Source organism: Bradyrhizobium elkanii WSM2783 (assembly GCF_000472865.1).
GTDB lineage: Bacteria > Pseudomonadota > Alphaproteobacteria > Rhizobiales > Xanthobacteraceae > Bradyrhizobium > Bradyrhizobium elkanii_A.
Map to the genome: position 1 here is coordinate 1 of NZ_AXAP01000021.1, position 57,671 is coordinate 57,671.

The window sequence follows — 57,671 nt, forward strand, 5'->3', positions numbered from 1 at the left end:
TACCAGGCCCGCTCGATCTGCGAATGCATCCATGCCCGCTGGCGCAACTGGGACCTCAGGCAATTGACGGTGCGCGGCATCGAAAAGGTCCGAGCCGTCGTGCTCTGGTACGCCCTCACCAACAACATCCTGCAGGGACATCGCCTCGCCAACCCATAGCTGCGCCAAACCATAGCGGCGCGCAAATCCCGCCCCGCTCCACCGTCGAGGTCTTCAACATCCGCTACTTCGGATGCCGTCTACCCGAAAACCGAATTGGTTCTCAGGCTCTACGCGCTACGTGCCAGTCAACTCACCGTCGTTCGCTTCGGCTCGACGATCTCGAACATTCGCGGAAACTCATCCATCAGCGTCATCAGCTCAGTGAGCCGCGTCGCGTCGCCGCTGACGCCGATCTTGCCGCTGCCGACCGCTTCTGGAAAGGTGGTCAACTTCGCAATGACCTCGTCGAGCGTGCTGCGCGCCAGCGTGAAGCTGGCATCGGCGTCCTCAGCTTGCGTATCGGCGATATAGGTCAGCGCGCAATTCTCCAAATTGAGGATGAAGGTCTCGTTGGTATCGGTGAACTTCCAGTTCAGGACGATACGCATGCCCTCGGCCTTGGGGCCGTTGAGGCGAATGCCGAGCACGTCCCAGAGCTGTCCGGTGCGGAGCGCGGCGAGCGTTTCGCGTGGCATCGCCGGCCGCGCCGGCGCCTTCGGCATGCCCTGCCGTAACTCCTGCGCGCCGAACAGATAGCTGTTGCGCCAGGTCGCGCTTTCCGCAGCATAGCCGAGCTGCTCGAACGTGTCGGCGAGCAGCGCGCGGGCCGCGGCATTGCCCGGCTCGGCGAACACCAGATGGCTCACCGCCTGCGCGACGAAGCGGAATTCGCCGTTGGCGAAATCCTTCCGCGCCCGTTCCAGGATCGCATCCGCGCCGCCCATATACTCAACGTATTTTTTGCCCGACTCGACCGGCCGCAGCGGATCGAGATTGACGGGGTTGGCGTCATACCAGCCGAGATATTTCTGATAGATCGCCTTCACATTGTGCCGGATGTGGCCGTAATAACCGCGGCCGTGCCAGGCGCCCTCCAGGCTTTTCGGCAGCCGAATGGTCTCCGCGATTTCGCTCGCGGTCAGCCCATGGTTCATCAGGCGAATGGTCTGGTCATGCGCGAACTTGTAGAGATCGCGCTGCTGGCGGATCATGGTGTCGATCCGCTCTCGACCCCACACCGGCCAATGATGCTGGCCGCACATCGCCTCCGCTTTGCCGCCCCACAGCTTGAGCGCCTCGCCGAGATATTTCGACCACGCCAAGGCATCGCGCACATCGGCGCCACGAAACGGCAGCAGATTGTGGAAATTGTGGGTGCAGTTTTCCGCGAGGTTCAGCAGCTTGTAGCGCGGCAGGTAGAAATGCATCTCCGCCGGCGCCTCGCTGTTCGGCGCCATCTGGAATTCGAATTCGACGCCGTCGATCACCCGCCTGTCGCCGGTGGTGAGGATCAGATCGGTCGGCCGCAACAGTGCCACCGATCCGGCCGCCATCGACTTGCCGAGCCCGCAATCGACCTGCCCCCGCGCGCCCTTCGCCAGGAATGGCCCGAATTGATATTGCGCACGCCGCAACATCGCGGGGCCGGCGATGATGTTCTCGGAGACCGCATGCTCCATGAACATGTCAGGCACGATGATCGGCACCTGCCCGCTCGACAATGTCTCGTCATCGAGCACCCCGCGGGCGCCGCCCCAATGATCGGTGTGGGTATGGGTGAAGATCACTGCCACAACCGAACGCCTGCCGCGGTGCCTGAAGTAGAGCTCGATGGCGGCCCGGGCGCCCTCGATCGAGGTGAGGGTATCAACCACGATCACGCCGCTGTCGCCCTCGATCAGCGTCATGTTGGCGATGTCGAGCCCGCGCACCTGGTAGACCCGGGGCACCACCTCGAACAGGCCGTGTTGCATGTTCAATCGCGATTGCCGCCACAGGCTGGGATTGACGGTGGGCGGAGCGTCTTCCGCGGCAAGGAAGCTATAGGGTTCGAGGCTCCAGACCACCCGGCCCTGGGCGGTGGCGATGTGCGCATTCTCGACGGTGCCGATGAAGCCGCGCGCGGCGTCGTCGAAATCGGCAGTGTCATGGAATGGCAATGCATCCAGCATCGCCGCGTGCTGTGCGACCACAGAGGGTGAAGCGTCCTTGGGAGCTTCGCCGGCGATTGTCTCGGTCATGTCTGGTCCCTCCCCGCCCGGCCATCCGGCCGCGGCAATGAAGAGGGATTATGAGAGCACAGCTCCAGTCGTCAAATGCACCGTCATGGCCGGGCTTGTCCCGGCCATCCACGTTCTTTTCCGCCCCAAGGACGTGGATGCCCGGGACAAACCCGGGCATGACGAAAACCGGTCGAATCACGGCCGCGCTACTTCTTCACCTTGCTCGCGTCCATCTTGATGCTCTCATCCAGCATCTTGGTCGAAAACGCCGTGTTCACGTCGAACGGCTTTTCCATCCCGAGATAGGTGTGCACCAACTCGTAGTCCTTCTTCATCCGCTCGGCGTCGATCCAACCGAGCGCCTTGGTCGTGGTGAACTCGTCCGTCATCAGGAACTTGATGCGTTCCCATTGCCGTTCCTGGTTCTCCCGGTCGAGGCCGGAGACCTGGTCGAGCAGCGCCTTCAGGCAGGGCGCGACGTCGGCAACGCAGGCGGCATAGGCCTTCTGCGTGACCCGCACGAATTCCTCGACCAGTTTCGGATTCTTCTGGAGGAATGCGCCGTTGACGATCAGCGAATTGCCGTAAGGATTGAGCCCGATGTCCTTCCAGTTGACGTAGCCGAGATCGGCACCGAACTCGATCGCCTTCAGATCGTGCTCGTTGTAGAAATCGCTGATGATGTCGACCGTGTGGCTCTTCAGCGCCGCGATCTTCGCGGTCGGGCCGACATTGACGAAAGTGACGGAGTCAGGCGCGATCCCGGCTGCCTTGGCGAAGGCCGGCCACATCACGCGCGAGGCATCGCCCGGCGGGTTGCCGATCTTGTGGCCGGGAAAATCCTTCATCCCGTTCACGCCGTAGCTCTTCAGCCAATAGAAGGTCTGCCCGGTATTGGCGTAGATGCTCATCAGCGCCACCACGTCGGCGCCCTTGCTCTTGGCCACCAGCATGGTCGCGAGATCGGCGATGCCGAATGGCGAGCCGCCGGAGCCGACCTTCAGCGATGAGACACCGGAGCCCTTGCCGGTCTCGATCGTGAGATCGATGCCGGCCTTCTCGTACCAGCCCTGCGCTTTGGCGTAATAGAACGGCGAATGATCCGCCGTGGGCGTCCAGTTCAGGATCAGATTGACGGATTCGGCGGCGCGCGCCGGCGCAACCCACGCCGCCAGCGCAAACGCCAAGGCCGGCGCAAACCCCAGCGTCAAGGCTGCAAGCCTCAAACCCTTCATCGCAACTCTCCCCGTGCGCAACCCGGCCTTGTCGCACCTTGTTTGTGACGTTACCAATGCAACAAGGGACAGGCGTAATTGTCAACTGTTTGGTTGGAAATGCTGAAGAGACGATCCGACGACACAAAGCCGCAGCGACGCGATCCCGTCGCCACGCAACGGAAGCTCCTGACCGCGGCGCGGCGCGAATTCGCGCAAAACGGGCTTGCCGGCGCCAGGATCGACGAGATCGCGGCCAGAGCCGGCGTCAACAAGCAGCTCGTCTACCATTATTTCGGCGACAAGGACGCGCTCTACCTCGCCGTGCTCGAATGGGTCTACGAGGAGATCCGCGAGCAGGAGCGCGAGCTCAACCTGGAGGGACTGCCGCCCGAACAGGCGATCAAGAAGCTGATCGAAGCCTCGTTCGATCACCTCGCCGCCCATCCCGACTTCATCGTGCTCCTGAACGACGAGAACCGCGGCGGTGCCCGGCACGTCCGCGGCTCCCGCCGGCTGGAGGCCATGCACTCGCCGCTCGTCAGCATGGTCTCGAAGATCCTCAATGAAGGCGTGCGCGCCGGCGTGTTCCGACGCGGCGTCGATCCGGTACACCTCTATATCTCGATCGCGGCACTCAGCTACTTCTTCTTCTCCAATACGCCGACGCTGTCGGCGATCTTCGGCAAGGACCTGTCGAGCACGGCCGCGCGCCGGGCCCGGCGGCGGCACGTAACCGACCTGGTGCTGCAGTCGCTCCGGCCGTAGACCCTGCCACCGCCGTCATTGCGAGCGCAGCGAAGCAATCCACGTCTCCACGGGCGGCGCTATGGATTGCCTCGCTGCGCTCGCAATGACGGCGCGATATAATCAACCAGGTGGTTGAAAGATGGATACGACCGGGCTAGGCTGAGAGCGAGGGGCCGGGGCGGCCGGCGTTTCGAAGGAGCAATTGGTGTTCAGTGACGGCGGGCGGTCGACGCGGTCCATCGCGATCATCCTGATCGTGCATCTTGCCGTGATTGTGCTCTGGCAAGTCCTGGTCGACGCGTTCCAGGTGCCGAAGTTCATCCTGCCCTCGCCGCTCGCGACCGTCGCGACGCTCAGCTCCGCCAAATATGCCTGGCTGTCGAACCTGCTCGTCACCGCCGCTGAAATCCTCGGCGGCTTCTGCCTTGGCGCGCTGGTGGGCGTCGCGCTTGCCGTCATCTTCAGCTGGTCGCCGCTGGTGGGCCTCGTGTTGCTACCATTGTTCGTGACCCTGAACATGATCCCGAAAGTGGCGTTGGGCCCGCTGATCATCGTGTGGTTTTCCTACGGCATCATTCCGAACATCCTGATCGCCTTCAGCATCTGCTTCTTTCCGATCCTGCTGACGACCGCACGCGGCCTGCGCGAGGTCGAGCCCGACCTGCTCGACCTCGTCAAATCGCTGCGCGGCTCGCGCTGGACGCTGTTCCGCAAGATCCAATTGCCGGGATCGCTGCCTTACGTGTTTTCCGGCATGAAAGTCGGCGCTATCCTCGCGGTTGCCGGCGCGATCGTCGGCGAGTTCATCGCCTCCGAGCGCGGGCTCGGCTATCTCATGATCCAGGTGCAGTCCTCGCTCGACACCCCGGCCATGGTGATGGCGGTCGTTCTGCTGACTCTGCTCGGCGTTGCGCTTTACGGTTTGGTGCTCGGCCTTGAACGGCTGTTCGTGGTCTCCGACATCCGGCTGCAATAAGAAACCAGGGGAAGAACCATGCTGCTCACGCGCGACACTTTGCCGAAGACGATCCCGGATATTGCAGCGCTCGACGACCTGCTGTGCCGTCAGAGCCAGGCCTTGATCGACGATATCAGCAAGGTCGACGGCGACATCATGATCCTCGGCGTCGCCGGCAAGATGGGACCGACGCTGGCCGGCCTTGCCAAGGCCGCCGCACCGGACCGCCGCGTCATCGGCGTCGCCCGCTTCAGCGATCCCGCGGTGAAGGACTGGCTGGAAGAGCGCGGCATCGAGACAATCAATTGCGACCTGTTGGATGAGGCCGCAATCAGGGCGCTGCCGAAGGCGCCGAACATCATCTTCATGGCTGGCCGCAAATTCGGCGCCGAGGGCGACCTTTCGCTGACCTGGGCGATGAATGCGCATGTCCCAGCGCTGGTCGCGCAGGCCTTCCCCACGTCGCGGATCGTGGCGTTCTCGACCGGCTGCGTCTATCCCTTCGTGCCGGTCGACGGCAAAGGCTCCGACGAAGACATGGCACCGAACCCGCCCGGCGAATACGCGCAATCCTGCGTTGGGCGCGAGCGCATGTTCGAGTATTTCTCAAGGAAGTTCTCGACGCCCGGCCGGCTGTTCCGCCTGAACTATGCGATCGACATGCGCTATGGCGTGCTGCACGACATAGCGACCAAGGTGGCTTCGGGGACACCGATCGACGTCAGTCTCGGCCATGTCAATTTCATCTGGCAGGGCGATGCCGCCTCGCAGGCACTGCGGAGCCTGGCGCATTGCACGACGCCGACCTCGCCGATCAATGTCAGCGGCCACGAGATCCTCGCGGTGCGCGATCTGGCCGCCAAGTTCGGTGCGCGCTTCGGCCGCGAGCCGGTGATCGTCGGCAAGGAAGAGCCCACGGCATGGCTGACCGACACCTCGCAGGCGATCAAGCTGTTCGGTCTTCCGGTCGTCGACACCGAGCAGTTGATCGCCTGGACCGCGGACTGGGTGGCGCGCGCGATGCCGAGCCTCGGCAAGCCGACCAAATATGAGGTGCGCGATGGCCGATACTGAGCCCGTCGCCATCGTCGAACTCGGCGTCAACGACGCAGTGGCCGGGCTTGCGCTGTCGACCGAAGCACACTGGAACCAGAACGAGGCCGACTGGCGCTTCTTTCTCGCGAATGGCCTCGTGTTCGGCGTCCGCGACGGAACGCATCTGGTCGCGACCGCGGCGCTGCTGCCCTATTCAGGCGGCAATGCCTGGATCAGCATGGTGCTGGTGACCGAACGCTGGCGCCGCCGCGGCATCGCGACCCGGCTGGTCGATGCCTGTCTCGACGCGGCAAGACAGCGCGGCCTCACCACCTGGCTCGATGCGACGCCGGCGGGCGCCACCGTGTACGGCCCACTTGGCTTCACGCCGACATTGCAGCTCCGGCGCTTGCGGCTCGAACATCCGGCGCAAGAGGCGCCCGTGACGCTCGCGGCCTCCGATATCGACACGTTCACCGCACGCGACCGGCGCGCCATGGGATTTGAGCGCAACGCCCTGCTCGCCGAATTCGGCGCGCGCACGAACTCGCGCATTCTATCTCACGGCAACGCGATGGCGCTGGTGCGCGATGGCCGCGCCGCGCGCCACGTCGGACCATTGTTCGCGGACAATGCGGCTGATGCGATGGCGCTCGTCCATGCGATCAGCCGAACCGAAACCAGCCCGCTCCTGATCGACGCGATCGCGTCCCAGGAGTCGTTCATTGCCGGATTGACCAGCGCCGGCTGGAACATCGAACGGCCGTTCCAGCGCATGCGGTTCGGCCGCGCCACCACGCAAGGCGAAGAGCTTCCCTTCGCCGTCGCCGGCCCGGAATTTGGATAGGATTGGCCATGCACCACAGCGAGATCAAATCCGAGATACGCAAGCTGATCGCCGACGGCACCGTGCTGCCCGCGCATCCGCTCGCGCTTGACGCCAATCGCGCGCTCGACAGGACGCATCAGCGCGCGCTGACGCGCTATTATATCGACGCCGGCGCCGGCGGCCTCGCAGTTGGGGTCCACACCACGCAATTCGCAATCCGCGAGGTCGGCCTCTATCGGCCGGTGCTGGAGCTTGCCGCCGAGACGGCAGCGAACTGGACCAAGCGGCCACTGGCGATGGTCGCAGGCCTCGCCGGCCCGACGCAGCAGGCGATCTCGGAAGCACGCACCGCACGCGATATCGGCTATCACGCCGGCCTGCTCAGCCTCGCGGCGATGAAGGCCGCGTCGGAAGACGACATCATCGCGCATTGCCAGGCAGTGGCGCGCGAGATCCCGCTGGTCGGCTTCTACCTGCAGCCCGCGGTCGGCGGCATCATCCTGAGCGCGGACTTCTGGCGGCGCTTTGCGGCGATCGACAATGTGATCGCGATCAAGACCGCACCATTCAACCGCTATCGCACCCTCGACGTGCTGCGCGGCGTCGCCGCGGCTGGTGCCCTCGACCGCGTCGCACTCTATACGGGCAATGACGACCATATCCTGCTCGACCTCACCTTGCCGTTCGATCTGCGCGAGAATGGCGTTACCACTCGCACCTACTTCAAAGGCGGCCTGCTCGGTCACTGGTCGGTGTGGACGCAAACGGCGATCAGGCAATTCGAGATGTGCAAGGCGGCGCGCCACAAAAATACGGTGCCTGCCGATCTGCTGGCGCTCGATGCCCGCGTCACCGATTGCAACAGCGCATTCTTCGACGTTGCCAACAATTTCCACGGCTGCATCGCAGGCTGTCACGAGATCCTCCGCCGCCAGGGCTTGCTGGAAGGCATCTGGTGCCTCGATCCAAACGAAGGTCTCAGCCCGGGCCAGATGCAGGAGATCGACCGCGTCTGCCGCGAGCATGCCGATCTCTCGGACGACGCCTTCGTCGCCGCGAACCTGCAGAAATGGTTGGCATGACGGCCGAGCCTTTCATCAGCCTGCGCAACGTCCGCAAGGTCTATCGGTCCAAGGGAACCGAGTTCCTTGCCGTCTCCAACGTCACAATGGACATCGCCGAGGGCGAGCTGGTGGCGCTGGTCGGGCCATCCGGTTGCGGCAAGACCACCGTGCTGAAGATCCTTGCCGGCCTGCACAGCGCCGATGGCGGCACGATCAAGATCGGCAACGCGAGGACGCCGTTCGATCCCGAGCGCGATATCGGCATGGTATTCCAGCAGGCGCTGCTGCTCAAATGGCGCACCATCCTCGACAACGTGCTGCTGCCCGCGGAGATCGTCGGCCTGCCGCGGAAGGCGGCGCGGGAGCGTGCCCGCGATCTGCTCAAGATGGTCGGCCTCGCCGGCTACGAGGACAAATATCCGCAGCAGCTCTCGGGCGGCATGCAGCAGCGTACCGCGATCGCCCGCGCTTTCATCCACGATCCGAAACTGATCCTGATGGACGAGCCGTTCGGCGCGCTGGATGCGCTGACGCGCGAGCAGATGAATCTGGAAATGCTGCGGATCTGGCGCGAAAGCGGCAAGACCATCATATTCGTCACCCACAGCATCCAGGAAGCCGTGTTCCTGGGCTCGCATTGCGCCGTGCTCACCGCCGGTCCCGCTCGGATGGCGGAATATTTCCCAATCGAACTGCCCCTCCCCCGCGCGCTGCCGATCAAGACCACGGACGAATTCGGTGCTTACGCCCGGCGCATCTATGCCCGGCTCGGCCTCAGCACCAACGCCTGACCGCCGCGCGTGGACGGCTGACGCCAAGCCGGAACGCAGAATTGCGCATACGCATCATGCAACCACATACCTGTGGCAACCCGCGCGCGCGTAGTAGATGACTGAGAGGACGGGATCCTGTCCTTCCGGAGAATCTGACCACAATGGACATGCTCGCGGCGAAGGCGCCAGTCGCGCCCGTCATGGACGGCTTGCCGCCGGAGCGGCGGCGCTGGGCCGTGGCCGCCATCTTCACCGCGCTCGCGATGGCTTCGCTTGACACCGCGATTGCCAATATCGCCCTGCCCGCGATCGCGACCGATCTTAAGGTCAGCCCGGCGGATGTGGTCTGGGTCGTCAACGTCTACCAGATCGCGCTGGTCGCAACGCTGTTGCCACTTGGCGCGCTCGGGGAAATCGTCGGCCATGAGCGCATCTATCTCGGCGGCCTCCTCTTGTTCACGCTCGCCTCGCTCGGCTGCGCGCTCGCATGGTCGCTGGACAGCCTTCTCATTGCACGAACGCTGCAAGGGCTCGGCGCCAGCGGGCTGATGAGCGTCAACACCGCGCTGGTCCGCTACGTCTACCCGAGCAGGATGCATGGTCGCGGCTTCGGCCACAACGCGCTGGTGGTCGCGACCGCCTTCACCCTCGGGCCGACGATCGCCTCCGCCATCCTGGCGTTCGGAACCTGGCCGTGGCTGTTTGCGATCAACATCCCGTTCGGCCTGATCGCACTGGTCATCGGCATGAAGACCTTGCCGCAGACGCCGCGCGCCGTGCATGCCTTCGACCTCCCCGGCGCAATGCTGGCCTCAGGCTGCCTCGGTCTCTTCATCATCGGCATCGGCAGCGCCGCGCACAAGACCTCGCCGGGACTGGTGCTGGTCGAGGTTGCGGGAGCGGTGGTGCTGGGCTGGCTGCTGACGCATCGGCATCGGGATCATCCGGCGCCGATGCTGCCGATCGACCTGTTCCGCCGGCCGATGTTCGCCTTGTCCGCCGCGACCGCGGTCTGCTCGTTCGCAATCCAGGGCCTCGCCTTCGTTTCGCTGCCGTTCTATTTCGAAGCCGTGCTGATGCGCTCGCAAGTCGAGACCGGATTCTTCATGACGCCCTGGCCGCTGGTGGTCGCCATCATGGCGCCGATCGGCGGCCGCCTGTCCGACCGTTACCCGGTCGGCATCCTTGGCGGTATCGGGTTGATCCTGCTCGGCCTCGGCATGACGCTCTTGGCAACACTACCCGCCTCCCCCAGCATCCCCGATATCGTCTGGCGCATGGTGATCTGCGGGATCGGATTCGGCTTCTTCCAGACGCCCAATATGAAGGCACTGATGAGCAGTGCGCCGCCGCATCGCAGCGGTAGCGCCAGCGGCATCGTAGCGACCGCGCGCCTGACCGGGCAAACCATCGGCGCCGCGCTCGCCGCTTTCTGCTTTGCCATCGCTGGCCACGAAGGCGCCACCTACGCACTCGCGCTAGGCGCCGGATTTGCGGTGCTCGGAAGCGCGATGAGTTTCCTGCGGCTGGCTGTCGCACGCAAGGGCGCATGATCTGCGCGAGGCGCGAGAGATCAAGAACACCGCGCCCTCGGGTTTGTTCCTGCTTCCTCGCATACGCATTTTCTTGATTTGAATCGTTCTAGTGGCCGGGTCACACTCGCCCCGAGGTCTAGTTGATGGAACTGGATCAAAAGGGGATTGCGATGGCTAACCTCACAATTAACGGCAAGAAAATCGAGGTCGATGTCGAGCCGGATACGCCGCTGCTCTGGGCGATTCGCGAAAACATTGGACTGACCGGCACCAAATATGGCTGCGGCATCGCACAATGCGGCGCCTGCACCGTTCATGTCGACGGCGTGGCGATGCGATCCTGCGGCGTGCTCGTCAGCGAAGTTGATGGCAAGGAAATCACGACGATCGAGGGCCTTGCCGCCGAGGGCAAGCTGCACAAGGTGCAGCAGGCCTGGATCGAGCACGACGTGCCGCAATGCGGCTATTGCCAGACCGGCATGATCATGGCGGTGGCGGCGCTCCTGAAAGACAACCCGAAACCGACCGACCAGGACATCGACGAGGCCATCACCAATATCTGCCGCTGCGGCACCTTCGCGCAGGTGCGCGAAGCGATTCACGCCGTCGCGAACGCGTGAGGTGCCGTCATGAATCAGCACGTCAAGCTCAACCGCCGCGCATTTGTGATTGGCACCGCCGCAGCAGGTGCCGGCCTTGCACTCGGCTTCAATCTTCCGTTTGGCGGGGCGGTGGCGCGCGCCGCCGATGGCTCGCCCGAAGTCAACGCCTGGGTGGTGATCCGTCCGGATGATACGGTGGTGATCCGCATCGCGCGTTCGGAGATGGGCCAGGGTTCGCTCACCGGTCTCGCGCAGCTCGTTGCCGAAGAACTCGAATGCGACTGGTCGAAGGTCACGACCGAATATCCGACACCGGGCCAGAGCGCCGCGCGCGGCCGGCCCTGGGGCGATTTCTCGACCGGTGGCAGCCGTGGCATCCGCGGCTCGCATGAATACGTCCGCAAGGGCGGCGCCACCGCACGGCTGATGCTGATCCAGGCCGCCGCGAACGAATGGAAGGTGCCTGCGTCCGAATGCTCGGCCACGAGCAGCGTCATCACCCATCTGCCGACGGGCCGAACCACGACCTACGGCAAGGTGGCGGAAGCAGCTAGCAAGCTCTCTCCGCCGTCCGATGTGAAGCTGAAAGACTCGAAGGACTGGAAGATCGCGGGCAAGGGCCTGAAGCGCCTCGACACCGCCGACAAGACCACCGGCGCGATGGTCTATGGCATCGACTTCAAATTGCCAGGCATGTTGAACGCCGCGATCAAGGATTGCCCGGTGTTCGGCGGCAAGCTGAAGAGCTTTGACGAGGCCAAGATCGCCAATATGAAAGGCGTCAAGAAGGTGGTGCGCGTCGGCGACAGCGGGGTTGCCGTCGTCGCCGACACCTGGTGGCACGCCAAGACTGCACTCGATGCGCTGCCGATCGAGTGGGACGAAGGCCCGAACGCAAAGACCTCGAGCGAGACGATCAGCAAATGGCTGGCCGAAGGCCTTGAGCCGTCGCAGGCGGCGTTCGTCGGCAACCAGAACGGCAATGCGACGGCGGAGATCGCGCGTGCCGCAAAGGTGGTCGAGGCCGTCTACAACTATCCTTACCAGAACCAGGCCACGATGGAGCCGATGAACGCGACCGCGCTTCATACCGGCGACAAGCTCGATGTCTGGTGCGGCACGCAGAACGGCGAAGCTGCCTTCGCCACCGCGGTGCAAGCCTCAGGCCTTCCGCCTGAGAAATGCGACGTCCACAAGCTGATCCTCGGCGGCGGCTTCGGCCGTCGCGGCCAGAGCGATTACGTGCGGCAGGCGGTGTTGATCGCCAAGGAGATGCAGGGCACGCCGATCAAGCTGTTGTGGTCGCGCGAAGAGGACATGCAGCACGGCTTCTATCATCCGGTCACCCAGTGCCGGATGGTCGGCGCCTTCGATGCCGACAACAACCTGACCGCGCTGCGCATGCGGATTTCCGGCCAGTCGATCCTGGCGCGGCTGCGGCCCGAAGCGATGATCAACGGCATGGATCCCGCGACATTCCAGGGGCTCGCGCCCAGCGGCGAAGCGGCGATCGGCTATTCGATCCCGAACCTGTTGATCGAACATTCGATGCGCAATCCGCATGTGCCGCCGGGCTTCTGGCGTGGCGTCAACATCAATCCGAACACGATCTATCTCGAGAGCTTCATGGACGAACTCGCGCATGCGGTCGGCCAGGATCCGCTCGCGTTCCGTCGCAAATTGATGGCGGGTCATCCGAAGCATCTGGCGGTGCTGAACGCGGTCGCCGAACGGATCGGCTGGGACAAGCCGGCGCCGCAGGGCGTCTATCGCGGGCTCGCACAGGTGATGGGCTATGGCAGCTATGTCGCCGGCGCCGCCGAGATCTCGGTGACCGACGGCAGCAAGATCAAGGTGCATCGCATCGTCGCTGCCACCGATCCTGGCTACGTCGTCAATCCGGCGCAGGTGGAACGGCAGGTCGCGGGTTCCTTCGTCTACGGCCTCTCCGCTTTGTTCTATGGCGGCTGCACCGTGAAGGACGGCCGCATCGAGCAGACCAACTTCGACACCTACAACTCGATGCGCATCAGCGAGATGCCGAAGGTGGAGACGATCCTGATGCCGAGCGGCGGCTTCTGGGGCGGCGTCGGCGAGCCCACCATCGGCGTCGCCGCGCCCGCGGTGCTGAATGCCTACTTCGCGGCGACCGGAAAACGCATCCGCTCGGTACCGCTACGGCAGCAGAACATCAGCTTCGCGTAAGGAAGTTGTGGTTCACGACCTGACAAGCGAGTCGTTCCGGGCCTGACCCGGGACGACCAAGCGACTGGTCCGCCGCTCCTCGATGAACGCACTATTTTACGGACCGCATCAATCATCCCACAACCAACGCTGTTGATCACGGCAAGTGTCGCTTGCGCGTCACGCGAATGGCCGAATACTGCCGCCCGGCGAGGAATCGGTGCGAATCACGGGCGGGGGAATCGGCATGCAGCGCTACGTCGGCTTGGCGGTGGCGGCTTTATTGTTGTGCGGTAGCGGTGCGGGCGCGAGGGCGCAGGGCCTTCCATCCTACATGGCGCCGATCTCCGGCAAGACGAGCACCACACCCGCCGACACCGCGACCAAGGACGTGCTCGCGCTCAACACCGCGATGTTTGAGCTGTATGGCGACGCGGCAAAGATCTTCCAGAAGAACATCCTGAGCAAGCATCCGGTCATCCTTGCGCTGTTTTCCGGCGCCGGCGGCAGGATGATCCTTTACCGTCCGGGAATGGCGCCGACAGAGGCGCCGCAGGTGCCGATCGTCTATCAGCTCCTGAAGTCGGTGGGTCACAGCACGATGGCCTTGGCCGAAGTGGCCGGCCCCTATGTCGACAATCTCGACGACAAATCCTGGCGCGGCTCGATGCTCGCCTATCGCAGCCGCATGCAGTCGGCGCTCGATGGGCTGGACCGCACGCCGATGGAAGCCGGCCGGCGCGACAACAACCGCGCCATCCTGCAGAACAACCTCGCCTTCATGGACGAATGCCTCGCCAAGGACGTCATCCCATTTGCAACGCTTGAGGCTTTCGGCAAGAAGCAGGCGCCACACCTCGCCAAGAACGTTGCATGGGCGGCAGAGACCCAGGTTGCGCACTGGATGGGCGTGCTGGCGGACTGGAAAGCCCAGCTCGGCGCCGACTGGGACAAGACCTATGCCGCGAGCAACACCATCTATGTGGCGCGCCAGAACAACGTGCTGTTCAGCGTGCTCGCGCAGTTCTTTGGTCCCGATGCCATCAATGACCGCCTGCTCCTGATCGAAACCATCTCGTTCACAACGACGCCCGCGGACATGCTGGAATCGCTGACGCGGATCATCGCGGATCGCTCGGTCGGTTCGCTGTTCTTCGGCAACTATCATCTCATGGACTATGAATTGATGGGCGGCGATGCGCGTGTCGCGATTGCTGCCGAGACCAAGAAGCGCGGCATGACGACGTTTCTGCCGCCGGCCGTGCCATTCGGTTCGAAGCAATGGCCGACCTTGGTCACGCCCGGTCCCGGCCCCGCATCGATCGCGGACTTGCGATAGTGTTTTTCGTATCGGTGCGTGATCCGGGCGCAACGATAATTTGAGATCGGGCACGCCTGACAGCGTTGACCGAGGGGGGTAAGGGGCATGCGGCCTTCGCGAAGGGAGTTCGTGAAGTGGGTCACGGCGAGCGGGATAGCGCTCAGCCTGTCACGATTGGGAGCGGCCGAGCCGGCGGGCTTTCCGGCGCGCGCGGTGTTGCCGGGACGGCAAAACTGGAATCCGGCGGCCGATGGCCGCGGTCGCATCGACGGCGTCGCCAAGGTCACCGGCGCCAAGCTCTACGCCTCCGATTTTCGCGCTGCCGACCTGCCGGGATGGCCGGCCACGACGTCGCACGCGATCCTCGTCCGCGCGAGCGATGCGACGCGCGTCTATCTCGGCATGGACCTCGCACGCCTGAGCGGCGCGCTGAAACCGTCGGTCGTGGTAACGGCCGAGGAGCTTGCGAAGATCGGCGCCCGCGTCCCTGAATTCTATGCGGGCGATCTGTTCTGCCCCGTCGGCAAGACGCCGCTTTATATGGGACAGCCGGTCGCGCTATTGATCTTCGAGCAGTTCGACGCCTTCGATCGTGCGCGGCTGGCGCTGCGCGACGGCACCTTCGTGAAGTCAGGCGAAGAGACCGGCCCGGTCTCCCTGCCCAATCACGCCGCCTTCCGCTTCACGCGCGTGGCCGGCCCAACGCCCGAGTCGCCCGATGTGTACTCGCCGATCCAGGCCGGCTGGGTGACGCCGGGGCGGCTGCAGGACACCACGCTTCCGGTCTGGTCCTCCTTCGCGAAGGAGACGCAGGCACCCTACGGCAAGGCGGCGCGGTACGGCGAGCAGATCCGCGCCGAGCTGGATGCGAAGAACCCCGCAATGGTGGTGCTCGACCGCAGCTTCGAGACCCAGTCGGTCGATCCAATGTTCCTCGAGCCGGAATGCGGCCTCGGCTGGTACGACAACAGGGGCGGCAATCTCGAACTCGTGCTTGGCGTCCAGTCGCCCTATGAAGCCACCGAATCGATCGCGTACCTGCTCGGACAGACGCGCGCTCCCTTCAAGCCCGCGCAGATCAACACGCAGTTCACCTATATCGGCGGCGGCTTCGGCGGCCGCGACCACACGCCCTTCGTGCTCTATGTCGCGCTGGCCGCAATGTTCTTTCCGGGGCGGCCGGTCCGGCTTGCGCATGACCGTTATCAGCAGTTTCAGGGCGGCATCAAACGCCATCCGTTCAAGATACGATCCCGGATCGGGATCGACCGCGCAACCGGCAAGATCCAGGCTTTCGCGGCCGATCACGTGCTCGACGGCGGCGGCCTTGCGAACTTCTCGTCGAGCGTGGCGGTTGTCGGCGCCACGGCGGCGATCGGCATCTATGACGTGCCGAAGGTCGACGTCACTACGGTGGCCGTGCATTCGCGCGGCGTGACCGCGGGCTCGATGCGCGGCTACGGGACCATACAAACCATGACCGCGCTCGAAGTGCTGATCGACGAGGCCGCAGACGCCTTGCTGCTCGATCCGATCGAGTTCCGGCGGCGCAATGCGCTCAAGCAGAACGGCCGGACCATGACGGGAAATCCGTACATCGTGTCGGTCCGCACGCCCGAGATCCTGGACAAGCTCGAGACACATCCGATCTGGCGGCAACGCGCCGAGGAGAAGGCGCGGCTTGCAAGCAGCGGCGTCTTGGTCGGCACCGGCGTCGCCTGCGTCACCAAGGACTACGGCACCGGCGCGGACTGCTCGCTCGGACGCGTCGAGATCGCAGCCGACGGCAGGATCTCGATCCATTGCGATCATGTCGAGATGGGCAATGGCATCGGAACCGCACTCGCGAGCCGCGTCGCGATCCATCTTGGCGCGGTGGCCGACGAAGTGTCGGTGGCCCGGATCGATACCTATGATGCGCTCGGTCTCGTCACCTCTGGCGATCCCTACACGATGGATCAGAAGACCCAGGACGCGGCTGCGAGGAATCCGCGCTGGGTGCCTGCGATCAGTTCGGCCACCAGCGCCTCGATCGGCGCGCATGTCGGGACACATGCGGCTGCCGAGGCCGCGCGCGTCATCTTCCGCTACGGCCTGTGGCCGGCGGCGCTCGAACTCTGGCGCATCCCGCCCTCCGATCCGCGGGCGAAGGATTTCGCCAAAGCACGCTGGAAGGATGGGCAGCTCATCCTGCCCGGCCTTGCGCCGCTCGCACTGCCGGCGCTCGCCGCAGCCGCGCATGCGCGCAACCTCGTGACCGGCGCGATCACACACAGCTTCTCGCGCTGGGCCTGGTCGCGCGCGGGTTTCCGGTTTGGCCGCGAGCTGCACCAGGCGGAGATCGACGCGCTCGCGGTGCGCAAAGGCGGCGGAAAATTCGCCGCGCTCAATCGCGTCAGCGTGTGGTTTCCGCCAACCGACAACAACAGGATCGGCACGGCCTACGCCTCGATGTGCGGCACGCTGGTTCGCGTCGAGATCGAGCGCACGACCGGCGCGCTGCGCATCGCCAAGGCCTACAGCGTGCTCGAATGCGGACAGCCGCTGGTACCGGAAGTCGTGCTCGGCCAGTCCCAGGGCGGCTTTGCCATGGGCGTCGGTTACGCCTTGCTGGAATCGCTGCCGCCTCACGAAGGCGGTCCCGGCAACGGGCAATGGAACCTCGGGCAATATCTGGTAGCGCGGGGATCGGATCTGCCGCTGCGCGATCTCGAGATCGAGATGCTGCCGCCACTGTCGCCGGACGAGCCGCCGAAAGGCATGGCCGAAGTCGTGATGGTCCCCGTCGTCCCTGCCCTTCTCAACGCCATCTTCGACGCCACCGGCCACCGCTTCAATTCGTTGCCGGTCACCCAGGCCATGCTCAAGGGAGCGCTCGCGTGACAAGGCTTGCCATCACGATCAACGGCCGCGCGATCGATCCGATTGAGGTGCGCGACGATCTCTCGATGAACGACTTCCTGCGCGAATATCTGGGCATGACCGGCACCAAGTTCGGCTGCGGCGCCGCACAGTGCCTGAGCTGCACGATCATCGTCGACAACCCCGATGGCACCAGCGAAACCAGTCCGACCTGCATTGTGCCGGCCGCAAACTTCAACGGCAAGGCGATCCGGACCGTCGAGGGCCATGCGAGAAATGGCCAGCTTACCGCGCTTCAGAAAGCGTTCATCGATCACTTCGCCTTCCAGTGTGGCTACTGCACCGCCGGCTTCCTGAACGAAGCCCAGGTCCTCCTGGAACGTCTCGCGAAGAAGCCGGTCGCGCGCACCGAACTCGAGAAGACCATCGAAGACGCGCTCGACGGACATATCTGCCGCTGCACCGGCTACATCAAATATCACGAGGCCGTCCGCGACGTGATCCTCGCCGATCCCCAGCGTTATCTGGCCTGACCATGATCTCAGAAACGCGCTTTCGGATTGTCGTTGTGGTTGCGGCGCTCGGCCTGAGCATGGTCACGGGCTACGCAGCCTCGCAGACCGCATCACACGGCGTGGCTTCGCCTGAGAGCTTTGCCGGCATCGCTGACAGCGATGCGCGATCGGCGGCGATGTTCACCGAACTCGGCAAGGTGCTGACGCATCCGCGCTGCGTCAACTGCCATCCCGCCGGCGACCGGCCGCGCCAGGGCGACGAGGGCCGGCTGCATCAGCCGCCGGTCACACGCGGCGCCGACGGCCACGGGGTGGCGGCGCTACGGTGCTCGGCGTGTCACGGCAACGCCAATTTCGAGCCTGGCCGTATACCGGGCCACCCGGAATGGCACCTCGCGCCGCGGGAGATGGGTTGGGAAGGCAAGTCGCTCGCCGAGATCTGTGCCCAGATCAAGGACCCCGCCCGCAATGGCGGCCGCAAGGTCGAAGAGCTGATCCACCACATCGGCGAAGATACGCTGGTCGGCTGGGCATGGCAGCCTGGCTTCGGCCGTTCCCCCGCGCCCGGCACGCAAAAACAGGCGGGCGCGCTCGTCGAAGCATGGGCGAAGAGCGGCGCAGCTTGTCCTGCGAGATGACTTGCGACTCTCTCCCGTAGGATGGGTAGAGCGCAGTGAAACCCATCGCGATGGAGCAAGCCGCGCGAATGATGGGTTTCGCTGCGCTCTACCCATCCTACGATTCCGTAGAGCCTCACACCGCCGTCGTCCCCGCGAAGGCGGGACCCATAACCACAGGGAGGTGTTGTGGCGCGAGCAAGCGGTGGTAGCGGAGCACATCACAACGGCCTGTGGTTATGGGTCCCGGGTCCCGGCTACGCCAAGGGGCTTCGCCGTGGCACGCAAGCCCCGGACGACGGGAGAGAGGTCTGATTTGAATGTCAAACAGCTCTCCGCTGTCATCGTCCGGCTTTACCGGACGATCCAGTATTCCAGAGGCGGTCGTGCTTGAGCCGAGACGCCGCGGGGATACTGGATGCCCGCCGGAGCCTGTCATCGGGCGGCGTACGCGCCGACCCGTTGGCGGGCATGACGGTGGAGTGTGCGGAGAGGATGTGAGTCCGCGTTCTCGCGGCATGGATTGCCCGAGCTTTGCGTCTCGTTTCACCCTCTCAATCATCAGAGGGCGCAGGGAAAGCCGGGTGCTGGTTGCACCCGTGGGTCCCGTGCAACAAAAAGCACGGGGGTAGGACCACAGGTTCAACCGAAGCATTCCGGCTTTCCCTGCGCGATGGTGTTACGGTTTCCTTCGTGCTCTCCCCGGTGACCGGGCTCTTTTGCCACCGTCACTCTGCGGATGCTTGATCCACAAAACTTAGCGCCAGCGTCGGGGCGCCAGGACCACACGACTTCGCCGTCCGCTAATGCCACGCTCGTCAGTCGTGACACCCGCGTCCACCGCATCTCACCGCAACGTTCGTGACGATCGCGATCCGCCCCTCATTCGCCGTGAGACGCGCGGAGTTAAATCACTGATTTGCCCGACGACGGAAGCGGAATGTTTTTTGTAAGAGGGGTGGACAGACTTTTGCTGATTTGCCCGTCGGGTTGTTTTGTCGCACCCGGCCGCCCCGGCCTGAGCCGGCTTTCGCCGACCGAATGGTCGCGTCTACCCAACCCTCCGTGATGGGTTTTGCTCGCGATCAATCCGCCGTATCAACTGTCGCTTGTTGATTCAGAACAGAATGACGGACCGACGATTCCTGTGTCCTCGCCGCGCACTACCAAGCCCTCTTCTCGCAGGATGCGCGTCAGGAGAGGCTGGAACAGGTTCCTCCCTCGCCTTCGCCACTGGCATGGCGCGCGTTGGGTGCGAGAAAAACTCACGACAGCACCGCGGGCGGTTGCGGTCGTTGGCGTTGTCGCGATCCTCCTGGCGGCATTCCCTCTGATGAACCTCGTCTACCACGTGGTCCGTAAGCCGACCGAGTTGTTCTTCCTCGTTGGCGGCGCACTCGACAAGAAGCCGAGTGAAACGTGGCGGCAGTACGGACCGCTCTTTCGCGCCTACTCGACCAGCACGATTACGCCCGAATTGCTGGCCGCGTTGGCGCAAGTCGAGAGCACCGGCAACCCGGTGGCGCGCACCTACTGGCGTTGGCAACTCAACTGGAATCCTCTCGCAGTCTACCAACCGGCCTCGAGCGCCGTCGGCCTATATCAGATGACCGATGCAGCTTACGCCGAGGCCGCCCGGTCTTGCATCCGCAAGAACGCGGTCGTCGATGCCGACTGCGGATTCACCCGCCTGTATCTTCGCACGCTTCCAAGCCATGCCGTCGAACTGGCGGCCGTGTATTTGGACCGCAATGTCACGGCGGTTCTCGCCCGCGCGACGAATGCGACGGCAAACCCGCAGCAGAAGCAGGATCTGGCCGCATTCATTCATCTCTGCGGCGCCGGTCCGGCGGGGGCTTTCGTACGGCGGGGTTTTCAAACGATGGCTGGCGAGCGCTGCGGCGATCACCTCGTCGCGGCCTATCTCGCCAAGGTCAATGCGATGAAGCGCCAGTTCCTACGCTTTGCTGCCGACGGCCGGAATTAAGGCCGCCCCGGTTACCCGTTAATCTCCCTTAGGCCCGGGCGGGCCCATCGGTCCTGCGGGGCCTGGAGGACCCGCCGGCCCGGGCGGTCCGGCAGGACCGGGAAGGCCGCAGTTTTGTATCACCACGTCTCTCGTATCCGGCCCGGAGGTGATCTTGACAATGCAGGTGGAGGGAAACTCTGGTCCAATCCACCTAAACCCTCCAGTTGAAGTGCTCTCGACCTGCACTGTTTTATTTGGGCTAATCTTGATCTCCACGCCGGGCTCGCGAGGCCGCCTAACCCTTCCTACGACGACCAACTCGCCTCGCGATATGGTGGCAGTCGTGATCAATATCTCTGCATATGCATTTCCATGCCATGTGGTCACACAGGCAGTTATGACAGCCAGGACGGTGCCGATGAACCTAGCGAGCATGACGGGCTTTCCCTCGTGCGTCCTGTCATAATCCGAAATTCATCACCAGAGCTTCGGTTCTGATTCAATCAGAACCGAAGCTCTAAATTCTTGTGTTGACGCGTTTTCTTCACGCGAACCGGTATCCACTTCGCTCGAAAACGCTCTAGAGCTTCGGTTCTGATTCAATCAGAACNGAAGCGCTANATTCTTGTGTTGACGCGTTTTCTTCACGCGAACCGGTATCCACTTCGCTCGAAAACGCTCTAAGAATAAGAACTCGACTACGCGAGAAGATGTTAACAGGCGCGTTCCGGATAGAAAGCGAAATCTGTCATGGCGGCCGGGAAGCGATGCCGAACCCTGCCTGCGTGGAACTTAAGCTGATGCTGCTGGCGCAGTCAGTCGTCGACCAATTTCGACGATCACCTCGAATGCGGCATCCGCATCGGCTTCTGTCATATCGAATGAACCTGCCTGAAATCGGATCACGAACTGCCCATCGACTTTGGTCTGCGTGAGATAGATCCGTCCGTCGTTGTTGATCGCATTGATCAGTCGAAGGTTGTGTTCATCAAGGTCGGCAACGTTCTTCGGCTCATGGCGAAACGAGAACAATGAGAGTATGGGCCTGGTTGTCACGCGAAAATCGGCTGTCCGTGTCAGCCGCGCGGCCAGCGCCTCCGACCAGCGCACGTGATTGCGGATCATGTTGCGCAACCCATCTAGCCCATAGGCCCGCAGCAAGAACCAGATCTTCAAGGCACGGAAGCGGCGGCCAAGTGGTATGCTCCATTCCGAGTAATTGATGATGCCGTCATGGCCGTGCGTCTTGAGGAATTCTGGGTGAATGGCCAGAGTTCGCACCAGGCTTTCGGGATCGCGCAGAAAATGCGCGGAACAATCGAATTGCGCGCCAAGCCATTTATGGGGATTGAGAACCAGAGAGTCTGCCAGCGCGACTCCTTCCCACAGATGGCGAAACTCAGGGCAAATCATCGCGGACCCGGCCCACGCCGCATCGACGTGAACGTAGAGATCGTGTCGTCTCGCGACTTCACAGATTCCTGCGACATTGTCAGTTCCGCCTACGCTGGTACCTCCGACACTGGCGACAATGCCCGCGGGTAGAAAACCAGCTTGTTGGTCCGAGACGATCGCGGCGTCCAATGCTGCGACATCGAGGCCGCGCATTTCGCCAAGGACCGGAATGCGCACGAGATTGTCTTCGCCAATTCCCGAAATCCAGATGGCGCGATCGATCGAGGTGTGCACCTGATCCGAACTGTAGATCCGCAATCGCGGTTGACCCGACAGCCCCTGCTTGTTGCCGTACCATTTCAGTGCGCGCTCGCGCATGACGAGAACTGCCGCCAACGTTGCCGATGATGCGGAGTCCTGGATGACGCCCTTGAAGCCTTCAGGCAGACCGAGCGCCCGGCGCAGCCAGTCCAGAACACGAGTCTCCAACTCGGTTGCAGATGGCGAGGTTTGCCAAAGCATGCATTGGGCGGCGATCGCCGACACAAATTGCTCGGCGATCACCGAAGCGGGGGCAGCGTTGGCCGGGAAATAGGCAAAGAACCGCGGATGCTGCCAATGGGTGATACCGGGCATCACGATGCTTTCAAAGTCTGCAAAAATGGCGTCCATCGATTCCGGCGATTCGGGCGCGCTTGGAGGAATGGCATTGAAGGTAGCTCCGGGCATTGTCTGAGCCCGGACGGGGCGATTGCGCAGACCTTGGCGATAATTCACGCCCCAATCAGCGGCCTTATGGCTCCAAACGCGAAACTCATCGTCATCCATCGGAGCCTCCTTATCGGCCGTTTGCTCTATCGAAGTGCCGAATGCTGGCCAAAGTTCGACCCCGTGCCTTCGGACACATTTTTTTGCTCCGTCAGCCGTAAGCCAATCCGGCGAAAGAGATCCAACCTCAGATCTCTGCCTGTCCCGTTCGCTGCCAACGTTGCGTTCCTGTCATCCACGATCGGAGCGCCGCAATCGCGACGCTCCGATCGGAAGAGTCAATTGCGAAAGCTCATTTCTTGAACTTCGCCTGCCCGGTCTTTCCGTCCGCTCCCTTGAGGGTGATGCTGATCGTCGAGCCGGGTGCGATGTCCTGCTTGGCCTCGGCCGTCAGGGCATTGTCGGCCACCACAAGCGTCAGCGTCTCCCGGCCAGCGCCGGAAGAGACCAGCGCCGAGCCAGAGAGACCCTTGCTCGACACGGCTTATTCGCTCGCCGAGCGCGATCTGGCGATCTATCACCGTACCGGCGATGGGCGATCGCATCTCATAGACCGTCAGGCTTTGGTTGCTTTCGATCCTGGCGAGCAGTTCGCCCCTCTCGACGGTGTCACCGACGCGCTTCGGTCCCGTGCCCCTTGTCGTCGGCTCCGTGCCCCTTCCCCTCTGGCTCGGATTGCTTCGGCGCGGATGCAACCTCGGCACGGCCGATTTCTGCGGGAGAGGACGCGCCAGCATCCACGCGATGTTGAAGCAACGGTGAGAGCCGGTCGATAGCGGCGACCTGCTCATCGAGAATGTGAATTCTCCGCTGCAGCCCGAGCACGCTGAGGAAGGCAATAGCGGCCTCGGACAATATCTGCAGCCGCACGGCTTGGCGGTCGATCGCGGCCCCCTGAACGCCGGCTTGACCGGCGGCAATCCGCGCTTCGCGCTTGCCGAAAAGCTCGAAGAGCTGGCTGATCTGCAGCGTCGTTTCAGCCGACTTCGTGCCGCGATAGATGCTGGAACCGAACGAATTATCCTGTTCGTAGGAGAGCTCGGGGTTGAGAAGTGCACCCGCCTGGATGCGCTGATCGGTCGCAATGCCGACATCGCGCTCCGCAGCGGTAAAGCGAGGACTGATTGCGAGCGCGCGCTCCAGTGCCGCCCCCAACGTGAGGGTCTGCGAATGAGACACGGCCGTCAGCCAAGGGCTGAGCAGCAATGCCGTCGCACACGCAAGACGCGTGGCGGCCTTGAACAACATGATGAGAATCTGACGAACGACGGATTTCGGGCGCAGTGCGCCCAGCGGTCACGTTCAGATCAGGGATTTTGGCGGAGGCGGATCGAGTCCGGGCAATAAACCGTGACGCTGGATGTCGCGCGACAGATTCGCCTCGCGCGCAACGTTCACATACACGGTCATCACGAGCATGGCCAAGAGTCCGCGCCGAGAGCGCGGCAACCTGGTTCAATGCCTCAAGATGGAAAACGTCACTTCTGCGATTCTCGACTAACCGGCACTCGCCGAGATAGCACGCGACGCGGCCGGATGTCGATGTGCAATAGTGTTATATCCCTATCGTTGTGTTGCCGCGAGAGAGCAACCATCAATACAGTCGTGCAGGTCTAGCGCTTGGCATCTTGCGGACACCGCACGAGACCGACGGCGCCCGTTGTCGTCTGGCCAGGACCGATCTTTTCGACCACCAACCCGTCCGCTTCAAACAGCATCTTTAGCCACCTTCAGAGGTGACGCCTTGACCGACCTGCTGGCTGGCTTGGCCGCGAACTCCATAGGCTCTTTCGTGAAAGGATTTATACCGCTGCGGGCTTCAGTAGCAGGCTTGTTTACGACCGACATTTTGACGAAGCCGGGAATGACGAACTCGCCGCACTCATTCAGCTCCTTGTAGCCTACAGTCGCCATCTGCTCGATGACGGCCTTTACGTCTGCCTTGGAAACCTGCGTTCCTTCTGCAATTGCATCAATCAACTGATTCTTGGTCATCTTGGCCATGATGGATTCCTTTGTGGAGGCTCAGAACAGTTTTGAAGCGCATGCGCTACCCGGGGTACGTCACCCTGATCGGAGGCGACAAGCCACGCGGTTCGCTTCTCGTTCGTACCTGTGATCGTGAAGTCTCCGGCCTTAAAACCTATCAAGGCCCAAAACGCAAGGAGCAGGTCGGCACTGTCGGTCAATCGCGTACCGGATTCAGCGGATTGACCCACACAGAGACAGTGCCCATATGGGGTACAAGAATCGAATGAAGCCTGCCGTTTCGGACAAGCTTGGACGCGGCCAAGTATCTCTGGCAGCGTCATTCCACACAGAGGGTTTCGTTCGGGAGGTCCTATGACGACACTGTCTATCCTCGATCTCGTCCGCGTCACTCAAGACACCGATGCCCGCGGCGCGCTCGATAACGCCCGCGACATCGCGGTCCATGCCGAGGCTTGGGGCTATCGCCGCATTTGGGTGGCGGAGCATCACAACATGCCGGGCATCGCGAGCGCCGCGACGTCGGTTGTGATCGCTCATATCGCAGCGGGAACAAAAACGATCCGCGTCGGCGCGGGCGGCATCATGCTCCCCAACCATGCCCCCTACGTCATCGCCGAGCAGTTCGGGACGCTGGCGCGCCTGTTTCCAGGCCGCATTGATCTCGGGCTGGGCCGTGCACCGGGGACCGACCAGCTGACGCTGCGCGCGTTGCGCCGTGCGCCCGAAGCGGCCGAAAACTTCCCGCAGGACGTTCTCGAAGTGCAGGCCTTTCTGGCTCCTGCCGGTCCCAATCAGCGCATCCAGGCGGTGCCGGCGGCGGGAACGGAAGTGCCGTTGTGGATTCTCGGATCGAGCAATTTTGGCGCGATGCTGGCAGCTGAGCTCGGGCTTCCCTATGCCTTCGCCTCGCATTTCGCTCCTGACCTGCTGATCCCCGCGCTGCAGATCTACCGCAGCCGCTTCAAACCGTCCGAGCAACTTGACCGTCCCTACGCGATGGTGGGCGTCAACATCATCGCCGCCGGCAGCGATGACGAAGCGCGCAGGCTGGCGACGACCCAGCAGATGTCCTTCACGAACATCTTCCGCGGCGCGCGGGGCCTCAGCCAGCCGCCGATCGACGATATTGAGAGCTACTGGTCGCCTGCGGAAAAAGCGCAGGCGATGAGCATGCTCGCGCGCTCCATCGTTGGCTCGCCCGATACGGTTCGTTCGGGCATCGATGCGCTCGTTGGGGAAACAGGCGCCGACGAACTCATGATCGTGTCCGATGTCTACGATCACGCAGCTCGGCTGCGCTCCTTCGAACTTATCGCCAGCGCCGCCGGTGTTGCCTAAGAACTTTGTCTTGGTCTTGGGCCGGCCAAGGCCGTGCTTGCCTGATCCCGCTTCGCTGGTCACGGTGATGACGGCGCGGCTTGCAACGCGACAAATTGGGGGACAGATTGGGCGCGTTCGAACAGATCGGCGAAATCGCCGTGCTGCTGGTCCCGCATCATTCAGAACCGTGAGCCCTGATGGTTTCCTTCGACGAACCCTTTCGCCGGCAACTGCGCGAGCTGTTCGTGTGGCGTCGCGACGTCCGGCGGTTTCGTCCTGATCCGCTCCCAAGTGACGCCATCGAGCGGCTCATCGAGATCGCCTGCCTTTCCCCTTCGGTCGGCCTGAGCCAGCCTTGGCGGTTCGTCATTGTCGAGGACAAGGCGAGACGCCGGGCCGTGATCGAAAACTTCAAGACCTGCAATGCTGATGCCTTGCAGTCCTATTCGGGCGAACGCGCGGCCCGATATGCAGCCCTCAAGCTCTCAGGCTTAGAAGAGGCGCCGGGACACCTGGCCGTGTTCGCGGAAACGACAGGCAACGTGGGTCACGGCCTCGGGCGTGCAACCATGCCGGAAACGGTCGAATATTCCGTCGTCGCGGCGGTCTGCTCGATGTGGCTCGCCGCGCGTGCAGAGGGCATCGGGGTTGGCTGGGTATCGATCCTGAACCCAGCCAGTATCCACGAGATTCTTGAAGTGCCGGAGTCCTGGAAATTCATCGGCTACTTCTGCGTCGGGTACCCCGAGGCAGAGTTCGATCGACCAGAACTTGAGCGGGCCGACTGGGAATATCGGCGAGCGTCGAACGAATTTGCGATTCGACGCTAGTCCATTGCGCCGAAGAAATCCGGTCCAGACGTTCCTACTTCAACATCTTTGCGACGTTGTCCTTCGTCACAACGTCGAGACCGGTGTGGATGATCTCCGGCACCTTCTGGCCCTTCTTGATTGCAAGCAGAGTATCCATCGATTTCTCGCCCATCTCGAACGGACGCTGGCCGACCAGCGCATTGGCATAACCTTCGTTCAGAAGCTCGAGCTGCATCCTGAGGGTGTCGGCCACGACAAGCGTGAACTTGCCGGCGTCCATGTCCTTCTTGCTCTTGCTGGCGAACGCCTTGAAGCCTTCCGGCGCGAACATGGGCCAGCCGCCGATCGGAATGATCGCCGCGAGGTCAGGTGTCGCGGTGCGCAGATCCGTCATCTGCTGCACGCCAAGCGCGGGATCGTCGTTGCAGAAGGTCGGCGAGCCCGGGACTTCGGTCCACTTCGAACCTTTGAGCGCTTCGCGGACGCCATTGACGCGTTCGGCCAAATTCTGCGCACCCGGCCCGCCGGAGATCATTGCGTATTTACCGCCATCGGGCCGGAGCTTCAGCAATTGCTTGCCAAGCGCGAGGCCGAACTCCTTGTTGTTGGTGCCGATGTAGGCGATCCGCTTCGAGCCCGGCGCGTCCGAGTCAAACGTGATGACGGGAATGCCGGCTGTCGTTGCCGCCTCGATCGACTTCGTCATCGCGGCAACATCGGCGACCGAGATGGCCAGGCCGTCCACTTTTTGGGTGATGAAATCCTGGATGATCTGGGCTTGCGTCGCCGGCTCGTGCTCGACGGGACCTTTATAGATGCATTCGATGTTGCCGAGCTCCTTGGCACGTTTCTGGCAGCCGTCGCGCGCGAAATCGAAGAACGGATTGTTCATGGCCTTGGGCACGATCACGAATTTGTAGCTCTGAGCAAACGCCGGCGTCGCCATCATGGCAACGGCGATGCCAGCAAGAAGTACCTTCCTCATTGCTTCCCTCCACATTTTTTGTGCCTATCCCTTGAAATCAGCGGCTCCGGGAGGCGGATAGACGATCATTTCGTTATCCTCCCGGAGGAGCTCTTTAGGCCATGCGCGATCGGATGCGATCGACCAGCACCGCCGCGATGATGATCACGCCCACGAGGGTCTGCTGCCAATAGGAGTTGACCTGCGCGAGCACGAGGCCGTTGCGGATCACCTCGAGCAGCACGCAGCCGACAATGGCCCCAAGCGGGCCGCCGACGCCGCCGGCAAGATTGGCACCGCCGATGACCGCGGCCGCAATGACATTGAGCTCGTAGGACGTCGCCATGTTTGCAGGCGCCGATCCCAGCCAGCCGGAGATGATGATGCCCTGCAGACCCGCCGCGAGCGCGCAGATCACATAGACCTCGACCTTCACCCGCACGACCGAAATTCCGGTCAACGCGGCCGCCTTCTCATTGCCGCCGAGGGCAAAGACGTGGCGGCCGAAACTGGTGTGATGCAGCACGACCGCCATCGCCACCGCGAGAACCACGAGATAGATGAACGACACGGGCATGCCGAGCACAACGCCCGATGTCAGCGCGTAGAAATAATCGGCGTCGGGGCCACCGGGAAAACTGCCGCGGCCGTTGGAGACGACGTAGCCAAGGCCGCGCACGATCGAGAGCATGCCGAGCGTGGTGACAAAAGGCGACAGCCCAAGCACCGCGATGCAGAAGCCGTTGACGAGGCCGACCATCAGCGCGACGCCGAGCCCCGCCAGGACCGAGACGAGCAGGATCAAACCGGGTACATTGGCGACCACAGTCTTGCCGTCAGCGGCCAGATGCACGAACCACTCTGCGCCAGGCGTGCCCGGCGTCGAGATGTACGTCATGACCATCGAGGTGATCATCGCGGAAAAGCACATCATCGAGCCGACCGAAAGATCGATGCCGGCCGTGATAATGACGAGGGTCACGCCGAGCGTGGCGATGGCGATGAAGGAAAAGTTCTTCGCCACATTCTGCATATTGCCTTCGGTGAAGAAATACGGGCTCGCGAAGTTCATCACCACGAACAGAGCCACCAGCGCGATCAGGACGTAGCCGGTCTGCGAGGCAAAGAAGCCGCTCTGCCACCATTTGGCCTTGCCGATATTGGTGAAGGTGATGGGAGATTCCATGGGCGTGGCCATCACGCAGCCTCCTTCGCTCCCGTGATGAGGGAGGTGACTTCCTCGGGGCTGGTGTCATCGATCGCCTTGTCGGCGCACTTCTCACCGCGGCGCATGACGACGACGCGGTCGCAGACCGCGAATACGTCCGGCATGCGGTGCGAGATCAGCATCACCGCGACGCCCTGCTCCTTCAGGCGATGGATCAGGCTTAAGACCTGCTCGACCTGGCGGACCGAGATCGCGGCCGTCGGTTCATCCATCATCACGAGCTTGGCATTGGAGAGCCGCGTCCGGGCGATCGCGACAGCCTGGCGCTGGCCGCCCGACATCTGCTTGACAAGGTCATGCGGACGGGTCTCCGAGCGCAGTTCTCCGAACAGTTCCAGCGCGCGCGCCGCCATCGCCTTGTGATCGAGAAAGGCGAACGGGCCAAGCTTGCGCTTGAGCTCACGGCCGAGGAAGACATTGGCGGCCGCCGTGAGATTGTCGGCGAGCGCGAGGTCCTGGTAGACGACCTCGATTCCGACCGCGCGGGCATCGATCGGACGGGCGAAATGAACCGCCTTGCCGTCAAAGCGAATCTCGCCGTGACTCGGCAGGAAATTGCCGGCGATGATCTTGACGAGCGTCGACTTGCCGGCGCCGTTGTCTCCCATCAAGCCAACCACTTCGCCGGGGAGGATGCGCATGTCGACGCCGTGCAGCGCGCGAATGGCGCCGAACTCCTTGCCGATGCCCTTCAACTCCAGAACCGGTTGCCCGGCAGCGTGAGGGGTTGCCATGGTTGGCCTCGCTCAGACATGCTGGTTGACCAGCGATTCCAGATATTGACACCTGATCTTCGCGTCGAATGGGACCGGTCCGTCGTCACCTGCGCTGGTTGTAGACATCGATGCAGACGGCGGCGAGCAGCACCAATCCCTTGATCACCTGCTGGTAGTCGATGCCGACGCCAAGGATCGACATCCCATTGTTCATCACACCCATGATCATGGCGCCGACCACGGCGCCGCCGACCCGCCCGACGCCGCCATAGGCGGAAGCGCCGCCAATAAAGCACGCGGCGATGACGTCCAGCTCGAAACCGGCGCCAGCCTTGGGGGTTGCCGTGTTGAGACGTGCTGCAAAGATGAGGCCGGCAAGCGCCGCCAGAACTCCCATGTTCACAAAAGTCAGGAAGGTGAGCCGTTCAGTCTTGATACCGGACAGCTTGGCGGCTTTGGCATTGCCGCCGACGGCGTAGATTTGGCGCCCGATGATCGTCCGGCGTGTGACGAAGCCATAGAGTGCGATCAGCGCGGTCATAATCACGAGCACATTCGGCAGCCCGCGATGCGAAGCGATCAGGTAGGTGAAGTAGAGGATAACAGCCAGAAGCGCAGCACTTTTTGCGACGAACAGCGCATACGGCTCGACCTCGATCCCGTGCGATTTCTCACGGGCACGGGTTTTGGCGCTGGCATAGACCAGCGCCAGCGCCAGGACAGCGCCGATCAGCAACGAGGTCGGGTGCAGCGTGTCGGCGCCAGGAAAGAGCTCCGGGATGAAGCCTGAAGACAACTTCTGGAAGGTCGGCGGAAATGGCCCTACGGATTGTCCCTGCAGAACCGCCAGGGCAAGGCCCTTGAACACCAGCATGCCCGCAAGCGTGACGATGAAGGATGGAATCCCGAAATAGGCAACCCAGTATCCCTGCGCCGCACCGATCGCCGCGCCGACCAGCAGGCAGGCGACGAAAGCGAGCGGATAGTCGACGTGATAGCGGACCATGAGCACGGCGGCGATCGCGCCGATGAAGCCGGCGACCGACCCGACCGAGAGGTCGATATGGCCGGTGACGATCACGAGCAGCATGCCGAGCGCCATGATCACGATATAGCTGTTCTGCAACACCAGATTGGTAAGATTGAGCGGCTGCAGCAGCGTGCCGTCGGTAACGATCTGGAAGAACAGCATGATCGCGAACAGCGACAACAGCATGCCGTAGTTGCGCAGACTGTTCTTGATGAACCCCGCATGCCCGCGTTGCACAGGCAGCGAAACCGTCTTGTCGCTCATGGCCGCACTCCACCCATCTGCATCCTGTTCCGCTCCGCGCTGCCTTGTACTGGCTTGTTGCGCATGATGGCGCGCATGATCTTCTCCTGCGTCGCTTCGCTGGCGGCAAATTCGCCGACAAAGGCGCCATCGTTCATCACGCAGATCCGGTCGCAGATGCCGAGCAACTCCGGCATTTCCGAGGAAATCACCACAACGCCCCTGCCCGCCTCCGCGAGTTCATTGATGATACAATACATCTCGTATTTGGCGCCGACGTCGATCCCACGGGTCGGCTCGTCCAGGATCAGGACTTTTGGGTCCGTCATCAGCCATTTTGACAGCACGACCTTCTGCTGGTTGCCGCCGGAGAGCTGGCCGGTTTCCTGATAGACATCGGAGCAGCGGATTCGCATCCGGTTGCGATAGTCGCTGGCTGCCCTCAACTCTCTGATGTCATCGATCACCCATCGCGGCGCGACCTGGGAAAGGCTCGCGAGCGTGATATTCTTGCGGACGTCGTCGGCAAGGATCAAACCGAGCTGCTTGCGGTCTTCGGTCACATAGGCGAGCCCCGCGTCAATGGCCGCCGGCACGCTGGAGAGGTCGACCTCGCTGCCGTCCAGCCACACCCGTCCGCTGATGTTGTAGCCCCAGGCGCGGCCGAACAGGCTTGTCGCGAATTCGGTACGGCCGGCACCCATCAGGCCGGCGATGCCGACCACCTCGCCGCGCCGCACGTGGAAGCCGACATTCTTGATCACCTGGCGCTCGGGATGGAGCGGGTGATGGACGCTCCAGTCCTCCACCACCAGCACGGGGTCCCCGATCCTGGCGTCGCGCGGCGGGAAACGATGGGCGAGATCGCGATCGACCATGCTGCGTATGATCCGGTCTTCCTCGACCTGCTCGGTCCGGCAGTCGATCGAGTCAACGGTGCGGCCATCGCGCAAGATGGTGATGCGGTCGGCGACGCGCGCGACCTCGTTCAGCTTGTGCGAAATCAGGATCGAGGCGATGCCCTGCTGGCGGAACGCCATGAGCCGGTCGAGCAGTGCCGCGCTGTCGGTCTCATTGAGACTCGCGGTGGGCTCGTCCAGGATCAGGAGACGCACCCGCTTGGAGAGCGCTTTCGCAATCTCGACCAGTTGCTGCTTGCCGATACCGAGGTCGGTGATGAGCGCATCCGGCGGTTCGCGCAGACCGACCTGGGCCAACAGTTCCCTTGTGCGCCGATATACTGCGTCGCGGTCGATCACGCCGAACCGCGCCGGCGGATGCGACAGAAAAATGTTCTCGGCAATCGACATCAGCGGGATCAGTGCCAGCTCCTGATGGATGATGATGATCCCGAGCGCCTCGGAATCGTTGATGTCGCGAAAACGCTGTTCCTCGCCATCGAAGACGATGGTGCCTTCATAGTCGCCATGCGGATAGACGCCGCTCAGCACTTTCATTAGCGTCGACTTGCCGGCGCCGTTCTCGCCGACGAGGGCGTGGATCTGCCCGGCCTCCACCATGAAATTGACGTCGCGTAGCGCCTGCACGCCTGCAAAGCTCTTGCTGACGCCGCGCATTTCCAGCATTGCCGTCATCGTATCATGTCCTGCAGTGGAACCGAGCTGTCGTCCGGCAAGCGGGCCTTCTGCGCTTGCCGGACCAGTTTGCTCACTCGAATTGCGAGCGCTTGTAGTAACCGCTGTCAACCAGCACCTTGTCCCAATTGCTCTTGTACACCACCACCGGCTTGAGCAGATAGGACGGCACCGTCTTGACTCCGTTGTTGTAGGTCTTGGCGTCGTTGACGGGTACTTCCTTGCCGTTGAGCACGGCGTCGACCATATCCGCCGTCACCCGCGCGAGATCGCGGGTATCCTTGAAGATGGTGGAATATTGATCGCCCCGCAGTATTGCCTTGATCGACGGCACCTCTGCGTCCTGGCCGCTGATGATCGGCATCGGCTGATCGGGCGTGCCATAACCGACACTCTTCAGCGAGGAGATGATGCCAATGGAGAGGCCGTCATACGGGGAGAGCACCGCGTCGACGCGCTTCTTGCCGTAGAAGGCGCTGAGCAGATTGTCCATGCGCGCCTGCGCGGTCGCACCGTCCCAGCGCAAGATCGAGACCTTGTCCATGCCCGTCTGCTTGCTGCCGACGACCAGCTTGCCGCTGTCGATATAGGGCTGCAGCACTGACATCGCACCGTTGTAGAAGAAGTAGGCGTTGTTGTCGTCAGGCGAGCCGCCGAACAGCTCGATGTTGAACGGGCCCTTGCCCTCCTTCAGCCCCAGCCCCTGTTCGATCGACTGCGCCTGCTGGACGCCGACCTGGAAGTTGTCGAAGGTCGCATAGTAGTCGACATTCGGCGTGTCGCGGATCAGGCGGTCATAGGCGATCACGGTGATGCCCTTGGCCTTGGCCTGCTTGAGCACGTCCGAGAGAGTGGTGCCGTCGATCGCCGCGATCACCAGCACCTTGGCTCCCTTGGTCACCATGTTCTCGACCTGCGCGAGCTGGTTCGGAATATCGTCCTCGGCATATTGCAGGTCAGTGCCGTAGCCGCGCTCGCGCAGCACCTTGGCCATGTTGTTGCCGTCGTCGATCCACCGCGCGGAGGATTTTGTCGGCATCGCGATGCCGATCGTCGCTTTCTGTGCAAGCGCGACGCGGCCGGATGCCGCGGCGGTAAGGCCCGCCAGTGCGAGCATAAGCAACGTGGTTTTCAGTCTGGCCATATTTTCACTCCCGTTGGGTTAGGAACGTTTCTGTCGTTGCAGTGAGGATTTGGGCGGGACTATCTCCTAGGAATTAGCAAGCCTGACGTCCGGCTCCGGTCGGCCGCGTGCAGCCACGTCCAGGACGAACGTGCGCCCATGATCCGGGTCGGCAGCACGCGCCGCCGCATCCATGTCTTGCCAGGCCGAGGTGACCAGAAGACGCGACAGATCGGGCCCGACGAACGCCGGACAGCTCGGCTGACGCGCCGGGACATGCAGGCATCGCAGATGCTCGCCTTGCGGACTATAGACATCAACGCAACCGCCAGCCCAGCGCGCATTCCAGATCAGGCCGTCGGCATCGACCACCGCGCCGTCAAGGCCGCCAATACCACGGTGTCGCAGCAAAACTTCGGGTGCGCCGCGCGGCAGGCCTGTCACGGGGTCGAGCGCGATGCGATAGAGTTCGTTCTTCGCGGTGTCGGCGAAATAGCCGAGCGCGCCGTCGACCGAAAAGCAGATGGCGTTCGGAATCGTGATGTTCGCAAAGAGGCGCGAGAGCTCGCCGTTATGGAGCGCGTAGACGCTGCCTGCCCCCGCCTCCGCCTTGCGTCCCATGGTGCTGATCCAGATCGTTCCGGACGGATGCACCCGCGCATCGTTGGATCGGGTGACGAGATTGTCGGCCTCGAGCGGACGATAAAGCGTCATCGAGCCATCGGCGATCGAACGGACATAAAGACCGTCTTCCGCGACAACAAGTTGACGCTCCGCGTCAACGCGCGCTAGCGCGCTCGCCATCCTGCCGAGCCGGTGAACGCGGACCTGTCTGCTCGCGAGGCGAGCCTCGAACAACCTGCTCTCGAGGATATCGAACCACCAGGCGGTATCTGTCGCCGCATCATAGGTCGGGCCCTCGCCGAGGTGGCAGCGCTCGGCGCACAGAATGGACGTCGGCACTTGCTCCATCATGTCGGCCCGCCCGCGGAACTAAACCGATAGACGCTGTGGTGCCGATAGACCGAGCCGGGCGCAAGGCGCGCGCTTGGAAAGTCTGCGCGGTTTGGCGCATCAGGCCAGACCTGCGGTTCGAGGCAGATAGCGTCGGATTGCCGGTAGAGCCGGCCTCGCTTTCCGACAACCGAGCCATCGAGATAGTTTCCGGAATAGATCTGCAATCCAGGCTGATCGGTCAGGAGCTCGAGAATCCGCCCCGATCTTGGCGCCTCGAGCCGGGCCGCGAGGCGTAGCTCGCCAGCATCATCGAGGCAGAAGTTATGGTCGTAGCCTCTACCGTTTCGAAGCTGCGCATCATAGCAGCGGATCCTGGCACCGACTGCCGTGGACTTGCGGAAATCGAAGGGCGTATCGGCGACCGCGCGGGGCGCCTCCGGCAAGGGAATCGCGCTCGGATCGATCGCGAGGAAACGGTCGGCGGCGATCGTGAGCCGGTGGTCGAGGATGTCCACGCCTGACGCAGCGCCTTCGAGATTGAAAAAGCTGTGGTTGGTCAGGTTGACGATCGTCGGACGATCGACGCGTGCCTCGAAGCTGACGGATAATTCCGTCGGCCCGGTCAGCCGATAGCCGACGCGAATGTCGAGCCGGCCGGGATAGCCCTCCTCGCCGTGAGCGCTGACATGGGCCAAGGTCACTATCGGCTCCGCCCCATTCTCGATGTCAGCGATCCGCCAGAGCTTTCGGTCAAAACCCTCCGGGCCGCCATGGAGCGCATGCGCGCCGTTGTTGGCTGCAAGCTGAACGACCTCGCCATCGAGCACGAAACGGCCATTGGCGATGCGATTGGCGTAGCGGCCGACCGTCGCGCCGAAGAAGTGCCGCTCGCGCAAATAGCCTGCAAGATCGTCGTGACCGAGCACGACGTCTTCGCAGCGGCCAACCGCATCGGGCACGATCAGTGCCTGAAGCGCTGCGCCATAGGTGATGACATGCGCTTCGAAGCCGCGCGCGCCCGAGAGCACCACCCGATCGACCGGGCGGCCATCGGGCAGCGCGCCGAAAACGTCCCTTGCAATGCGTGGCGTTGTCTCGGTCATGGCTCAGTCTTCGAACGCTTCGACGATCCGGCGCATGCCCATAACCCGCCTGCGATGTGGCGGCCGCATTTTCAATGGTCGCAGCGCCGGTGAGCAGTGCGGCAGCGATCTGCCGGCTTTTCTCCTCTCGGCATGCCCGCATACGGGCATGCACACACCTTTCGCGTCAGAGTAGCTCAATGTTTGACCCGAACGGGCTACCGTCGCATCAGAAATGGACCTCGGTGCGCAGACCAAGAACCCAGGCATTATCGGTCTTCACGCCGTCGGCATTATACCCGCGCCCGCCGGGATTGATCACATACTGGAGGTCGAATTTGAGGTTCATCCAGCCGGTCGCCTGCCAACCGTACCAAGCTTCGATCGGAATTTCGTTACCTCCTGCATTCGGGCTGAGAGCGGCCGAGTTCACGTGGGTCGTGCCCACAGCGAAGCCGACTTCGTCCTGGGGGCGCCAGGCGAATGTTCCGGTGTGCTTGACGCCCCAGGCGATCTGGTAGTCCTGGTACGACGTCCGGTGATCGGCGACGGTCGTATTGAGGAAGGTATACCAACCCAGCGCGCCCGGACCGTCAACGGTCAACCGCTGCAGGATCGACTCATAAACTCCGAAGCGGCCTCTTCGATCTCCCAGATTCTGATCCGGAACACCACCGACGCCCGGGATGGTAACAATGATACCCGGGAGGCCACCATCAATCGTCGACTGACTGTCGTACCAGCCGCCCAATCTCCAGGTCCCGTACAGGGCACCGCTCGGGCTCCAGGTCAGCTCCATCGGCACGAACACACCCGAAACGGGTTTTGAGGAGGGGACGCCTGGCAGGAAGTAGATGCTGGGCTCTGAGGTCGTCAGATAATTCGGATTGGAGTCGTAGACGCCGACCGAAAACGTCCATTCCTTGGCAAAGTTGTAGTGGACGACACCGGCCCATTGGCTCACCGGCCAGTTGTAGATGTAGCCGCCCTGGATGTTGCCGGGCTGGCCGCCGCAGAAGGTCAGGTTGATGAACTCGCACAGACCGAAGAAGAAGTCGGAGCCGACTGGGAGACGGCCGGCCTTGAGTTCAAGCTGATCATCAAAAAGCTTCTGCGAGTAATAGAGTTGGGTCAGGCGAAAGATATTGCCGCGGCCGAAAACTTCGTTGGTCAACTGCAAGGCCGGAATGCCTGCCTCGGTATTCAGATTGTCGCCGAAGCGCTGGACCAGCGTGAGGCCGACCGTCCCCCCCGGGATGCCAGCAAGCTTCGCCATATCGAGCTTGGCCCCGAACCACAGCTGTCCAGCGTTGGCCGCGGTGTTCCTGTTTCCGCCCGACAGGTTTCCGACGGATTCATTGCCCAGCGTCAGGCCAATATCGATGCCCTGCTCCTTCAGCTGGGTCCTGCCGAGATCGCCAAACAGATACGGTCTCGTCCAGAAATCATCGGCCGTAACATAAGGAAGCGGCGGAGCTTTCGTTGAAAAATCGGCCGCATGCGCTCCACCGCTCAACAGAGATGACAAAGCAATCCCCACCCCGCACACGCGCGCGATGTTTACAGATCTATGCAACATTTTCTGGCACTCCCAGCGTCCCCAGGCTTTGTCTATTTTGTGTCACGTTCCCGCCCAAAGCCCTCGAGCCTGGAACGTGCATCCTCCCCAGCCCAGACCGATTTCAGCCGCCGAAGAAACAGTCCGTATGGCGACTGGCGGTTGAAGTCGTGATTCTCCTTACTGAGCTGTCATGCCTGATCGCCCGTACTCATTGGCAACGCAGCCGCGCCGCGCGGTGATGCGCTCTGCTTTCCTTGCACAAGTGTCGATCTCTGCGCCGTGCGGGCCAGGCCGGCCAGCGCCACCTTGCGCCGCCGACGGCTCTGCAATTGCTGATCCGCCAGCACGCCGAGCAGAATCACGGTCCCCATCACCGCAAAGTTCAGGGAATTGGGAATGCCCAGGATGTTCACAAGGTTCTGCAGCACCTGCAGCAGCGCCGTCCCCAGCACGATGCCGAGAATGGAGCCCTCGCCGCCGCGTAGGCTGCACCCACCGAGAACCGCAGCCGCGATCGCATAGAGCTCGTAGAAATTGCCGAACGAACTCGGAGAGACCGAGTTCGTGTAGAATACGAACAACACCGTTGAAACGCCGGCGAGCCCGCCGCTGATGATGTAGGCGGTCGCGATCACGATATCCGTGCGGATACCGGAGAAGCGCGCCGCTTCCTCGTTCTTGCCCACGGCATAGAGCCAGCGCCCATAGACCGAGCGGTGCAGCAGCACGCCGAGGATCAGCGCAAGGATGATCAGGAAGACGAAGGTGTTCGGGACGCCCGCGATATTGCCGGAGGCGATGTTGCTCAGTGTGCTGGCCTCGTCACCGTAGCCGAAGCCGCGTGTCGAATCGCTCGTATAGTAGCGGGCGGCGCCGCGATAGATCAGCAACCCGCACAGCGTCACGATGAAAGGCTGCATTTTCAGCCGTGTGATCAGGAAACCCTGGATGCCCCCTAGCGCCAGTCCGCCGAGCAGGACGAGCAGCAGCGCGAAGGGCCAATAGACCTGATAAGTCGTCAGAAGGTCGACGAATACGACACCAAGCAGCGCGAACATCGAGCCGACCGAAAGGTCGATGCCTCCGGTGATGATCACAAGCCCCACGCCGAGCGCGAACACGCCGAACAGGCCGATCAGATTGGCCATATTCAGCAAGTTCACCAACGATAGAAAGGCCGGATTGATCGCGCCCGTGATGGCGGAGATCACCACCAGCAGCAGGCAGAGGCCGAGTTCTTTCTTCATCATGGCGCAGCGGCTTCCATGGTTTCCAGCGCTTGGCCGACCGCCAGCCGCAACACGTTATATTCGCTGAACTGCTCGCGCTCGAGCACGCCGCTGACACTCCCTTCATGCATCACCGCCACGCGGTCGGAGACGCCGATGACCTCCTCCATGTCCGAGGAGATCATCACGATCGCGACGCCCTGGTCGGCGAGGCCGCGCATCAGCACATAGATCTCGCTCTTGGCACCGACATCGATGCCACGGGTCGGCTCGTCGAAGAACATCACTCGCGGCTGCATGGAGAGCCACTTGCCCAGCACTACTTTTTGCTGGTTGCCGCCGGAGAGCGTCACAGCCTCCATATCGATGCTCGGCGCCTTTATGGACAGGCTCCGAACCTGTTCTTTTGCGACCTTGCGCTCGGCCGCACCGTTTACCAGCCACATCCGCGCATAGTTCAGCAAGCTCGCGAGCGTCACGTTCTCCCGGATCGGCAGTTCAAGCACTAGCCCGGATTTCTTGCGGTCCTCCGGCACCAGATAAATCCCTTGCCTGATCGCGTCCCGCGGCGACGCGACACCGACCGGCGCGTTGTCGATCCTGATCTCGCCACCCAGCAGCGGGTCAATGCCGAAGGCCGCGCGGGCGAGCGAGGTGCGGCCAGCGCCCACGAGCCCCGCCAGGCCGAGAATCTCGCCGCTCCGCACGGAAAGATTGATCTGCCGGTCGGGAAAGGCTGACGTCACGAGGCCGACAATGTCGCAGCCGCCCGGCTGCGGCGGCCGTTTGGGCGGCGTATACAGCGCCTTCAGGTCGCGGCCGATCATAAGCCGGATCATTGCGGCATGGCTCAGCTCGTCGCGCGCCAGCTCCCCCACCGTGCGCCCGTCGCGCAGCACCACGATGCGATCAGCGCAGGTCATGATCTCGCCCAGCCGGTGAGAGATAAAGATCACCGAGATGCCGTGCGCCTTCAGGTCGGCAATCACCTCCAGCAGCCGTTCGGTCTCCGAGATTGTCAGGCTGGAGGTCGGCTCGTCCATGATGATCACGCGGGCGTCAATCGAGAGCGCCTTGGCGATCTCCACCATCTGACGCTGCGCGATGGACAGGTCGTCGACCAGCGTGCTCGGGGTGAAATCGGCGCCCAGCCGCGCCAGCAGCGGCGTCACGCGGGCGCGCATCTCCGCGTTGTCCACCAGCTTCAGCGGGCCGCCGGTGAGCTTCTCGCGCCCTATGAATACGTTCGCCGCGACGTCGAGATTCTCGAACAGGTTCAGTTCCTGGTGCACGAAGGCGATGCCGGCCCGCGTCGCCTCGCTCACCGTCAGCCGGGCGTGGTCGTTACCGCCGATGCGGATCACGCCTTCGCTCGGCGCGATCACGCCGCCCAGCACGCGCATCAGCGTCGACTTGCCGGCGCCGTTCTCGCCGATCAGGCCCAATACCTCGCCGCGGTACACGCGCAGGTTGACATTGTCGAGGGCTCTGACACCGGGATAAGTCTTGCTGATCCCGGCAAGTTCAAGCAGCGTTTCCGCCATTTGGCGCTTCCTCCCGCACAACGCCCGGTCGCCTGCGGCAGCCCGGCGGTGAAGCATACTGAAGTCACTTCTTCAGCAGTTCCTTCAGAGATGCGGTGAACTCCGCGACGTTGGACTTGCCGATCACCTTGGTCGGTACGATCAGCTTGCTATCCGCCGGGATCCAGGACTTGTCGCCGTTCAGCGTTTTGATGATGTTGCTGGCGGAGAGATAGCCGAACTCGTACGGCTGCTGCACGACCGTGGATTCGATCGTGCCGTCGGAAATGCCCCGCAGCGTGCGCTGGTCCTCGTCGAAGCCGACAATCTTCACCTTGCCGACCTTGCCCGCCGCCTTCACCGCGTCATAGATCAAGGGTGTCTCGTAGCTCCACAGGCCGGACAACAGCGCAATGTCGGGATATTTGACGAGCACGTTCTCCATATTCGCCTTGGCCTTGGCGAAGTCCACCTGGTCGGTGAACACGTCGACCAGCTCGACCTTGGTGCCGGCGATCGCTTCCTTGATACCCTGCACCCGCTCGCGGGCGTTGTCAGCGTCCATCGTTCCGACAAACAGCGCGATCTTGCCGCCGTTCGGCAGCGCCTTCTTGATCTCCTCGCCCGCCTGCCGCCCAGCCGCGACGTTGTCGGTGCCGATATAGGCGAGACGATTGCTCTGCGGCGCGTCGCTGTCCGTCGTGATCAACACGGTCTTGGCCGCAACCTTGTTGAGTTCTTCGGTTGCGTGCGGCGCATCGTCTACAGAGATAGAGATGCCGGCGACGCCGCGCACCAGCAAGTCATCCAACTCGCGCCGCTGGCCCGCCGCAGTTCCGTCGTTGGTGACGATCAACTCGATATTGTATTCCGGGTGCTCCTTCTGCGCCTTCTCAAGCCCGCGGCCGGCGATGGTCCAGAAGTCGGCCGCGACATTGGTCACCAGCGCGATGGTCTTTTTCTGCTGCGCTTGTGCCGCGCCCGTGGCCATCGCGAGCGCCGTTGCGCTCACCAGCAGCGGCACGATCAATGTCTTCATTGAGCTCTTCATGTGCACCTCCCTGTCGTCACCCCATGAGGGGCTTCACGCACGGCGCTTTGTGCGCCTTATTTTATTCACGATACGAATAAATTATCGGAACTCTATATCGAGTCAAGGATGTTATTATCCGCTTCCTCACGCAACAATAGTATAATTGGTACGATGAGGTAGCCTTCATTGCTCTTTTTGGCCATATCCCGCGCCGCACACGTTGATTAACTTCACTGAACGAATTAAAAGACCCGCATGGATGAGCAGCCCGAGCCGCCGAGACGTACTTCAAGCGTGGCCCGCGGATCGAATCGCGGCCGCCTCGTCGAAGTCTTGCGACGTCAGGGGCCATTGCCGCGCGTGGAGCTCGCACGTAGTACGGGGCTGAGCTTCGCGGCCATTTCGGCCATAACGTCGAGACTGATAGCGGAAGAACTGTTGTGCGAGGCCGAGACCGACGCCGGGGCGGCGACGTCGTGGCCCGACGATACCGACGAAGAGGATACGGACGGGCTGAATGGCCGTCGCCGTGGCCGGCCGGCGGTATTGCTGACCCTGAACCCGGAGTTTGGCCGCATCATCGCGGTCTCGCTACGCATGAACCTGATTGAGACACTGATCGCAGACTTCAGTGGCTCTGGCTTGGCGCAATCGCGACTTGCACTCACGACGCGCGCTCTCGATGCAGATGCGTTGTGCGATCTCATGATCGCGCAGATCGATGCTATGCTTGACGCGACGGCAACGCCGCGCCATCGGCTGCTGGGAATCGGGATTGCGCTGCAGGGCATCGTGAACGCCGACACCGGACGGCATCTGTGGAGTCCGGCGCTGTCGGTCACCGACATCGATCTGGCGAAGCCGATGCGTCAGGCATTCGGGGTCGAGGTCGTGATGGCGAACGACGCTGTCGCAGTTGCGCTGGCCCTCGCAGCCGCGGAGCCGGCACTGGCGCAGGGCCTCTCGGCCACGATCATGGTCGGCCACGGCGTCGGGATGGGCGTCGTTGTCGACGGCGAAGCGCGCTGGGGCGCCGGCGCCGGCAGCGAGATCGGCCATGTCAAGTTGGCGCCGAACGGTCCGCAATGCCGCTGTGGCCAGCGCGGCTGCATCGAGGCCTATCTCGCCGACTACGCGATCTACCGCGACGCCCGCACCTTTCTCGACCTGCCGCCGGCAGTGTCGCAGCAGCCTTCCGAGGCGCAGATGGCTCTGCTGCGCCAGCGAGCACTGGGCGGCGATCCCCGTCTCGAGCACTTATTCCGGCAGGCAGGCCACGCGCTTGCAGAGGCGGTCGCCGCAACGATATCGGTGCTGCGCCCGCACCATGTCATCCTCGCGGGCCCCGGCCTGCAGGCATTTGACATGATGCGCCGCGCCTATGAGGAGCGGCTCGACCAGGCGGTGTTACCGTGGCTGCTCAAGTCCACGGCAATATATGTGCGTCCTAGCGAGTCGGCGGCAATTGTCGACGGCATGGTGCGGCGGACGCTGCGGGTCGTGGACCGAAACCACATGGAGACGACCGAGTGAACACCGGGAGCCGTGGCCCTTGTTGGAGCCGCAGCAAACGCAACTGACGCCCTTCAGGCGCAAAATCGAGAGGATGCCAATGCAAGGCGCCATCTATCCAAGTCTCAAGGACCGGACTGTACTGGTGACCGGCGGCGGTTCCGGGATCGGCGAGGCTATCGTCCGCCGGTTCGTCAGCCAAGGCTCGCGGGTCGGTTTCATCGACATCGATCTGGAGGCCTCAAAGCATCTCCTGGCCAGCCTGCCGGCGCATGCGAGCGTGCACTTCGAGCACGCCGATCTGCGCGACATCGCCGCCCTGAGACGCGCGGTCGCCGGCGTCCGCGAGATGTTCGGGCCGATCACCATCCTGGTCAATAACGCGGCCCGCGACGACCGTCACGCGATCGAGGACGTCACGCCGGAATATTGGGACGAGCGAATCGCGGTCAATCTGAAGCATCAGTTCTTTAGCGCCCAGGCGATCGCGCCGGACATGATCCAGGCAGGGGGCGGTTCGATCGTCAACATCGGCTCGGTGAGCTGGGTGATCGGCCAGGGCAACATGCCCTGCTACACCACCGCCAAATCCGCGGTTCAGGGCCTGACCCGTGCGCTCGCCCGCGATCTTGGGCCGAACAATGTGCGGGTCAATTCCATCCTGCCCGGATGGATCATGACCCAGCGGCAGCAGGATCTGTGGTTGACGCCCGATGGTGAGGCCGAAATCATGCAGCGCCAATGCCTTAAGCGCAAGCTCGTGCCTGATGACATCGCCCGCGCCGTCCTGTTCTTCGCCGCCGACGACAGCAGCGCCTGCACCAACCAGAGCTACATCGTCGATGGCGGCTGGGTCTAACCACATTGCCGACTGCGTTGACGATATCTCGCGAGCTGGACGATCCGCGTCGAGCCTGAAGTAGCACCGTCGCAGTCAGACAATCGCGATAAGCCTTCGTTCCCGGCGAAGGCAGTCGCCGGCATTTCCAGATTGTCCAGCCTGCCCGTGTCGGTCATGCTGCGATGATGAAAAATCATTCTGCCGCAAGCGGATCGGATGTCTTGCTGGGTGTGATCGCGATCCGGCTTGCGGCCCTGGTTTTGACAGGTTCGATCTTGCTGCTGTTGCCGCGGCAACCTCGTGACGATTCAGCCTGCGTCCCCTCCCTCGCAGGAAGGTCCGACTTGCAAGTTGCATCGGAGGCAGAACGCCTGCACGTCAGCGATCCGGTGGCGGGCGACATGCTCCTGCATGACTAGGGCATGATCCGAAAAAGCGGATACCGGTGCTCCGCGCCGTCCGTCGCCGATCAACCGGCTGGGCTAGTACCGTGCGCGCGCAAGCCACGGCGAACCAGTGAGGCCCAACCCTCCTCTGCGGTCTCCGCAAATTCAAAGAGACCGGGGTCGGCCACAGAAATCATGCCCTCCTCGACGAGAGCGTCAAAGTTGATGATTTTGCGCCAGTACTCTTTCGCCGAACAGCACAATGGGCGCTGGAGGGGCCTTCCGCGTTTGCTGCAGCGTCAGCACCTCGAACATCTCGTCCATGGTTCCGAAACCGCCGGGAAAAATCGCCAAGGCGTTCGCACGCATGGCCAAATGCATTTTGCGCATTGCGAAGTAGTGAAATCGGAAGCTGAGCTCCGGCGTGATGTAGCCATTGGGAATCTGCTCATGTGGCAGGGTGATGTTGAATCCGATGCTTGGAGCACCGACATCGGACGCACCTCGGTTTGCCGCCTCCATGATGCCGGGGCCGCCGCCAGTAGCGACAACATTGTCGCGCCACCGGTTCTTGGGATCGAAGGCGCCGCCGCGTTGCGAAGCGATGCGCCCGAATTCGCGCGCGACCTGGTAGAACTCGGATTGCTGCAGCAATTTCTCAGCCACCCTCTTCTCGGTCTCCGTCCGAGCCGCTTCGACGGCGGCGGCAGCCTGCTCCGGAGACGGCACACGCGCGCTGCCAAAAACAATGATAGTCGAGCGGATTCCCCAATCCCGCAACGCGAGTTCAGCTTTGGCATATTCGAGGGCAAAGCGGATCGATCGCATCTCGTCCCGAAGCAAGAATTCGGTATCTTCAACCGCCAGCAGCGTGCTCCGCGAGCTATGCGGGGTCGTCTGTTCATTCATATCGCTATTGTCCATTCTGCAGACTAAGTTCAACACGTTCTACGGTAGCGCAGGCCATGACGCCGGGATATTGCCTCATCGAATCTACCAAAATATACGTCAATGATGCTACTCGACACTCGCAACCTGCCGCGGTGGATCGTGCGCAGGGCGTTGACGCGATTACGCGCATCTGATGCAGATTGCCAACGGGCAGCAACCTCGAATGTGCCTCCCAAGGATTACGCTGAATGTCCATGAAAAAGATCGGCTTTCTATCGTTCGGGCATTGGACGCCTTCACCGCAATCGGAGACGCGATCGGCATCCGACGCCCTTCTGCAATCCATCGAACTTGCCGTTGCAGCCGAAGAGTTGGGGGCAGACGGTGCGTATTTCCGTGTGCATCATTTCGCTCGTCAGCTCGCTTCACCGTTTCCGTTGCTGGCAGCCGTCGGCGCGAAGACCCGCCGGATCGAGATCGGCACGGCAGTCATCGACATGCGCTATGAGAACCCGCTGTACATGGCCGAGGATGCGGGCGCGGCCGACCTCATTGCCGGTGGGCGCTTGCAACTCGGCATCAGCCGGGGATCACCCGAGCAGGTCATCGATGGGTGGCGCTACTTCGGTTACGTTCCACGCGACGGCGAGACCGCTTCCGACATGGCCCGGCACAATACGGAGATCCTGCTCGAGCTGCTGCGCGGCGAGGGCTTCGCAAAGCCCAATCCGCATCCGATGTTTCCGAACCCTCCCGGCCTCTTGCGCATCGAGCCGTACTCGGAAGGCTTGCGCGACCGCATCTGGTGGGGCGCCGGGTCGAACGCTACCGCGGTCTGGGCGGCCAAGCTGGGCATGAATCTGCAAAGCTCCACCCTGAAGGACGACGAGACTGGAGAGCCGTTCCACGTCCAGCAAGCGAACCAGATCCGAGCTTTCCGCGAGGCCTGGAAGGCGGCTGGTCACAAGCGCGAGCCTCGTGTGTCAGTCAGCCGCAGCATCTTCGCGCTGGTCGACGACCGGGACCGCGCCTACTTCGGACACGGTGGTCAGGACGCAGACCAAATCGGCTTCATCGACGAAAAAACCAAGGCAATCTTCGGCCGCAGCTATGCCGCCGAGCCGGACGTGCTGATTGCGCAATTGACCAAGGATGAAGCTATTGCGGAGGCCGATACGCTGCTTTTGACCGTGCCCAATCAGCTTGGCGTGGATTACAACGCGCACGTCATCGAGGCGATCTTGACTCACATCGCCCCCGCGCTTGGTTGGCGCTAACCCTTATTGTGAGGTCACACCGGCAACCCGGTACAGGCACGGGCGCCGTGGACCCGAGCAATGCTATTTGATCGTCGCGTGCACAGTGATTACCGAGCCGTCGGCCCCTGTCCCACTGCTTTGATGGCAAAGTTATCGCTCCCCTTGTACCTAGCCTTCGCTTTGTATTCGTAAGTCGTCATGTTGAGCTTTTTCAAGCTGCCATGTGCCGGCTTTTGTAAGATGTCCGAGCTGCTCACCGTGCCGCGTATCGTAATCGGAAATAGGCAACTTTCTCCTGAGCTGACGCTAACGTCGCCGGTCGAATTCTCGCCCCAATCCGCTACTTCCAGTAATCTGGGACAGTCAGAAGCGGCTATCGCTGGAGACGCGGACATGGAGCCTGCAGCTCCAGCGATAAGCATCAAAACAGCGACTCTAGACAACCGCATCGTAGACTTCCTCGTTTTGCGTCGATGGCGGTATTGTCGGACGTCCAAGAAAACTTGGCTATCACAGACGCATCAACGATCCTGCCGGGCCGGTTGAAAGCGGCACCTGCGAACATCTCACGAGGCGCGCGTCGCGGCACGCTCTCGTTCAATGCGCTCGGTCACGTCTCGCGCCACGGCAACCGAGCCAAGCACTTCGCCAGCGGCGCTGTCCTTGACGATCGCGAATGTCATCTCAACGTAGACCTTGCGTCCGCTCTTGTGCAAGGCGCGGGTCAGCGTGGGCTTGCCTTGAAGCTTCATGGCGCCGCCAGTCATTGCCGCCTCAAAGCCGCGCCAATGCGCGGCCCGCAGATGCTCGGGGATGATCAGATCGAGGCTTTGGCCGAGCACCTCCTCCAACGAATAGCCAAACAATGCGGCGGCGGCGGGATTCCAGCGGGCAATCGCGCCGGAGCGATCGGCGTAGATCACCGCATCGGCCGTTTGATCGAGAATTCTTTCCGCTAACTCGGAGCGCTCTTCCATGGGGCACCTGTTTGGTTCTGTCACGTCTAACCTTTCTGCGCAACAATGTAGACCGCGCTCAAGTTCCGCTGATAGCGCTCGAACACCTCCCACATCGCAAGAACCCGCATATGGCATGATGGTCACGGCTTTGCCGACATTCACCGAAACGCAGCCGCGGACCTTAAGTTGCCCATATTGCCCCACATGTCAGGATAGATACCGACGTTATTGCCGCCGATGCTGGTGCAGTCGAAGGTCTTTTCGATCAACCGACTCACAGGTCAGATCGCCGTCCGAGCGACCGCGGCGGATCAGCCGCCGAGATAGGCCTTTCGCACATGCTCGTTCGCGATCAGCTCCGCGCCGACGCCGGACAGCACGATGCGACCGCTCTCGATGAGGTAGGCCTGATCGCACATCTCAAGCGCAGCAAAGGCGTTTTGCTCCACCAATAAGACTGTCGTGCCGGCATCGCGGATGCCGCGGATGATGGCGAACGTGCGCTCGACAATATTCGGCGCGAGCCCAAGCGACGGCTCGTCAAACATGATGAGGCGAGGCCGCGACATCAGCGCCCTGCCGATCGCCAGCATCTGTTGCTCGCCGCCCGACAGGGTACCTGCCGCCTGCCGCCTCCGCTCCGCAAGACGCGGAAACTCAGTGAAGATGCGGTCACGGTCCGCGGCGATTCCGCTCGGGTCGCTACGCAGATAGGCGCCCATGTCAAGATTTTCCTCGACAGTCATGTGCGGAAACACGCGCCTTCCCTCCGGGCAATGCGCGATACCGCTCGCCAGCACGCGCGGCGGTCGCGCCGCGGTCATATCCTTGCCGTCGAAGAGCATCTGTCCGGAACGCAACGGTACCAATCCGGAAATCGCGCGCAGCGTCGTGCTTTTGCCGGCGCCATTGGCGCCGATCAGAGCGACGAGCTGCCCGGCCTTCACCTGCAGCGAGATGCCCCGCAGCGCGGTAACGCCGCCATAGCCGCAGACGATATCGCGGATCTCAAGCACGCGCGGCTCCCTGCCCGAGATAGGCTTCGATAACGTCAGGATCGTTCCGGATCGCATCCGGCGGTCCTTCCGCGATGATCCGGCCGTAGTTCAACACCACGATCCGATCCGACACGCTCATCACCATCGGCATGTCATGCTCGACCAGAAGGATGGTGACGCCGCGGTCGCGGATATTGCGGATGAGTTCGACAAACGTGTGCGTCTCTGACGCATTCATGCCGGAGACCGGCTCATCGAGCAGCAGCATCGACGGCTCCGCGGCCAGCGCCAGCGCCACGCCGACGAGGCGCTGCTCGCCATAGGACAGCGAACCTGCGGGGTCGTGGGCGCGACGCTCGAGCCCGACCCATTCGACGAGTTCGGCGGCGCGCTCGCGCAGCCGGCGCTCCGACGCGCGTCCGCGCGGCAGCCCAAGAATCGCTTCGAACAGGCCAACCCGGCCCTGGCGGTGCAGCCCGATCAGAAGATTGTCGTAAACCGTGTCGTTCGGGAAAACACTGGTCCGCTGAAAGGTGCGGATCAATCCGAGATCAGCGATCTGATGCGGCTTCAGTCCGTTCAGTGTGGCCCCGCGATAACTCACCTTGCCGTGGGCTGGATCCAGAAAGCCGGTCATGACGTTGAACGCGGTGGTCTTGCCGGCGCCGTTCGGGCCGATCAGGCTGACGATCTCGCCCTCGCCTACCGTAAAGTTCATATCCGAGAGCGCGACGAGCCCGCCGAAGCGAACGGCGACCTGCTCCACGTCCAAGGCGATCGCACGCGAGGTCACTACGCAGGCTCCTTGGCACGTTCGGAAAAGGCAACCGGAGCAACCGTTGCGGCTTGGCGCTTCCGTTTCGCGAACCGCTGCGCCAATGAAGGTACGATGCCGCGCGGCAGTACGAAGAGGATCACGATCAGCACGCCCCCATAGGCGATCCATTGAGCTTCCGGCGCCATGATCGGACGCAGGACGACCGGCAGCAATCCGAAGATCAGGCCGCCGACGACCGGTCCGGCCAGTGAGCCCTTGCCGCCGCTGATGACCATGATCACCATCGTCACCGTGTTGATGAAAGCGAACACCTCGGGATCGATGATCCGGATGTAGTGCGCATAAAGGCTACCGGCCGCGCCCGCGATAGCAGCCGAGATGACCGCGGCGAGCGTAAGCGTCTTCGTGACGTCGATCCCGACCGACACCGCCAGCGTTTCGTTTTCCATCAGCCCGCGCATGGCGCGGCCAAAATGGGAGTGCACGAGCCGCGCGATCAGGAGATAGGCGACGACTGCGACCGCGAGCACGAGATAATAGTTCTGCAGCTTGGTGCGCAGCGTCAGTTCACCGAGACCCGGCAAGCCAATCGCGATCGACGGGATATTGGTTAGCGCCAGCGGCCCCTGCGTCAGCTCGACCCAGTTCAGCGCCACCAGCCGCACGACCTCGGCGAAGGAAATCGTGACGATCACGAAATAAGCGCCGCGGACGCGGAAGGAAAGCAACCCGACGAAATAGCCGCACAATCCCGCGACCAGGATCGCCAGCGCAAGCCCCGCAATCGGCGGCCATGGTTCGTGAACCAGGCGGAAGCCGCCGGGCAGGCCGATATCGAAGCCGAGCGAGGTCAGCGCGCTGACATAGGCGCCGATGCCGAAGAAAGCGATGTGACCGAGGCTGAGCTGGCCGGTGAAACCGAGCAGGAGATTGAGGCTCATTGCGGCGATGATGAAGATTCCGGTCGTGATCAGCGCGTTCAGGAGATAAGGATCGCGCAGCCAGAGCGGCACGGATGCGATGGCCGCGAGCGCAAGGATGGTGATCGCTGCCCTCATCCCACGCGCTCCGAACGCGCGAACAAACCGGTGGGCTTGAAGATCAGCACCGCGATGATGATCAGGAAGCCCATCGCGTCCCGATATCCCGACGATATGTAGCCGGCGCCCAGCTCCTCGGCCAATGCCAGGATGAAGCCGCCGATCACCGCGCCAGTGATGTTGCCGAGACCGCCGAGGATCACGATCGCGAAGGCCTTGACCGCGGCAAGATCGCCCATCTGCGGAAAGATCACATAGACCGGGCCGAGTAGCGCGCCGGCCGCAGCGGCCAGGCTCGAGCCGATCGCAAAGGTCGAGGTATAGATGAGATCGACATTGACCCCCATCAGCGACGCGGTGTCCTGATCCTGGAACGTCGCGCGCATCGCGCAGCCGAGCTTGGTACGGTTGATGAGCAGGTACGTCACCACGATCAGAAGCGCTGCGGCCGCCAGGACAAACAGCCGCAGCCAGGAGACGGAGACAGGCCCCAAGACAAGCGGCGCTTCCGGAAACGGTGTCGCGACCGATTTCGCGACCCCACCCCAGATCCACAGCGTGGCCGACTGCATCGCGATCCAGGCGCCGATCATCACCAGCATGGTGGTGTCGATATCGGAGCCACGCAGCGGCCGCAGCAAGGTCAGCTCAATCACCGCACCCAGGAGCCACCCCGCCACGACGGCGACGGGCAGCGCGAGGAAGAAGTTGAGCCCAAGCTGCTGAACCACGATGAACATGATGTAGGCGCCGAACGTGTAGAGCACGCCATGCGTAAAGTTCACCACGTTCATGATGCCGAAGATCAAGGTCAGCCCGATCCCCAGCAGCGCGTAGGTGCCGCCGAGGACGAGCATGTTGATCAGATGTTGCAGAAACTCGCTCAAGGCGGCTCCGGGCTATCCTGTTGCGGGCGAGGACCGCAGCGCGGCCCTCGTCGATAGATGACGCGAGATCAGAGAGTCTTCATGTCGACCTTGCCGTCGCTGATCTCGATCAGGTAGACGTTCGGCTGGCTCTGGCCGCTCTCCTTGCCTTCCGGACCGGACTTGCGGAACACGATATCGCCGTTCAAGCCCTTCACCTTGATGTCCCACAGCGCCGCCTTGATGGCCGCGGGCTCCGCCTTGCCCGCCTTCTCGATCGCAGCTGCCGCAGTACGGATGCCGTCATAGCCGCGGAAACTCTCGGTGCAGCCGGCAAAGTCGAAGCCGCGCTTCTTCCATTCCGACACGAAATAATTGGTCGCTTCCGGATTCGGCGTCTTCTCAGGGAACCAGGGCAGGAAAGTCGTCAGGTGCATGGTGCCGTTGGCCGCGGCGCCCGCCTGCGCGATGATCTGATCCGGATTTTGCGAGCCGCCGGTGGTGATGATGCGCTTCTTGAGGCCCAGCGCCGCCGCCTGTTTGAAGATCAGAGTGAGTTGGTCGACCGCGGTCGTGACGATCACGGTCTCGGAGTCCGAGCCTTTGATCTTGGAGAGCTGCGCGCTCATGTCCTGCGCGCCTTGGTCCATGGTCTCGACCAGACCGATGCCGATCCCCTTCTCCTTCATCATCTTGGCGAAATCGTCCGCCGTGCCGCGGCCCCAGTCGTTGTTGATGACGAGGAAATCGACCTTCTTCAATGCGAGCTTGTCGACGATGCCCTTGAAGGCGGCCGCTTCGACCGACGAGGGCGGCGAGATACGGAAGATGAAGGGATTTCCGGTGGTGGTGATCTTGCTGGACGACGACGTCTCGACGACCATCGGCGTCTCGTACTCGATCAGCTTCGGCATCACCGCGAGCGTCAGGCTCGAGCCCCAGGCGCCTATGAGCACCGGCACCTTATCGCTGGTGATCAGCTTCTCGGCGACGGCGGCAGCTTCGGTCGGATTGCTCTTGTTGTCCTCGATGACAAGCTCGATCTTCTTGCCGAGAATGCCGCCCTTGGCGTTGATCTCGTCGGCGGCGATCTTGGCGCCGTTGACAACATAAGTGCCGGACGCGGCGAACGCGCCGGTGAGCGGTTCGTTCACGCCGATCTTAATGGTTTGCGCCTCGGCCCCGCCCCCGAGCAAAGCGGTCGCCAGCGCAATTGCCGGAACAATCCAGGAAGTCCTAATCATGTAGCTCTCCAATTGCTCTGTTGATCTCCGCGCAGTCCCAACCTCGCCGCCCCGCGATATGGGGAGACGCCGAAACATCATGCCGCTCCGTCTCGTCTGACGAAGCGACCCAACCAGCGCGCGATGCGCGCGCGAAAAACACCTGAAATCATCGAAAATCCCTTCAGCTCCTTCGCGGTTGCCTGCTCGGGCGAGGCCCCCGACATGCGGCGATCGAGATTGGCGGCAAATTCCGCGATCAGCCGCTCGGCGAGGTCGCGCACCAATCCCGGCCGCCCGACCTGCGCCAGCATTCCCGTCAGCGTGTATCCGATCAAGAGATCGACGCGCGTCGCCGCGCCCTCCTCGATCGGCGCCAGCTGGTACCGGATTTCGCCCTGGGTCGCCGATCGGCTGCGCCGATCGTTGCCGATGCCGATGATGCGACCGGAGAGATTTTTCGGTTCGCGCTCGATGCGGGCCGAGCCCAGGAATGTCGCAGCGATCGGACCAAGCTTGACGCGGATGGCGCCTTCAACCCGTTCAGGGCTCGGGACCGCCGTCAACGACGCGCCTGGCAGGCAGGCCGCGACGGCGGCGATGTCATCGAACATCGCAAAGACATCCTTCGGCGGGTACGGGAGCGTGAAGTCCCGTTCGAGCCGGTTGGCCGGGGTGAAGTCAGGAATCTCGGCCGGCGATGCCACCGTCTCGGATGCATAGGTGGGTTCAGTTTGGATTGGCTGCGGGACCTGGATCGCACCGTCTCGCCCACTTCGCCCGGAGCCCGCTGGCCCCAAGACCTTGCGGCCGCCGTCCGGCTCGGGTGCGATGCTGCGGGCACGCCGCGCCTCGATCACGGACTGCACCGCGCGCACGATGCCGACGTACCCGGTGCAGCGGCAGAGATTGCCGCTCAGGCCGACGCGAATCTGGCGCTCATCGGCCGCGGTCAGGCGCAGGACAAGGTCGCGCGCGGAGACCAGCATGCCCGGCGTGCAATAGCCACACTGCAGCGCGTGCTCGCGCGTAAAGGCGGCGCGGAGCTCGGTCGTGATGTCATCCTCATCGAGGCCCTCGATCGTGGTGACATCGGCACCCTCGCAAGCCACCGCATAAGTGATGCAGGAGCGCGCCGGCACACCGTCGAGCAGCACCGTGCAGGCGCCGCAGACGCCATGCTCGCAACCGAGATGCGTACCGGTCAAATCAAGCTTGTCGCGAACGAAATCGGCCAGACTCGTGCGCGGCTCCGCCTCAGCCTGTACCACACGTCGGTTGACGTTAAGCGCAATCATGTTCATGCGGCCGCCTCACGGACGGCCAGCCTGAGCACGCTCACATGGATATGTCGGTCGGCCGGATTGCCGATGCCAGCCTTGGCGAGAAGACCGTCGGCGACGCGCACGTCAAAACGTTCCTTGTAGTCGCCGGCGACGCGGCCACCGAACAGTTCCGCGGCATCCGTGATCACGATGGGTGCGGTGTCGATCGCGCCCATCACCACGCGCGCCGTCGCGGCGCTCGGATCGATCAGCACCGCGCTAAGCGCATGCGCGAACTCGCCGGTCTTGCGGCAGCTCTTGACATAGCCCCAATGCGCCGATGGCGCCCGCGCCGGAACATGGATGGTCGCGACGATCTCGCCGGGACGCAATGCCGATTCAAGCGCTCCAAGAATGAAATCTTCCATTGCGACCGTACGCGCACCCGCGAGGCTGCGCAGCGTGAGCCGCGCGCCGAAAGCCGCAAGCGCCGACACCCAGTCCGCGGCCGGATCGGCATGGCTGAGCGAGCCGCCGATCGTGCCGCGGTTGCGCACGGCGCGATAGGCAATGTTGGCGGCGACGCCCTGCATGGCGCCACGCGTCACATCCGGCGTTCGTCCATCCTCGATATCGGCGTGCGTGATGCAGGCCCCGAGCACAAGCTCGTCGCCATGTCGCTCCACCTGCTTGAGTTCGGCGAGGCCGGTGATGTCGACGACAAGTTCCGGCTGAACCAGCCGCAGGTTCAGCATCGGACCGAGCGACTGCCCGCCGGCGATGATCTTCGCCGACCCGTTGGCTTCGGCCAACAGCGCAAGCGCCGCCGGCAGATCGCGTGGACGCTCATAGCTGAAAGGCGCGGGTTTCATGCCGCCGTCCTTTCTGCATCGCGAGCGGCGAGGATGGCCTCGACGATGCGGTGAGGCGTGATCGGCGATTGCATCATCTCGACACCAAGCGGTCTCAGCGCATCGTTGACGGCATTGGCGATCGCGGCCGGTGGTGCGATCGCGCCGCCCTCGCCGATGCCCTTCACCCCGAATTGCGTATAGGGCGACGGCGTCTCCATGTGGTCGAGACGCGGCGCGGGCACTTCGGTCGGTCCGGGCAGGAGATAGTCGGCGAGCGTCGTCGCGAGCGGCTGGCCGGATCCGTCGAACGGCATCTCCTCGTAGAGCGCGGTGCCGACGCCCTGCGCGAGGCCGCCATAGATCTGGCCGTCCACGACCATCGGATTGACCAGCACGCCGCCATCCTCGACGATGACATAGTCGAGGATTTCGACTTCGCCCAAATCGGGGTCAACAGCGACGACGACTGCATGCGCTGCATAGCTGAAGGTGCCGCTGTCACGCTGCGGCTTGTAGCCGGCGGTGACCTCAAGCCCGCCGGGATCGACATCGGCAGGCAGGTCCTGCGGGCGGCGATACCAGGTGTAGGCGATCTCCTTCAATGTCACGCTGCCGTTGACGCCGCGCACCTCGCCGTTCTGCAGCACCACCGATGCCGGGTCGTGCTGCAACAGCTTGGCGCCGATGCGCCTGGCGCGCTCGCCGAGTTCGCGGCACGCGGTGGCGACTGCGCCACCCGCCATCACCATCGAACGCGAGCCCCAGGTGCCCGTCGAATAGGGCGTCATCGCGGTGTCGCCAAGGATGATGCGCACGCTTCCGACATCGACGCCGAGCATCTCGTGGGCGACCTGGGCAAGCGTCGTCTCCATGCTCTGCCCGTGCGAATGCACGCCGACGCGCAGTTCGAGACCACCGTCGGGCGTCAGCCGTGCCGATGCCTGCTCGTGGCCCGGCACCATCGGAATGCCCCAGCCGGCATAGACCGAAGTGCCGTGTGCCGCCTGCTCGCAATAGATGGAGACGCCGATGCCGATCCGCCGTCCATCAGGCTCTCCCGCGCGCTGGCGTTCGCGCACCGCATCGATATCGATCGCCGCCAGAGCCCGCCGCATCGCCTCGGGATAATCGCCGCTGTCGAAGTGTTTCTTGGTGATGTTGTCGTATGGCATCTGCTCCGGTTGGATCAGATTGCGCAGCCGCACTTCGCCGGGCTCGAGGCTCGCCTCCGCCGCAACCAGATCGAGCATCAGTTCCAGCGCAAAGCAGACCCCGGTGCGCGCGACGCCACGATAGGGCAGGATCGGGCACTTGTTGGTCGCGACCGAAAAGGTTCGGCAGCGATAGGCCGGCATCAGGTAGGGACCGGGCAGGATGCTTGCGACCTGCGCTGCCTCGAGGCATGCCGAGAACGGATAGGACGAGTAGGCACCGGAATCGACCGTCGCCTCGCAATCGATGCCGCGCAGCGTTCCGTCACTGTTGGCATAGACCGTGATCTTGTAGTGGTGCTCCCGGCAGTTTGAGCTGGCGGTGAGATGTTCGCGGCGATCCTCCGTCCAGCGCACCGGATGGCCACAGCGCATGGTCAGCCAGGAGAGGCAGACTTCCTCGGGAAGCAGAATTCCCTTGTGGCCGAAGCCGCCGCCGACGTCGGGGGAGATCAGGCGAATCCTTCCCTCCTCCATGCCGAGGCATTCGGCGAGGCCGCTGCGGGTGACATGCGGCATCTGAGCAGCGGAATAGAGCGTGAGCTGATCGAGCCGGTGATCGAAAGTGGCGACCACACCGCGCCCTTCGAGCGGCGACATGCATTGTCGTGCGGTCGATATCTCGCGCGTCACCTTGATCGGTGCATCCAGCGCTGCTGAGATGTCGACCTCATAATTGGTCTCGAGGAAGACGTTGTCTCCCCAGTGCTCGTGCACCAGCGCCGCACCAGGCTCGCGCGCCTTCAGCATGTCGTAGACCGCGGGAAGCTCTTCGAGATCGAGCGTGACAGAAGCCGCGATATCCTCGGCTTCGGCACGCGTCGGCGCCACGCACATCGCGACGAGTTCGCCGACCTGACGGACCTTGCCGGTGGCGAGCACCGGTTGTTCGGAAATCTTGAAGCCCGGCAGCGCCGACACCGCGCGGATCGGCTTGACACCGACGAGATTGGCGGCGGTGAAGACTTTTCCACGATAACGTTCGGGCACATGGATGCCGCTGATCCGCGCGTGGGCCAGCGGGCTGCGCACGAACGCAACATCCTGCAGGCCGGCGAGACGAATGTCGGCCACGAACTGGCCGCGGCCACGCATCAGCCGATCGTCCTCCTTGCGCGGCAGCCGAGCGCCAACGCCCTGCCCGGTGCCGGCCCCTGGTGCGGAGGAAAAGTCACGCTCGTTGCGCATGGTGGCGTCCCCGATCGGACTGCTACGGCCTCCCTATGCCGCGACCGCTTGCGGCAGGATCGGCGCGACCGCGTCGTAGCGCGTGCCAGCACGCAAACAGAACGTCGGCTGCAGTAGCCGTTCGGCAATGACTTCAGTCTTCTCGTTGTCGCGAAGGACAAATCGCCCGGTGTGCTCCGTGAGCACCGAGACATCGGCATCCCTGCCGACTTTGAGCGCGCCGATCTCCTCATCACGGCCAAGCATCTTCGCCGGATTGGAGGTGACCATCGGCACCACCTGCTCGAGCGAAAGCCCGAGCGCCATCATCGAACTCATCGCCTGCACCAGGCTGAACTTTGCCTGGCCGGCGAACGGATGATTTTCTTCATCCTCGTGCTGTTCCGGTGTACCGGCCGGCGCGGGCACATGGGTGTTGTAGCCGTGGATGTCGGCGCCGAGCGTGGTCGGAACGATTCCAGCGGCAATCGCCTTCTTGGCAAGCCGGTAGGAGAAATGGCTGCCGTGACCGACATCGACCTTGAGGCCGCGGTCGAGCGCTGCCTGGATCACCGGATGCACCTCGCCCTCGCGGTTGACAAAGCCGCCGGGATGGCGCGTGAACGGATGCGCCAGGATATCCCCTTCGCGCAACAGCGGGATCACACGCGTCAGGATCGTGTCGGCATCCTCGCCGTTGGCGCCGCTTTCAGGCAGCCCCCAGAGCTGGCCGAAGTGAACGTAGACCGGCAGATCCGCGCGGCGACCGATCTCCGCCGACATTTCGATGACACGGATACCCCAGCGGGCAAAACCGCCGATCTCGGCATGCGCCTTGATGCCGCGAACGATGTCACGATTGGCTATCGCCGCCTTCACCGTGGCGCCGATATCGACACCCTCGGGGCTATAGAGCTGCGGATAGTAATGTCCTTCGAGCCCGCCAACGAGGTAGGCCGACAGGAACGCATAGACGCGCGACTTCGCAGATTCGGCGATGAAGTGGCGAAAGCCCGGAAGCGTCATGCAGGATGGACCGCCCTGATCGACCAGCGTTGTGACGCCCGACTGCACTCCGACCATGTCGGCATTCATGCCGAAACGTCCGGTGACATATTGATAGACATGCGCGTGCGTATCGATCAGTCCCGGCAACACCAGCTTGCCGGCGACGTCGATCACTTCCCTCGCGCTGGTTGGCAGGATATCCGCCTGCACCGCCGCGATCTTGCCGTTGCGAATGGCAACATCCCGGATGCTATCAAGGCCGGAGGACGGACAGATGACGCGGCCGCCACGCAAAAGCAGGTCGAAGCTGGCGCTGATGGACATGAACGTTCTCCTTAAGCTCTCGCCGGCGGGTTGGTCCCGCTCTCGCGGAAATACGAAGCATGCTTCGTATTTTCCAAAAAGCAAGC

General features: G+C 62.9%; 47 protein-coding genes and 4 pseudogenes. 21 read left to right on the plus strand and 30 right to left on the minus strand.

Annotation, left to right across the window (positions count from 1 at the left end; genetic code table 11):
• Nucleotides 1-159, plus strand: a pseudogene (locus tag YY7_RS60485) (IS5/IS1182 family transposase); the annotation flags it as partial.
• 128 nt (nucleotides 160-287) lie between these two features.
• On the opposite strand, the gene YY7_RS0119360 reads toward YY7_RS60485, so the two are convergent.
• Together YY7_RS0119360 and YY7_RS0119365 are read right to left on the minus strand one after the other, a co-directional pair.
• Nucleotides 288-2,222, minus strand: coding sequence for an alkyl/aryl-sulfatase (locus YY7_RS0119360; protein WP_028164655.1), 1,935 nt, complete (start codon nucleotides 2,220-2,222; stop codon nucleotides 288-290).
• A 188-nt stretch (nucleotides 2,223-2,410) separates the two neighbouring features.
• Complete coding sequence (locus YY7_RS0119365; RefSeq protein WP_028164656.1) at nucleotides 2,411-3,439, minus strand: ABC transporter substrate-binding protein; 1,029 nt, start codon at nucleotides 3,437-3,439, stop codon at nucleotides 2,411-2,413.
• Nucleotides 3,440-3,538: 99 nt separating this feature from the next.
• On the opposite strand from YY7_RS0119365, the gene YY7_RS0119370 reads away from it, so the two are divergent.
• From YY7_RS0119370 to YY7_RS0119435, 14 genes are all read left to right on the plus strand, one after another.
• Entirely contained in the window at nucleotides 3,539-4,186 is a 648-nt protein-coding gene (locus tag YY7_RS0119370) for a TetR/AcrR family transcriptional regulator (RefSeq protein WP_028164657.1), read from the plus strand.
• A gap of 187 nt (nucleotides 4,187-4,373) precedes the next feature.
• Entirely contained in the window at nucleotides 4,374-5,144 is a 771-nt protein-coding gene (locus YY7_RS0119375) for an ABC transporter permease (RefSeq protein ID WP_028164658.1), read from the plus strand.
• Between the two features lie 18 nt (nucleotides 5,145-5,162).
• The gene (locus tag YY7_RS0119380; protein WP_028164659.1) at nucleotides 5,163-6,200 is read left to right on the plus strand and encodes an NAD-dependent epimerase/dehydratase family protein; all 1,038 of its coding nucleotides are present in this window, start codon (nucleotides 5,163-5,165) and stop codon (nucleotides 6,198-6,200) included.
• Nucleotides 6,187-7,008: a GNAT family N-acetyltransferase gene (locus YY7_RS0119385; RefSeq protein WP_028164660.1), complete on the plus strand. Its 822-nt coding sequence runs from the start codon at nucleotides 6,187-6,189 to the stop codon at nucleotides 7,006-7,008. The genes YY7_RS0119380 and YY7_RS0119385 overlap by 14 nt, the downstream gene beginning before the upstream one ends.
• Nucleotides 7,009-7,016: 8 nt before the next feature.
• Entirely contained in the window at nucleotides 7,017-8,072 is a 1,056-nt protein-coding gene (locus YY7_RS0119390) for a dihydrodipicolinate synthase family protein (protein ID WP_028164661.1), read from the plus strand.
• Nucleotides 8,060-8,845, plus strand: coding sequence for an ABC transporter ATP-binding protein (locus tag YY7_RS0119395; RefSeq protein WP_028164662.1), 786 nt, complete (start codon nucleotides 8,060-8,062; stop codon nucleotides 8,843-8,845). The genes YY7_RS0119390 and YY7_RS0119395 overlap by 13 nt, the downstream gene beginning before the upstream one ends.
• A gap of 143 nt (nucleotides 8,846-8,988) precedes the next feature.
• A complete protein-coding gene (locus YY7_RS0119400; RefSeq protein ID WP_028164663.1) occupies nucleotides 8,989-10,380 on the plus strand; it encodes an MFS transporter in 1,392 nt (463 codons plus the stop codon).
• 152 nt (nucleotides 10,381-10,532) lie between these two features.
• On the plus strand, nucleotides 10,533-10,982 hold the full coding sequence (locus tag YY7_RS0119405; RefSeq protein WP_028164664.1) for a (2Fe-2S)-binding protein: 450 nt from the start codon (nucleotides 10,533-10,535) through the stop codon (nucleotides 10,980-10,982).
• 9 nt (nucleotides 10,983-10,991) lie between these two features.
• The gene (locus tag YY7_RS0119410; RefSeq protein WP_028164665.1) at nucleotides 10,992-13,169 is read left to right on the plus strand and encodes a xanthine dehydrogenase family protein molybdopterin-binding subunit; all 2,178 of its coding nucleotides are present in this window, start codon (nucleotides 10,992-10,994) and stop codon (nucleotides 13,167-13,169) included.
• Nucleotides 13,170-13,395: 226 nt separating this feature from the next.
• On the plus strand, nucleotides 13,396-14,487 hold the full coding sequence (locus tag YY7_RS0119415) for a hypothetical protein (RefSeq protein WP_028164666.1): 1,092 nt from the start codon (nucleotides 13,396-13,398) through the stop codon (nucleotides 14,485-14,487).
• 87 nt (nucleotides 14,488-14,574) lie between these two features.
• Nucleotides 14,575-17,352 carry a xanthine dehydrogenase family protein molybdopterin-binding subunit gene (locus YY7_RS0119420; RefSeq protein WP_028164667.1) on the plus strand — a complete coding sequence of 926 codons (2,778 nt, stop codon included), beginning with the start codon at nucleotides 14,575-14,577 and terminating at the stop codon, nucleotides 17,350-17,352.
• On the plus strand, nucleotides 17,349-17,864 hold the full coding sequence (locus tag YY7_RS0119425) for a (2Fe-2S)-binding protein (RefSeq protein ID WP_028164668.1): 516 nt from the start codon (nucleotides 17,349-17,351) through the stop codon (nucleotides 17,862-17,864). Before YY7_RS0119420 ends, YY7_RS0119425 begins: the two co-directional genes overlap by 4 nt.
• A gap of 2 nt (nucleotides 17,865-17,866) precedes the next feature.
• The gene (locus YY7_RS0119430) at nucleotides 17,867-18,484 is read left to right on the plus strand and encodes a hypothetical protein (RefSeq protein WP_028164669.1); all 618 of its coding nucleotides are present in this window, start codon (nucleotides 17,867-17,869) and stop codon (nucleotides 18,482-18,484) included.
• A 1,165-nt stretch (nucleotides 18,485-19,649) separates the two neighbouring features.
• Complete coding sequence (locus tag YY7_RS0119435) at nucleotides 19,650-20,450, plus strand: transglycosylase SLT domain-containing protein (RefSeq protein WP_028164670.1); 801 nt, start codon at nucleotides 19,650-19,652, stop codon at nucleotides 20,448-20,450.
• Nucleotides 20,451-21,224: 774 nt separating this feature from the next.
• Here the strand turns inward: YY7_RS0119435 and YY7_RS0119440 are convergent.
• From YY7_RS0119440 to YY7_RS0119460, 5 genes and pseudogenes are all read right to left on the minus strand, one after another.
• The gene (locus tag YY7_RS0119440; RefSeq protein WP_028164671.1) at nucleotides 21,225-22,655 is read right to left on the minus strand and encodes a pyridoxal phosphate-dependent decarboxylase family protein; all 1,431 of its coding nucleotides are present in this window, start codon (nucleotides 22,653-22,655) and stop codon (nucleotides 21,225-21,227) included.
• A 232-nt stretch (nucleotides 22,656-22,887) separates the two neighbouring features.
• Nucleotides 22,888-23,076, minus strand: a complete 189-nt coding sequence (locus YY7_RS61945; protein ID WP_051396806.1) for a hypothetical protein — start codon at nucleotides 23,074-23,076, stop codon at nucleotides 22,888-22,890.
• Nucleotides 23,077-23,218 (minus strand): annotated as a pseudogene (locus YY7_RS65095) (divalent metal ion exporter adaptor subunit IhpB); the annotation flags it as partial.
• Nucleotides 23,219-23,258: 40 nt separating this feature from the next.
• A pseudogene (locus YY7_RS52215) lies at nucleotides 23,259-23,843 on the minus strand (TolC family protein); the annotation flags it as partial.
• 459 nt (nucleotides 23,844-24,302) lie between these two features.
• Complete coding sequence (locus YY7_RS0119460) at nucleotides 24,303-24,599, minus strand: HU family DNA-binding protein (protein ID WP_028164672.1); 297 nt, start codon at nucleotides 24,597-24,599, stop codon at nucleotides 24,303-24,305.
• 339 nt (nucleotides 24,600-24,938) lie between these two features.
• Here YY7_RS0119460 and YY7_RS0119465 point away from each other — a divergent pair, with 339 nt between their 5' ends.
• Together YY7_RS0119465 and bluB are read left to right on the plus strand one after the other, a co-directional pair.
• Complete coding sequence (locus YY7_RS0119465; protein ID WP_028164673.1) at nucleotides 24,939-25,925, plus strand: LLM class flavin-dependent oxidoreductase; 987 nt, start codon at nucleotides 24,939-24,941, stop codon at nucleotides 25,923-25,925.
• Nucleotides 25,926-26,104: 179 nt separating this feature from the next.
• Complete coding sequence (gene bluB / locus YY7_RS0119475) at nucleotides 26,105-26,737, plus strand: 5,6-dimethylbenzimidazole synthase (RefSeq protein WP_028164674.1); 633 nt, start codon at nucleotides 26,105-26,107, stop codon at nucleotides 26,735-26,737.
• 34 nt (nucleotides 26,738-26,771) lie between these two features.
• Here bluB and YY7_RS0119480 read toward each other — a convergent pair whose 3' ends face one another.
• The 12 genes from YY7_RS0119480 to YY7_RS0119535 form a co-directional block, all read right to left on the minus strand.
• Entirely contained in the window at nucleotides 26,772-27,704 is a 933-nt protein-coding gene (locus tag YY7_RS0119480) for a sugar-binding protein (protein ID WP_028164675.1), read from the minus strand.
• Between the two features lie 94 nt (nucleotides 27,705-27,798).
• Nucleotides 27,799-28,881: an ABC transporter permease gene (locus tag YY7_RS0119485; protein WP_028164676.1), complete on the minus strand. Its 1,083-nt coding sequence runs from the start codon at nucleotides 28,879-28,881 to the stop codon at nucleotides 27,799-27,801.
• On the minus strand, nucleotides 28,881-29,645 hold the full coding sequence (locus tag YY7_RS0119490) for an ATP-binding cassette domain-containing protein (RefSeq protein ID WP_028164677.1): 765 nt from the start codon (nucleotides 29,643-29,645) through the stop codon (nucleotides 28,881-28,883). The genes YY7_RS0119485 and YY7_RS0119490 overlap by 1 nt, the downstream gene beginning before the upstream one ends.
• 85 nt (nucleotides 29,646-29,730) lie before the next feature.
• Complete coding sequence (mmsB, locus tag YY7_RS0119495) at nucleotides 29,731-30,921, minus strand: multiple monosaccharide ABC transporter permease (protein ID WP_028164678.1); 1,191 nt, start codon at nucleotides 30,919-30,921, stop codon at nucleotides 29,731-29,733.
• Entirely contained in the window at nucleotides 30,918-32,495 is a 1,578-nt protein-coding gene (mmsA, locus tag YY7_RS0119500) for a multiple monosaccharide ABC transporter ATP-binding protein (protein WP_028164679.1), read from the minus strand. The genes mmsB and mmsA overlap by 4 nt, the downstream gene beginning before the upstream one ends.
• 73 nt (nucleotides 32,496-32,568) lie before the next feature.
• Nucleotides 32,569-33,639 (minus strand): multiple monosaccharide ABC transporter substrate-binding protein, encoded by a 1,071-nt coding sequence (gene chvE, locus YY7_RS0119505; protein WP_028164680.1) that lies wholly within the window; start codon nucleotides 33,637-33,639, stop codon nucleotides 32,569-32,571.
• Nucleotides 33,640-33,705: 66 nt separating this feature from the next.
• A complete protein-coding gene (locus YY7_RS0119510; protein ID WP_028164681.1) occupies nucleotides 33,706-34,590 on the minus strand; it encodes an SMP-30/gluconolactonase/LRE family protein in 885 nt (294 codons plus the stop codon).
• On the minus strand, nucleotides 34,590-35,678 hold the full coding sequence (locus tag YY7_RS0119515; protein ID WP_028164682.1) for an aldose epimerase family protein: 1,089 nt from the start codon (nucleotides 35,676-35,678) through the stop codon (nucleotides 34,590-34,592). Before YY7_RS0119515 ends, YY7_RS0119510 begins: the two co-directional genes overlap by 1 nt.
• Nucleotides 35,679-35,886: 208 nt before the next feature.
• Nucleotides 35,887-37,236, minus strand: a complete 1,350-nt coding sequence (locus tag YY7_RS0119520; RefSeq protein ID WP_028164683.1) for a carbohydrate porin — start codon at nucleotides 37,234-37,236, stop codon at nucleotides 35,887-35,889.
• Nucleotides 37,237-37,406: 170 nt separating this feature from the next.
• Nucleotides 37,407-38,468 (minus strand): ABC transporter permease, encoded by a 1,062-nt coding sequence (locus tag YY7_RS0119525; protein ID WP_028164684.1) that lies wholly within the window; start codon nucleotides 38,466-38,468, stop codon nucleotides 37,407-37,409.
• Nucleotides 38,465-39,991 carry a sugar ABC transporter ATP-binding protein gene (locus YY7_RS0119530; protein ID WP_028164685.1) on the minus strand — a complete coding sequence of 509 codons (1,527 nt, stop codon included), beginning with the start codon at nucleotides 39,989-39,991 and terminating at the stop codon, nucleotides 38,465-38,467. Before YY7_RS0119530 ends, YY7_RS0119525 begins: the two co-directional genes overlap by 4 nt.
• 64 nt (nucleotides 39,992-40,055) lie before the next feature.
• A complete protein-coding gene (locus YY7_RS0119535) occupies nucleotides 40,056-41,021 on the minus strand; it encodes a sugar-binding protein (protein WP_080663780.1) in 966 nt (321 codons plus the stop codon).
• A 237-nt stretch (nucleotides 41,022-41,258) separates the two neighbouring features.
• Here YY7_RS0119535 and YY7_RS0119540 point away from each other — a divergent pair, with 237 nt between their 5' ends.
• From YY7_RS0119540 to YY7_RS0119550, 3 genes are all read left to right on the plus strand, one after another.
• Nucleotides 41,259-42,536, plus strand: coding sequence for an ROK family protein (locus YY7_RS0119540; protein ID WP_028164687.1), 1,278 nt, complete (start codon nucleotides 41,259-41,261; stop codon nucleotides 42,534-42,536).
• A gap of 79 nt (nucleotides 42,537-42,615) precedes the next feature.
• Entirely contained in the window at nucleotides 42,616-43,374 is a 759-nt protein-coding gene (locus tag YY7_RS0119545) for an SDR family NAD(P)-dependent oxidoreductase (RefSeq protein ID WP_028164688.1), read from the plus strand.
• Between the two features lie 164 nt (nucleotides 43,375-43,538).
• On the plus strand, nucleotides 43,539-43,775 hold the full coding sequence (locus YY7_RS0119550; RefSeq protein WP_245287331.1) for a hypothetical protein: 237 nt from the start codon (nucleotides 43,539-43,541) through the stop codon (nucleotides 43,773-43,775).
• Nucleotides 43,776-43,825: 50 nt separating this feature from the next.
• On the opposite strand, the pseudogene YY7_RS52220 reads toward YY7_RS0119550, so the two are convergent.
• Nucleotides 43,826-44,666 (minus strand): annotated as a pseudogene (locus tag YY7_RS52220) (LOG family protein).
• 221 nt (nucleotides 44,667-44,887) lie between these two features.
• Here YY7_RS52220 and YY7_RS0119560 point away from each other — a divergent pair.
• The gene (locus tag YY7_RS0119560; RefSeq protein ID WP_028164690.1) at nucleotides 44,888-45,910 is read left to right on the plus strand and encodes an LLM class flavin-dependent oxidoreductase; all 1,023 of its coding nucleotides are present in this window, start codon (nucleotides 44,888-44,890) and stop codon (nucleotides 45,908-45,910) included.
• A 548-nt stretch (nucleotides 45,911-46,458) separates the two neighbouring features.
• Here YY7_RS0119560 and YY7_RS0119570 read toward each other — a convergent pair.
• From YY7_RS0119570 to YY7_RS0119625, 10 genes are all read right to left on the minus strand, one after another.
• Nucleotides 46,459-46,869 carry a PAS domain S-box protein gene (locus YY7_RS0119570; RefSeq protein WP_028164691.1) on the minus strand — a complete coding sequence of 137 codons (411 nt, stop codon included), beginning with the start codon at nucleotides 46,867-46,869 and terminating at the stop codon, nucleotides 46,459-46,461.
• 293 nt (nucleotides 46,870-47,162) lie between these two features.
• Nucleotides 47,163-47,867 carry an ABC transporter ATP-binding protein gene (locus YY7_RS0119585; protein WP_028164692.1) on the minus strand — a complete coding sequence of 235 codons (705 nt, stop codon included), beginning with the start codon at nucleotides 47,865-47,867 and terminating at the stop codon, nucleotides 47,163-47,165.
• Nucleotides 47,860-48,642, minus strand: a complete 783-nt coding sequence (locus tag YY7_RS0119590) for an ABC transporter ATP-binding protein (protein ID WP_028164693.1) — start codon at nucleotides 48,640-48,642, stop codon at nucleotides 47,860-47,862. Before YY7_RS0119590 ends, YY7_RS0119585 begins: the two co-directional genes overlap by 8 nt.
• A complete protein-coding gene (locus YY7_RS0119595) occupies nucleotides 48,642-49,685 on the minus strand; it encodes a branched-chain amino acid ABC transporter permease (protein ID WP_028164694.1) in 1,044 nt (347 codons plus the stop codon). The genes YY7_RS0119590 and YY7_RS0119595 overlap by 1 nt, the downstream gene beginning before the upstream one ends.
• Nucleotides 49,682-50,554, minus strand: a complete 873-nt coding sequence (locus YY7_RS0119600) for a branched-chain amino acid ABC transporter permease (RefSeq protein ID WP_028164695.1) — start codon at nucleotides 50,552-50,554, stop codon at nucleotides 49,682-49,684. The genes YY7_RS0119595 and YY7_RS0119600 overlap by 4 nt, the downstream gene beginning before the upstream one ends.
• Nucleotides 50,555-50,622: 68 nt before the next feature.
• A complete protein-coding gene (locus YY7_RS0119605; protein ID WP_028164696.1) occupies nucleotides 50,623-51,777 on the minus strand; it encodes an ABC transporter substrate-binding protein in 1,155 nt (384 codons plus the stop codon).
• 77 nt (nucleotides 51,778-51,854) lie between these two features.
• Nucleotides 51,855-53,060: a xanthine dehydrogenase family Fe-S subunit gene (locus YY7_RS0119610; RefSeq protein WP_028164697.1), complete on the minus strand. Its 1,206-nt coding sequence runs from the start codon at nucleotides 53,058-53,060 to the stop codon at nucleotides 51,855-51,857.
• Entirely contained in the window at nucleotides 53,057-53,893 is an 837-nt protein-coding gene (locus tag YY7_RS0119615) for an FAD binding domain-containing protein (protein WP_028164698.1), read from the minus strand. Before YY7_RS0119615 ends, YY7_RS0119610 begins: the two co-directional genes overlap by 4 nt.
• Nucleotides 53,890-56,274, minus strand: coding sequence for a xanthine dehydrogenase family protein molybdopterin-binding subunit (locus YY7_RS0119620; RefSeq protein WP_028164699.1), 2,385 nt, complete (start codon nucleotides 56,272-56,274; stop codon nucleotides 53,890-53,892). The genes YY7_RS0119615 and YY7_RS0119620 overlap by 4 nt, the downstream gene beginning before the upstream one ends.
• 33 nt (nucleotides 56,275-56,307) lie before the next feature.
• Nucleotides 56,308-57,585, minus strand: a complete 1,278-nt coding sequence (locus YY7_RS0119625) for an amidohydrolase/deacetylase family metallohydrolase (protein ID WP_028164700.1) — start codon at nucleotides 57,583-57,585, stop codon at nucleotides 56,308-56,310.
• Between the last annotated feature and the right edge of the window lie 86 nt (nucleotides 57,586-57,671).

Bases quoted from the DNA above. Each gene is read 5' to 3' on its own strand.
- YY7_RS0119360 (WP_028164655.1), bottom strand. From the start codon at position 2,222: ATGACCGAGACAATCGCCGGCGAAGCTCCCAAGGACGCTTCACCCTCT.
- YY7_RS0119365 (WP_028164656.1), bottom strand. From the start codon at position 3,439: ATGAAGGGTTTGAGGCTTGCAGCCTTGACGCTGGGGTTTGCGCCGGCC.
- YY7_RS0119370 (WP_028164657.1), top strand. From the start codon at position 3,539: ATGCTGAAGAGACGATCCGACGACACAAAGCCGCAGCGACGCGATCCC.
- YY7_RS0119380 (WP_028164659.1), top strand. From the start codon at position 5,163: ATGCTGCTCACGCGCGACACTTTGCCGAAGACGATCCCGGATATTGCA.
- YY7_RS0119385 (WP_028164660.1), top strand. From the start codon at position 6,187: ATGGCCGATACTGAGCCCGTCGCCATCGTCGAACTCGGCGTCAACGAC.
- YY7_RS0119390 (WP_028164661.1), top strand. From the start codon at position 7,017: ATGCACCACAGCGAGATCAAATCCGAGATACGCAAGCTGATCGCCGAC.
- YY7_RS0119395 (WP_028164662.1), top strand. From the start codon at position 8,060: ATGGTTGGCATGACGGCCGAGCCTTTCATCAGCCTGCGCAACGTCCGC.
- YY7_RS0119400 (WP_028164663.1), top strand. From the start codon at position 8,989: ATGGACATGCTCGCGGCGAAGGCGCCAGTCGCGCCCGTCATGGACGGC.
- YY7_RS0119405 (WP_028164664.1), top strand. From the start codon at position 10,533: ATGGCTAACCTCACAATTAACGGCAAGAAAATCGAGGTCGATGTCGAG.
- YY7_RS0119410 (WP_028164665.1), top strand. From the start codon at position 10,992: ATGAATCAGCACGTCAAGCTCAACCGCCGCGCATTTGTGATTGGCACC.
- YY7_RS0119415 (WP_028164666.1), top strand. From the start codon at position 13,396: ATGCAGCGCTACGTCGGCTTGGCGGTGGCGGCTTTATTGTTGTGCGGT.
- YY7_RS0119420 (WP_028164667.1), top strand. From the start codon at position 14,575: ATGCGGCCTTCGCGAAGGGAGTTCGTGAAGTGGGTCACGGCGAGCGGG.
- YY7_RS0119430 (WP_028164669.1), top strand. From the start codon at position 17,867: ATGATCTCAGAAACGCGCTTTCGGATTGTCGTTGTGGTTGCGGCGCTC.
- YY7_RS0119435 (WP_028164670.1), top strand. From the start codon at position 19,650: ATGCGCGTCAGGAGAGGCTGGAACAGGTTCCTCCCTCGCCTTCGCCAC.
- YY7_RS0119440 (WP_028164671.1), bottom strand. From the start codon at position 22,655: ATGGATGACGATGAGTTTCGCGTTTGGAGCCATAAGGCCGCTGATTGG.
- YY7_RS0119460 (WP_028164672.1), bottom strand. From the start codon at position 24,599: ATGGCCAAGATGACCAAGAATCAGTTGATTGATGCAATTGCAGAAGGA.
- YY7_RS0119465 (WP_028164673.1), top strand. From the start codon at position 24,939: ATGACGACACTGTCTATCCTCGATCTCGTCCGCGTCACTCAAGACACC.
- bluB (WP_028164674.1), top strand. From the start codon at position 26,105: ATGGTTTCCTTCGACGAACCCTTTCGCCGGCAACTGCGCGAGCTGTTC.
- YY7_RS0119480 (WP_028164675.1), bottom strand. From the start codon at position 27,704: ATGAGGAAGGTACTTCTTGCTGGCATCGCCGTTGCCATGATGGCGACG.
- YY7_RS0119485 (WP_028164676.1), bottom strand. From the start codon at position 28,881: ATGGCCACGCCCATGGAATCTCCCATCACCTTCACCAATATCGGCAAG.
- YY7_RS0119490 (WP_028164677.1), bottom strand. From the start codon at position 29,645: ATGGCAACCCCTCACGCTGCCGGGCAACCGGTTCTGGAGTTGAAGGGC.
- mmsB (WP_028164678.1), bottom strand. From the start codon at position 30,921: ATGAGCGACAAGACGGTTTCGCTGCCTGTGCAACGCGGGCATGCGGGG.
- mmsA (WP_028164679.1), bottom strand. From the start codon at position 32,495: ATGACGGCAATGCTGGAAATGCGCGGCGTCAGCAAGAGCTTTGCAGGC.
- chvE (WP_028164680.1), bottom strand. From the start codon at position 33,639: ATGGCCAGACTGAAAACCACGTTGCTTATGCTCGCACTGGCGGGCCTT.
- YY7_RS0119510 (WP_028164681.1), bottom strand. From the start codon at position 34,590: ATGGAGCAAGTGCCGACGTCCATTCTGTGCGCCGAGCGCTGCCACCTC.
- YY7_RS0119515 (WP_028164682.1), bottom strand. From the start codon at position 35,678: ATGACCGAGACAACGCCACGCATTGCAAGGGACGTTTTCGGCGCGCTG.
- YY7_RS0119520 (WP_028164683.1), bottom strand. From the start codon at position 37,236: ATGTTGCATAGATCTGTAAACATCGCGCGCGTGTGCGGGGTGGGGATT.
- YY7_RS0119525 (WP_028164684.1), bottom strand. From the start codon at position 38,468: ATGATGAAGAAAGAACTCGGCCTCTGCCTGCTGCTGGTGGTGATCTCC.
- YY7_RS0119530 (WP_028164685.1), bottom strand. From the start codon at position 39,991: ATGGCGGAAACGCTGCTTGAACTTGCCGGGATCAGCAAGACTTATCCC.
- YY7_RS0119535 (WP_080663780.1), bottom strand. From the start codon at position 41,021: ATGAAGAGCTCAATGAAGACATTGATCGTGCCGCTGCTGGTGAGCGCA.
- YY7_RS0119540 (WP_028164687.1), top strand. From the start codon at position 41,259: ATGGATGAGCAGCCCGAGCCGCCGAGACGTACTTCAAGCGTGGCCCGC.
- YY7_RS0119545 (WP_028164688.1), top strand. From the start codon at position 42,616: ATGCAAGGCGCCATCTATCCAAGTCTCAAGGACCGGACTGTACTGGTG.
- YY7_RS0119550 (WP_245287331.1), top strand. From the start codon at position 43,539: ATGATGAAAAATCATTCTGCCGCAAGCGGATCGGATGTCTTGCTGGGT.
- YY7_RS0119560 (WP_028164690.1), top strand. From the start codon at position 44,888: ATGAAAAAGATCGGCTTTCTATCGTTCGGGCATTGGACGCCTTCACCG.
- YY7_RS0119570 (WP_028164691.1), bottom strand. From the start codon at position 46,869: ATGGAAGAGCGCTCCGAGTTAGCGGAAAGAATTCTCGATCAAACGGCC.
- YY7_RS0119595 (WP_028164694.1), bottom strand. From the start codon at position 49,685: ATGAGGGCAGCGATCACCATCCTTGCGCTCGCGGCCATCGCATCCGTG.
- YY7_RS0119605 (WP_028164696.1), bottom strand. From the start codon at position 51,777: ATGATTAGGACTTCCTGGATTGTTCCGGCAATTGCGCTGGCGACCGCT.
- YY7_RS0119610 (WP_028164697.1), bottom strand. From the start codon at position 53,060: ATGAACATGATTGCGCTTAACGTCAACCGACGTGTGGTACAGGCTGAG.
- YY7_RS0119615 (WP_028164698.1), bottom strand. From the start codon at position 53,893: ATGAAACCCGCGCCTTTCAGCTATGAGCGTCCACGCGATCTGCCGGCG.
- YY7_RS0119620 (WP_028164699.1), bottom strand. From the start codon at position 56,274: ATGCGCAACGAGCGTGACTTTTCCTCCGCACCAGGGGCCGGCACCGGG.
- YY7_RS0119625 (WP_028164700.1), bottom strand. From the start codon at position 57,585: ATGTCCATCAGCGCCAGCTTCGACCTGCTTTTGCGTGGCGGCCGCGTC.